Origin of the sequence: Kribbella pratensis (assembly GCF_004365355.1) — a bacterium.
Lineage (GTDB): Bacteria > Actinomycetota > Actinomycetes > Propionibacteriales > Kribbellaceae > Kribbella.
Genome location: NZ_SODP01000005.1, coordinates 1 through 57671 on the forward strand (window position 1 = coordinate 1; position 57671 = coordinate 57671).

Consider the following 57671-nt stretch of genomic DNA (forward strand, 5'->3'; position numbering starts at 1 on the left):
TACTGCGACCGGGAGGTCGTGGGAGAGTAGGACGCCGCCGGACATTCACACTGTTAAGGGCCACCCCACCCGGGGTGGCCCTTAACATTTCCATGGCTGGTTCCCCCCGGCCAAGTCCTCCTCGGCCAGCTTTCCTCTGTCGGCTGTACTGCAGTCGGCTTTCCTCCTGTCAGCTTTCCTCCAGGCGGTCTCAAGCCAGCCAGCGTGGCCAAGTCCTCGTCCACCCGGCTTCTCTGGCCGGCTTCGGTTGCCAGTTCCGTTCAGCCAGTCCTGTCCGGGGAGCTTCCGTGGGCGATTTCACTGGCCAGATTCTCTCCACCCAGTTCCCTGGGCAGTTCTCGTCCAGCCCGCGCGTCTGGCCGGCTTGGCTGGCCTGTTCCCTCGATCCTGTTCCCTCGAGCCAGTTCCCGCCCAGTTCTCCCCAGCCAGTTTCCCAGCCAGCTCTTCCAGCCAGTTCTGTCCGGCCAGCTTCCTTGGACGGTTTCCCTGGCCAGATTTCTCTGCAGCCAGTTCCCTCGCTAGTTCTCGTCCAGCGAGCTTGCCTGGTCGGCTTGGCTGGCCTGTTCCCTCGAGCCAGTTCCCGCCCAGCTCTCTCCAGCCAGTTCCCTGGCTAGTTCTCGTCCAGCGAGCTTGCCTGGCCGGCTTGGCTGGCCAGTTCCCTCCACCCGGTTCTCTCCACCCAGTTCCCGCCCAGTTCTCTCCACCTAGTTCCCTGGCTAGCCGGCTTGCCTGGTCGGCTTCGCGCGCCAGTTTCCTTCGCCCAGTTCTCCCGAGCCAGTTTCCGCTCAGTTGTCTCCAGCCAGTTTCCTAGCCAGCTCTTCCAGCCAGTCGTGTCCGGTCGGCTTCCTTGGGCGGTTTTGCTGGCGAGATTCTCTGGCTTGTTGCACTGGCTTGTGCCGTTGTTGGTGTCTGAGTGGCGGCCAGGGACTCGGCACCGCTGCGGACGGGGTAACGTTTGTCCGATTACTGTTCTTCAGCTTCCTTAGGAGTCACCGTGGCTACGCCACCTCGCAATCCTCGCTCCGGCTCAGGGGACCGCCGCGGTTCCTCCGGAGGCGCCGGCCGTTCCGGCGGCAGCGGAGGTGGACGGCCCCAGTCCGGCGGCAGTTCTGGTTCTGGAGCTGGTCGGTCGGGTTCCGGCGGGGGTCGTTCCGGTTCTGGTACTGGGCGTTCCGGGTACAGCGGAGGCTCGGGTTCTGGTTCCGGACGTTCTGGCTACAGCGGAGGCTCGGGTTCTGGAGCGGGTCGCTCGAGCTCGGGCGGTGGGCGTTCGGGTTCTGGAGCGGGTGGCTCGGGTTCGGGTCGCGCGGGTTCCGGGGGCGGTCGCGGTGCTGCCGGTGGTCGTTCTGGTGGTACGTCCAGTCGTCCGGGTGGGTTTGCCGGCGGGCGTTCGGGCGGGTCGGGCGGACGGTCCGGTGGGCCGCGTTCGGGCGGCAGTTCGTCGTACCGGGATGAGGGCGGTTCGGAGACCAGGCGTGGGTATGTCGGGTCGCGTGGTGATGACAAGGGTCAGCGCGATCCGTTCCGTGGTCAGCTGAGCGGAGACGGTGGTCGCGGCGCTGGGCGCAGTGACCGGGCCGGTGACCGGTCTGGTGGTTACCGGGGCGACGATCGGCGTGATGATCGGTCCGGCGGGCGCGGTGGGTATCAGCGCGATGACCGCGGTGGGGCCCGGCGGGATGATCGTGGTGGCGACGGGCGTGGCTCGTACCCGCGGGATGACCGCGGAGGCAACCGTGGCGGCTCGCGGGACGACCGCGGCGGGGCCGGCGGCGCTGGTTACAACCGTGACGAGCGGTCCGGCGACCGTGGTGGCTACCGGCGTGACGACCGCTCAGGCGGGGACGGCGGTGGCTATCGGCGTGACGATCGGTCCGGCGGGGACGGTGGTGGCTACCGGCGTGATGAGCGGTCTGGTGGTGACCGTGGTGGGTATCGGGACGCGCGGTCGGGCGATCAGCGGGGTGGGTACAACCGGGATGACCGGGCGGGCGATTCTCGCGGCGGGTACCGGCGGGACGATCGGCCTGGCGACTCGCGGGGTGGTGACTCGCGTGGGCGGGGTCCGGGCGGGGCTCGCGGTGGCGGGCCGGCGCGTGGAGAGCGTGGAGCGTTCCGGCGGGATGACCGCGGCGACGCTCGGCGGGACGATCGCGGTGGGTACCGGCGGGACGAGCGCACTGGCGACGACCGCGGTGGATACAGCCGCGATGACCGTGGTGGCGACTCGCGTGGTGGATTCCGGCGGGACGACCGTGCGGGTGATGCTCGCGGTGGATACCGACGTGACGAGCGCTCCGCCGACTCGCGCAGTGGCTACAACACTGACGACCGAGGCGGCGACTCGCGCGGTGGTTACAACCGGGACGACCGTGGTGGCCACTCGCGTGGACGTGGGCCCGTTGCCGACTCGCGCGGGCGTGGTCGGGACGATCGGCGGGGGTCGGCGGGTCGCGATGAGCGGCGGGGCGGGCCTCGGCGGGAGGATCGCGAGGAGAAGGCCGGGCCGCGTCGGGACGATCCGAAGATTCCGGAAGGGATCACGGGTGCCGAGCTCGATCGTGGCGTGAAGGCCGAGCTGCGGTCGTTGCCGCGGACCTTGGCGGATCTGGTGGCGCAGCACCTGGTGGCGTCGGGGCGGTTCCTCGATGACGACCCGGAGCTTGCGTACCAGCATGCGCGGGTTGCACGGCGGCTCGCGTCGCGACTTGGCGGAGTACGTGAGGCTGTGGCGATCACGGCGTACCTGGCTGAGCACTACGACGAGGCGCTGACTGAATTCCGGGCTGTACGGCGGATGACGGGTAACCACGAGGTCATCGCGATGATGGCCGACTGCGAGCGCGCGCTCGGGCGGCCGGACAAGGCGCTGGCGCTGACCAAGGACAAGCACGTCAACGAGCTGTCGGAGCCGACGCAGATCGAGCTGCTGATCGTCGCGGCCGGCGCGCGGCGTGACATGGGGCAGACCGCTGCGGCGATCCAGACACTCGACGTGCCGGAGCTGACCAAGCGGACGCGGGCCGAATGGCTGCCGCGGCTGCGGTACGCGTACGCCGACGCGCTGGAGGAGGCCGGTCGTACGGACGAGGCGCTCGTCTGGTTCCACCGGGCGGCTGGTGTCGACGGCGACGGTCTGACCGGTGCCGCCGAGCGGGCTGCGCAGCTGGAAGGCCTCGAGTTCACCGACCTCGACGAAGACGACACCGTTCTCGACGACGAGTACTTCGAGGAGGAGGACGAGGTCGAGGACGACGACGAGGACCTGGCAGACGAAGCCGACCTCGACGAGCCCGAAGACGACACTGACGGCGACACCGAGGCCGAGGCGGAGGACGCGGACCACGAGTCCGAGGACGAAGCCGATGAAGCTGAAGATGAGGCTGAGGACGAGGCCGACGAAGCTGAGGACCAGGCCGACGAGGCAGCGGACGAGGCCGATGAGGCTGAGGATGCGGCTGCAGAGGCTGAGGATGCCGCGGATGAAGCCGGGGACGACCTGGATGAGGACGGGTTCGACGAGTTCGACGATGTGGCTGAGGGCGTGAAGGACTCGGCCGCCGACGACGAGGGCGACAAACCCAAGGGCGCTGAGGAGTAGAGCTGTGGCTGACCGGGACTTGGTGGTGGCTGAGAGCCCGGTCGGCATGCTTGTCGGCGTCGCCCTCGCGAAGGGGGCGCGCCGGCTCGAGAAGTCCGTGGCGATGGTGTCGGCGGGGGAGGACGACGCCATCCACCAGGTGCGCGTCTCCTGCCGGCGGCTGCGCAGTGATCTCAAGCTGTTCCGCAAACTACTGGCCGGCGACTGGGCGCCCGAGCTCCGAGCCGATCTGGCGGCGCTCGCACAGGCCTGTGGTGAGGCCCGCGATCTGGAAGTGATCGCCGCCCTCGTCCGCGAGAACGCCACCAGCGAGGACAACGAGGAACACGTCGACACGATCCTCACCACGCTGACCCTCGGACTCGACCGCGCGGCCGCGCGCTCCGCCGAGGTGGTGCTGGGGGAGACCACCAAGGACCTGCTCACCACCATCGAGTCGGTCGCCGCCGCCCCGGACCTGAAGCCGAACGCAGACAGGCCGTGCGGCGAGGTGCTACCCGAGCTCCTCCAGTCGGCCACCGCGAAGTTCGCCCAGGAAGCCGGCAAGCTCAAGCCCTGGACCCCCGACGACGACTGGCACGAGGTCCGTCTCCTGGCCAAGCGAGTTCGGTACGCCGCCGACACCACCGCCGCCGTACTCGGTGAAGGAGCAAAAGCCACCGCGACGCAAGCAGCCACCTACCAGGAGCTCCTGGGACAGCACCAGGACCACTGTGCCGCAGCAGACGCCCTGACCGGTATGGCTGCGGACGCGGCCGCTCAGGACGACCCGGAGCTCTCCTTCACCCTCGGACGGCTCACAGAACGCCACCGCGCGGCCCGCAAGCCCCTCCGCGAGCAGTTCCTGACGCTCTACCACCGGCCCTGACCCTTCAGAGCATCCGGAACAGCAGCCCCACCCGCGGCTTGGGCCCGAACGACGTGGCCTTCTGCGGCAGTACGACGCCGTGCGCGGCAGAACGCAGTACCTGATCCATCCTGGGCGCTGCGAGCTCCACAGCCGCCTGCTGCGGGCCAGCCAACGCCAACGCGTCCGCGAGCGTGTGATGGAAGCTGATGTCTTCCTCCACGACGCCCCAGGCCGGCAGTAGTACCTCGTGCAGCAGCGCGACCGTGGGCGTGTCCACGTCTGTGTGGAGCGTCAGCCAGCTGGTCCCGTCAGTAATCGAGATGCGGTCCGGATCGCCGTCCACCCGACCAGGCTGCATCTGCCAGCCTGTCGGCGTATGTGTCCGCACAATCTCCAGACTCAGACCCGGTACGACGCGGTGGATCGGGTCCAGCGTCAGCGGATGGCGGATGTAGTCCACCAACATCGCCAAACCGACCTCTGCACCCGGCCTGTACGGCTCCCGCAGCTGCCTCTCCAGGTACGCCGCGTACCGGTGGTGCCCGTCCGCGATGACGGCCTCATGCTTCGCCAGCTCCGTCGAGATCGCCGAGAGCACCTCTGGCTCGTCGATGCGCCAGATGCGGTGCTCGGCGCCGTTGTACGTCTCGGCCTCCAGCCACGGTTCGCTGGCCCGCGCGGCGTCCACAGCATCGCTTGCCACGCTGCCACCGGCGTACGCGAGCAGGATCGGCTCCAGGTCGGCGTCCGTCGCCTCCATCAGCCGGAGGCGGTCGTCGACCCAGTGCGGCATCACTTCCTCATGCGGCAGCACCACTGTGCGTGCCGGATCCAGCCGCAGCGATCCGACCAGGCCGCACAGTACGGCGTTCCCCAGCCGCTGCTCGTACACGTACAGCGCAGGGCTATCGTCCTGCACCACGACACCGTCCTGCTGCCACTGGGCGAGCCGCCGGGCGGGTTCGTCGTACCGGCCCGGGCCGAGGTCCGGATCGCGTGGAAGGATGAGCCTCACCATGTTGTGCAGATCAGAGTCAGTCAGCCGCCGGACGATGGCGGGTTCCAGCACGTCGTACGGCGGTGACGTGACCGCGCCGAGTGCGCTCACCTTGCCGGCCACGAACCGCCACGCGCGCAGCGGCTCGAGCCTCAGCACGCTCCCGCTCGTATCCGGCATGCGCGGAATCGTACGGGGTGAAGCATGAGCGCGGAACGCAAGGCGCCGGAACCGCTGTCGGCGTGTGAGGAACCGCTCGCGAGCCGGTACGACGTGGCGCTGCTCGACCTCGACGGCGTCGTGTACGTCGGACCGGACCCGGTCCCGGACGCCCCGGAGAACCTGCGGAAAGCTGCCAAGGAAGGCATGCGGATCGGGTACATCACCAACAACGCGAGCCGGCCGGCGCGGGTTGTTGCCGAGCATCTCGCATCGTTCGGGCTGGACGTGATCGCCGACGACGTGGTGACGTCCGCGCAGGCGGCCGCCAAGCTGATCGCGAGCGAGTACCCGAAGGGCTCGCCGGTCCTGGTCGTCGGCGGCGAGGGGCTGTACGTCGCGCTCGAGGAGTACGGCCTGACGCCGGTCCGCAGCAGCGACGCGAACCCGGTCGCCGTCGTACAGGGGTTCCACCCGGATGTGAACTGGGTGATGCTCGCGGACGGCGCGCACGCGATCCACGAAGGCGCCAAGTGGTTCGCGACCAACCTGGACCTGACCATCCCTACCGCAGCCGGTAAAGCGCCCGGCAACGGGACGCTCGTGCAGGCGGTCCGGGCTGCGGTCGACGTGGATCCGGTTGTCGCCGGCAAGCCCGAGCCGCCGCTGCTGGAGACGAGCATCGAACGGCTGAAAGCCAAGCACCCGTTGATGATCGGGGACCGGCTGGACTCCGACATCGAGGGCGCGAACGCGGTCGGGATCGCGAGCCTGTGGGTCGCGACCGGCGTCAACGACCCGTACGACCTGGCGCGGGCGCCGAAGAACCAGCGCCCGACGTACGTCGCCGCCGGGCTCGGCGCGCTGGCCGAGAAGCAGCCGGGCGTCACCGTCGACGGCGCGAAGCACTCCTGTGAAGGCTGGACCGCCGAGATCGTGAACAACGCCGTCGCGGTCAAGGGCGAGGGCAAGCCGTACGACGGACTGCGCGCGATCCTGTCCGCGGTGTGGACCGCCGTCGACGCGCCGACCGAACCGGCCAAGCCCGCGAAGGCCGCCGGCCGCACCCGTCGTCCGCGCCCGAAGCCAGCTCCGACGCCGGATTCCATCGCGATCGACGCCGCGCTGCACCGCGTGGGCCTCGACAAGTAGGTGCTGCTGGCTGGTATCCCACGTCCGAGGCGATACCGTTGCTGGGAACGATGCGAGGAGGCAGTCATGGTGATGGACGCAGTGCGCGGCTACGTACAGCTGGCGAGCGGGTTGACCGAGGTCACCAAGCAGAAGGCCCAGGCGGCTGCGAAAGCGTTGCTGCAGCAGACCGGGGCGGACGCGCTGACCAGCAAGGTGAGCGACCTGGCCGACGAGATCGTTGCCACCAGCAAGAGCAATCGTCAGCTGCTGCAGGCGATCGTGGCGAACGAGGTCGAGGGCGCGGTCGCGCGGCTCGGATTCGTTCGTTCCGAGGAGGTTGCGGCGCTGACCCGCCGGGTGAAGGCGCTGGAGACCGAGCTGGCCGAGGCGCACGCCGCCGGCCCGGTGCCCGACCCGCTGGTCGGGGACGCGCCGGTTCTGACGAAGAAGGAAACCGCGAAGAAGGCGTCGGCCAAGAAGGCTGTGCCGCTGGCCAAGAAGGCCGCCGCGAAGAAGGCTGCCAAGAAGACGGCGAAGAAGGCGTGACGTGACCGAGCATCCAGGCGAGCAGTTCCCGCCGGACGTCGACCCCGACGTCGAGCCCGGTTTCGACCCGGACCCGTCCGAGGAGCCCACGACCCACCCGGACTACGACACCGAGCCCGGTGCCCAAGACGTTGCCGAAGCCGCTGAGCACGTGGATCCGGCCGCGGTGGAGTTCGGCCCGGAGTTCGCGCGGCCACCCGGTCAGGAGTACGAGCACTCCTTCGAAGCCGAGTCAGCGGAGGACCCCGCTGAGCACGAGGGCGGTCACCCGCTGGTCGAGGAGACCATGGCCCGGCTCGACGAGCTCCGGGACCGGCCGGTGAGTGAGCACGGCGAGGTGTACGCCGACCTGCACGAACGACTCCAGAGTGCCTTGGTGGAGGCGGACGCCGAGCAGGGCGACCGGAGCTGAGTGGCCAAGGCAGCCAAGCGTTCGCGGCTCGACGCCGAGCTGGTACGCCGCGGCCTGGCGCGGTCGCGTGAGCATGCGAGCGAGCTGATCGCGGCCGGGAAGGTGAAGGTGTCCGGCACCGTGGCCGGCAAGCCCGCGACCGGGGTGGGTTCCGACGCGCCGATCGTCGTCGACACGTCCGAGCACGAGGACCCCGGCTACGCGAGCCGTGGTGCACACAAGCTGATCGGCGCGCTCGAGGCGTTCCCAGCCGTCAAGGTCAAAGGCCGCCGCGCTCTCGACGCCGGTGCGTCGACGGGCGGTTTCACCGACGTACTGCTGCGCAATGAAGCCGCGCAGGTGATCGCTGTCGACGTCGGGTACGGCCAGTTGGTGTGGGCCTTGCAGACCGACGAGCGGGTCACGGTGATGGACCGGACCAATGTCCGGACGCTGACGCTGGACGACATCGGCGGTGAGCCGGTCGACCTCGTTGTCAGCGATCTGAGCTTCATCAGCCTCACGCTCGTGCTGCCGGCGCTGATCGGCGTGGTCAAGCCGGACGGCGAGCTGGTGCTGATGGTGAAGCCGCAGTTCGAGGTCGGCAAGGAGCGGCTCGGCAAGGGCGGCGTGGTCCGCGACCCGGCGCTGCGGGCCGACGCCGTACGCTCGGTGGCAGCGAAGGCTCACGACCTGGGGTGGGGAATCGAAGGGGTGGCGGCCAGCCCACTGCCTGGTCCGTCAGGAAATGTCGAATACTTCCTGTGGATACGCCGGGAAGCACCGGTTCTCGATGAGACGATGCTGCAAAGCGCGATCGAGAACGGTCCTCAATGAGGTGGAGGCAGGGTGGCTGAGCACGAGCCGCGGCGCGTGCTGCTGGTGACGCACACCGGCCGGGAGCTGGCGGTCGAGGTCGCTCGCGAGGCACATCGGTTGCTGACCGGCGCCGGGATGCAGGTCCGGCTGCTCGGCGTTGAGGACGAGGCGCTCAAGCTGGACCCGGTCGAGGTGGTCGACGACCCGGAGAAGGCGGCCAACGACGTCGAGCTGATCATGGTGCTCGGCGGCGACGGCTCGATCCTGCGTGGCGCCGAGCTGGCCCGCCCGCACGGCACACCGGTGCTCGGGGTGAACCTGGGCCACGTCGGGTTCCTGGCCGAGGCCGAGGTCGACGACCTCGAGCGGATCGTCCAGGTGGTCGTCAACCGCAGCTACACGGTCGAGGAGCGGATGACGCTGGCCGTCGACGTCCGGCTGGACGACGAGCTGATTTTCGAGACCTGGGCGCTGAACGAGGCGAGTATCGAGAAGGCCGCCCGCGAGAAGATGCTCGAGGTCCTGGTCGAGGTCGATGACCGCCCGCTGTCCCGCTGGGGCTGCGACGGTGTCGTCGTCGCGACCCCGACCGGCAGTACGGCGTACGCGTTCTCGGCGGGCGGACCGATCCTCTGGCCGGAGGTGGAGGCGATCCTGATGGTCCCGCTGAGCGCGCACGCGTTGTTCTCGCGGCCGATCGTGGTGGCGCCGACGTCGCGGCTGTCGATCGAGCTGGTCCCGACCTGGAACGGGCGCGGGGTGCTGTGGTGCGACGGCCGGCGGATGGTCGAGGTGCCGCCCGGCGCCGAGATCACGGTCCGCCGGGGCGCGACGCCGGTCCGGCTCGCCCGCGCCCACGAGGCATCGTTCACCGACCGGCTGGTGGCGAAGTTCGACCTCCCGGTGCTCGGCTGGCGGGGCGCCGCCGAGCGCAAACGCAACGGAAACGGAACAGGACACTAGAGCCATGCTGTCAGAGATCCGCATCACCGGGCTGGGCGTGATCGAGGACGCGACGCTGGACCTCGACCCCGGATTCACCGCCGTCACGGGTGAGACCGGCGCCGGCAAGACGATGGTCGTGACCGGCGTGAACATGCTGCTCGGCGGCCGTGCCGACAGCGGTCTGGTGCGGCACGGGACCCGCCGGGCGCGGGTCGAGGGCCGCGCGAGCGGCGTACCGCGGGCGATCGTGCAGCAGGCCGAGGATCGTGGCGGCGAACTGGACGACGACGAGTTGCTGATCGCTCGTGAGCTCTCGTCCGAGGGTCGGTCCCGTGCGTTCCTCGGTGGTGCGTCGGTGCCGGTGTCCGTGCTGGGCGAGGTGTCCGGCGACCTGGTCGCGATCCACGGGCAGGCCGATCAGTGGCGGTTGCTGCAGCCCGCACGGCAGCGCGAAACGCTGGATACCTTTGCAGGTAAGGCGGTTCTCGTCCCCCTGCAGGAGTACTCCGCCGCCTACAAGCGGCACCGCGAGGTCGAGGCCGAGCTGACCGAGCTGACGACCCGCGAGCGCGATCGCCTCGCCGAGGCCGACCTGTTGCGCTTCGGTCTGGACGAGATCGCCAAGGCCGAGCCGTTGCCCGGCGAGGACATCGAGCTCGCCGCCGAGGAGGAACGCCTCGCGTACGCCGACGGTCTGCGTACTGCGGCCACGTCCGCCGGCGACGCCCTGGCATCCGAAGACCTGGACTCGACCCGCCCCAACGACGTACTCGGCCTGCTCGCGTTGGCGAAGCAGGTGCTGGACGCCGAGCGCGACCACGACGCGAAGCTGGCCGAGCTGGCCGACCGCGCGGGCGAGCTCGGGTATCTCGCGGCCGATCTGGCGCAGGAGCTTTCGTCGTACGCGGCCGATGTCGACACCGACCCGGCGAGGCTGGCCGTGGTCAGCGAGCGGCGTTCCTTGCTGCACGGGCTGGTGCGCAAGTACGGCGCCGAGCAGGGCACCGTTGACGAAGTACTGGACTGGACGAAGCGATCCGCGGCGAGACTCGCCGATCTTGACGGCAGCGACGAGCGGGTCGAGCAACTGACCGCAGAGCTTGCCGAGCTGGACGCGAAGCTCGCCGAGCTCGGCCGGCAGATCCGCGAAGCGCGGATCGAAGCGTCGCAACGACTCGGCGTCGCGGTGTCCGAGGAGCTGACCGGCTTGGCGATGCCGCACGCGAAGCTCTCGGTCGAGGTGCACGAGACCGCGGCCGGTCCGTTCGGCATCGACGAGGTCGAGTTCTGCTTCGCGGCGAACCCGGGCAGCCCGGCCCGCCCGCTGCAGAAGGCCGCGTCCGGCGGTGAGTTGTCGCGGGTGATGCTCGCGCTCGAGGTGATCCTGTCCGACACGCATCCCGTGCCCACGCTGGTGTTCGACGAGATCGACGCCGGTATCGGCGGCCGCGCCGCTGTCGAGGTCGGCAAGCGGCTGGCGCGCCTGGCCGAGAAGGCACAGGTGATCGTGGTCACCCACCTGCCGCAGGTCGCCGCGTTCGCGGACCGTCACGCTGTGGTGCTCAAGAGCGACGACGGTTCGGTCACCACCAGTGGTCTGGTGGCTCTCGACGACGACGCGCGGTTGAAGGAACTGTCCCGGATGATGGCCGGACTGGAGAACTCCGATGCCGCCCAGGCCCACGCCGAGGAACTCCTCGCCCTGGCTGCCGAACGGCACAAACCACGGAAGAAGAGTCGTTCCAAAGGATGATTTGACGCACAGTCACTGTTATTTCAGTGCGTTAACGAGCCCCCACCCGGGTAAATGAACCGGAAGGGGGCTCTTGACATGGCAGGATGAGAGGGCGATGAAACTGCCCAGCCTGCGGAGAGCACGACCCACTGAACTGCCCGGCGTCACCGGAGTGGTCCGGCTGGATCGACGTACCAAGAATCTCACCAAACGTCTCAAACCGGGCGAGATCGCGGTCATCGACCATGTCGATCTGGATCGGGTGAGCGCCGAGGCGCTGGTCGACTGCAAGGTCGCCGCGGTGGTGAACGTAGCCGACTCGATCAGCGGCCGGTACCCGAACCTCGGCCCGGAGATCCTGGTCGAGGCCGGCGTCCCGCTCGTCGACGGCGTCGGCCGCGAGGTGTTCTCGATCCTGCACGAGGGCGAGCAGGTCCGGCTCGACGACGGCACGCTGTACCGCGGTACCGAAGCGGTCGCGAAGGGCATGACCCAGGACAGCAAGTCGGTCGCGGAGCTGATGGACGACGCCCGCGCCGGGCTGTCGACCCAGCTCGAGGCGTTCACCGCGAACACCCTGGAGTATCTGCGGCGCGAGAAGGACCTGCTGCTCGACGGCGTCGGCGTACCGCATATCCACACCTCGATGGAGGGCAAGCACGTCCTGATCGTGGTCCGCGGGTACGACTACCGCGACGACCTGGTCGCGCTGAAGTCGTACATCCGTGAGTACCGGCCGGTCCTGATCGGCGTCGACGGCGGCGCGGACGCGCTGGTCGAGAACGGGTATGTCCCGGACCTGATCGTCGGCGACATGGACTCGGTCAAGGACGAGACGCTGAAGAGTGGCGCCGAAGTGGTCGTGCACGCGTACCGCGACGGCCGCGCGCCCGGTTCGGAGCGGCTCGAACGACTCGGTGTGGACTCGATCGAGTTCCCGGCCACGGGCACCAGCGAGGACGTCGCGATGCTGCTGGCCGACTCCAAGGGCGCCTCGCTGATCGTCGCGGTCGGCACCCACAACTCGCTGGTGGAGTTCCTGGACAAGGGCCGCTCCGGGATGGCGAGCACCTTCATCACCCGGTTGCGGGTCGGTGCCAAGTTGGTGGACGCCAAGGGCGTCGGCCGGCTGTACCGCAGCCGGGTCTCTACTCTTCAGGTCGTCGCGCTCGCCGCGGCCGGCCTGTTCGCACTCGCCATGGCGCTGGTCGCAATCGGCGCCGACGACGTGCTCTGGTCGATCCTGCGGGCGCGCTGGAGCGACTTCGTCTATTGGATCCGGGAGCTGTTCACGTGATCGACTTTCGCTACCACATCGTCTCGATCGTGGCGATCTTCTTCGCCCTGGGCGCCGGTGTGGTGCTCGGCGCGGGCCCGCTGAAGGGCACCGCCAGCGAGGTCGTCGCGGCCCAGGCCGACAAGGACCGGCAGCAACTCGCCGACGCGCGGGACGAGCTGACCCAGATGAAGGCCCTGGACAAGTACCGCGACGACTACGTCGCCAAGGTCACCGCAGGGCTGACCCACGGCAAGCTGGCGAACAAGAAGATCGCGATCGTCACGATGCCGAACGCCGACAGCGACCTGAGCGACGGCGTGCAGGGCGAGCTGGAGAAGGCCGGCGGCGTGGTGAACACGAAGGTCGCGCTGGACGCGAAGCTGTTCGACACCGGGCAGCGCCAGCTGGTCGAGTCGCTGGTCAACCAGCTCGTCACGGCGGACATGGACTTCCCGAAGGACAGCACGACGTACCAGCGGGCCGGACTGCTGCTGGCGCGGGGGATCGCGGCGAAGGAAGAGGGCAAGACCGCCGACGCGGACGCGACCAAGGTGATCAGCGGGCTGACCGGAGCGAAGCTGCTGTCGCTGAAGCCGTCGCAGCCCAAGGACCGCGCCAGCCTGATCGTGGTGATCGCCGCCAAGCCGCCGACACCGGCGCCGGACAACTCGACGTACGGCGACGCGGTCGACTTCATCAAGGGCCTGGACATCGGCAGCGGCGGGGTCGTCCTGGCCGGTACGCCGGCCAGCGCGAGCGACGGCGGACTGATCAAGGCCTTGCGGAGTGACTCCGACGCCACCAAGATCGTTTCCTCGGTGGACGTGGCCGATCTCCCCGCCGGGCAGATGACGGTCGTCTTCGCGCTGGTCGAGCAGGCCGCGGGCAAGGCGGGGCAGTACGGCGCGATCAACGCGAAGGACGGCGTCGCGCCGTCGGCCGTACAGACGAAGGACAACTGACGTGGGAATTCTGAGCGCCGTCGTTGCGGCGGCCGCTACAGCCGGTCTCGAGCGCGCAGCGGAGAAGCTGCCGAAGGAGAACCGGGAGCCGTTCGAGCGCACCAACCACCGCGGTGAGTCGGTGACGCTGCTCGAGGGCCCGGTCGCGGTTCTCGGCGCGCTTGCCGGCGTCGCCGCGTCCCGGGGCAACGGCAAGGTGAAAACTGCCGCGGTGGTGGCAGGAGCGGTGTCGGGTGCGGTCGGTGCGTACGACGATCTGCGCGGGACCACGCAGGCCAAGGGTTTCCGCGGCCACCTCAGCGCGTTGAAGCGCGGAGAGGTGACGAGCGGCGCGGTGAAGATCCTGGGCGTCGGCGCCGCCGGCCTCGCGGCCGCCGCGCTGCTGCCGCGCAAGTCCCGTGGTGTGAAGGCCTTCGCCGGAGTCGTTGCCGACGGCGCCTTGATCGCCGGTACGGCGAACCTCACGAACCTGCTCGACCTGCGTCCGGGCCGCGCGCTCAAGGCGGTCACGGCGCTCAACGCTCCGCTCGCAGTCGTGAGCGGTCCGGCCGGTGCCGTCGTCGGCGCCGCCGGTGCGTCCGCGCCTTCCGATCTCGGCGAGCGCTCGATGCTCGGCGACTGCGGCGCCAACGGCCTCGGCGCGATCACGGGTACGGCGTTGGCCGCATTGCTGCCGCGCCCGCTGAAGACCCTCGTCCTGGCGGCCGTCGTCGGGCTGAACCTGGCGAGCGAGAAGGTCAGCTTCACCAAATTCATCGCCGACACTCCGGTCCTCGACAAGATCGACCAATGGGGCCGACGACCCAGGTGAGTCGGCTCGCCCGCGCCGCACTGGTTGTCGCGGCGATCACTGTTCTGGCGCGGGTGGTCGGGTTCGCCCGGTGGTTGGTGTTCTCGAAGACCGTCGGCGCCGGGTGCCTGGCAGAGGCTTACACAACGGCGAACCAGCTACCCAACATCCTCTTCGAAGTCGTCGCCGGCGGCGCGCTGGCCGGGGCCGTCATCCCGGTCCTCGCGGGGCCGGTGGCGCGGGCGGATCGGGCCGCGCAGGGACGGATCATCGGGGCGTTGCTGTCCTGGTCGTTCGTGCTGCTGGCGCCGGTTGCCTTACTGGCTTGGCTTCTGGCCGGCCGGTACACCGACGCGATGCTCGATCCCGGCGCCGACTGCGGCAGCACGACGGGGACCGCGACCCGGATGCTCGCGATCTTCGTGCCGCAGGTCTTCGGGTACGCCGTAGCGGTGATCGCGACCGCAGTTCTCCAATCCCACAAGCGATTCGCGGCCGGTGCGATGGCACCGCTGATCTCGAGCCTCGTGGTCGTTGCCACCTACCTCCTCTTCGCGGCCGAGGCACCGAACGCAGACGCGGCCGCGCGTGGAGCGACCGACCTACTGGCCTGGGGTACGACGGCCGGCGTCGCGGCGCTCGCGCTCACGGTGCTGATCCCGATGCTGTTCCTCCGTCTTCCGATCAGGCCGACGCTGCGCCTCGATCCGGGCGTCGGCCCGGTTCTGCGCAGGCTCGCGCTCGCGGGTCTCGCCGTACTCGTCGCTCAGCAGTTGACCTTCGTCGTGACGACGTACCTGGCCAACCATCGTGGTGTGGCAGGCAGCATCGCGGTCTACACGTGGGCCAACGCCGTGTACCTGTTGCCTTACGCGGTTCTCGCCGTTCCGATCACGACCGCTGTGTTCCCGCGGTTGGCGGCCGCGTTCGACGCGGGGGAGCGGTTCGAGCACTACGCGGCGACCTCCACCCGCGCGGTGATGCTGGCGGGCGGCGCGGGTGCCGCGCTGCTGGTCGGCACCGCCGTACCGGTCGCAAGGATCTTCGCGTACGACGACGGCGTCGTACAGGAGGCCAGAGCCACCTTGCTCGTCAACGGTCTGATCTTCTTCGCCCCGGCCGCAATCGGCTTCGCTGTGCTCATGCATGTCGGCCGGGTTCTGTATGCGCGGCACTGCGGTCGTGAGGTGGCCGTGGTGACGTCTGGGGCTTGGGTACTGGTGGCACTGGCCGGTGTGGCGCTGACTGCTCGATGGGCTGCGGTGCCCGCACTGGCGGCAGCGATGTCGGTCGGCATGGTGATCGGCGCGGTTGTGCTGCTCGGAGTACTGCGACGGGAGGCAGGACCCACTGTGCTGGCTGGATTTGCCCGTGCGACCCTTGCTGCGTTGGTCGGTGCCGCTCTGGCAGGAGCGGCGGGCTGGCTGGTCTCCGCGCCGGCCGGCGACGCAGGACCGGCGAAGGCAGTCGTGTTCGCTCTCCTCTCCGGCCTGACCGTCGTCCTGGTGTACGCCGGAGTCGTACTTGTCTTGGATCGCGCGGACGCCCGCGCACTCGTTCGACGGGAGAAGCCATGAGGATCGGGCTGCTGCTCGCGGAGTCGCGGGGCGGCATCGGGCAGCACGTCGCCTCGCTGGTGCCGCGGTTCGTGAGTGCCGGGCACGAGGTGATCGTGTGCGCACCGCCCGGCACGGCCGAGCACTTCGAGTTCGGTCCGGCGACGGTCGTCACGCAGGCGGCCGGGTTGCGCGGCTGCGACGTGATCCACGCACACGGTTACCGCGCCGGTATGACTGCGCTGCGGGACCGATCGCGACTGCGCCCACTGGTCGTCACGTGGCACAACGCGGTGATCGCGCCCGGACCACGCGGCCTGATGATGCGGATGGGGCAGCGGTTGGTCGCCCGGGGTGCGGATCTGACCCTGGGGGCCTCCAGCGACCTGGTGGAGCTGGCGAAGAGTCTGGGCGCTCGGAACGCACAGCTGGCTCCGGTAGCGGCACCCGCGATGCCCACGATCCGTACGCCGCGCGCAGACGTCCGACACGAGCTAGGTATCGGCAACCGGCCCATGGTGCTCACCGTCGGCCGGCTGGCGCCGCAGAAGGACTACCCGACGCTGCTGTCGGTCGCCGCGCGGGTCCACGAGTCCACCCCGCACGCTGTCTTCGTCGTGGTCGGTGACGGGCCCTTACGGGACAACCTGCAGGCGCGGATCGACGCCGAGCAGCTGCCGGTCCGCTTGCTCGGTCACCGCAACGACGTGGCCGACCTGCTCGGTGCGGCCGACGTGTTCTTACTCACCTCGCACTGGGAGGCCCGCGCGCTGGTCATCCAGGAGGCCATGCAGGTCGGCGTACCGGTCGTGGCGACCGCGGTCGGCGGCGTACCCGAGCTGGTCGGGGACAGCGCCGTACTGGCGTTCCCGGGGGACGCGGACGGGCTGGCGGACGGTGTCCGGGCCGTCCTGGCCGAGCCGGAGACCGCGAACGCTATGCGGACACGCGGCCGGGAGTTGTCCGCCCGATGGATGGACGAGGACGCGGTGGCAAAGAATCTGCTCGACATCTACGCGGGTCTCGTCGCGACCGGTGGTTGACAAGAGGTAGGCTGGAGACCCGTGGACAGGGCTTCGACTTCCCAGCAGACCAAGCACGTATTCGTCACCGGTGGCGTGGCATCCAGTCTCGGCAAGGGACTGACAGCGTCCAGCCTCGGCAGTCTGCTGACGGCTCGGGGCATCCGCGTCACGATGCAGAAGCTGGATCCGTATCTGAATGTGGATCCCGGCACGATGAACCCGTTCCAGCACGGCGAGGTGTTCGTCACCAACGACGGCGCCGAGACCGACCTGGACATCGGGCATTACGAGCGTTTCCTCGACCGCGACCTCTCCCAGGTCGCCAACGTCACCACCGGACAGATCTACTCCAGCGTCATCGCCAAGGAGCGCCGCGGCGAGTACCTCGGTGACACCGTGCAGGTCATCCCGCACATCACCAACGAGATCAAGGAACGGATGCTCGCGATGGCGGGCCCCGATGTCGATGTCGTGCTGCACGAGATCGGCGGTACGGTCGGTGACATCGAGTCGCTGCCGTTCCTCGAGGCCGCGCGGCAGGTCCGGCACGACGTCGGCCGCGACAACGTGTTCTTCCTGCACATCTCGCTGGTCCCGTACATGGCGCCGAGCGGCGAGCTTAAGACCAAGCCGACCCAGCACTCGGTCGCCGCGCTGCGGTCGATCGGTATCGCGCCGGACGCGGTCGTCTGCCGGGCGGACCGGCCGATCCCGGACAGCGTGAAGCGGAAGATCTCGCTGATGTGCGACGTCGACCAGGAGGCCGTGGTGGCCGCCCCGGACGCGCCGTCGATCTACGACATCCCCAAGGTGCTGCACGCCGAGGGCCTCGACGCGTACGTCGTGCGTCGGCTGAACCTCCCGTTCCGTGATGTCGACTGGACCCGCTGGGACGAGCTGCTGCGGGTCGTGCACCACCCGAAGGACGAGGTCACGGTCGCGCTGGTCGGCAAGTACATCGACCTGCCGGATGCGTACCTGTCGGTCGCCGAGGCGCTGCGCGCGGGCGGGTTCGACAACGACGCCCGGGTGAACCTGCGCTGGATCGCCTCCGACGAGTGCGCCACGCCCGAGGTCGCGGCCCGGCTGCTCGGCGACGTGGACGCGATCTGCATCCCCGGCGGCTTCGGGGTGCGCGGTATCGAGGGCAAGATCGGCGCGATCCGGTTCGCTCGCGAGCAGGGCATCCCGATCCTGGGGCTGTGCCTGGGCCTGCAGTGCATGGTGATCGAGGTGGCCCGGAACCTGGCCGGCCTGGTGGATGCGAACTCGAGCGAGTTCGATCCGGACGCCGAGCAGCCGGTGATCGCGACGATGGAGGAGCAGAAGCACATCGTGTCCGGCACCGGCGATATGGGCGGCACGATGCGGCTGGGTCTGTACCCGGCGAACTTGGCCGACGGTTCGATCGTCCGCGGCCTGTACGGCGCTCCGTCGATCCAGGAGCGGCACCGGCACCGCTACGAGGTGAACAACGCGTACCGGGACAAGCTGGAGACCGCCGGCCTGGTGTTCAGCGGCCTGTCGCCGGACCACGAGCTGGTCGAGTTCATCGAGCTGGACCGGTCCGTGCACCCGTACTTCGTGGCCACGCAGGCGCACCCGGAGCTGCGGTCGCGGCCGACCAAGCCGCACCCGCTGTTCTCCGGCCTGGTCGCGGCGGCGCTGGACCGGCAGCGCGAGTCGCGGCTCCCGGTCGAGGAGCCGAAGGTGGCGGCTGCCAAGAAGACCCCGGTCAAGACCCGATGACGGACCATCCCGAGCTGCGGTTCGGCGCCGGTCTCGCCGACCAGCCCGAGCACTGGCCGGTCTCCTCGTCCGAGGTCGTGCACGAGACCGGCCGGGTGATCTCGGTACGCCGGGACACCATCGACCCGCCGGGCGGCGAGTCGTTCGTACGCGATGTCGTCGTACATCCCGGGGCCGTCGGCGTGGTCGCCCTCGACGAGAACAACCGGATGCTGCTGGTGCGCCAGTACCGGCACCCGGTCGGCTACAAACTGCTCGAGCCGCCGGCCGGGCTGCTGGACGTCCAGGGGGAGCAGTACCGCCTGGGCGCCGAGCGCGAGCTGTGGGAGGAGACCGCGACCAAGGCCGCCGACTGGCGAATCCTGGTCGACGCGTTCACGTCGCCCGGCCTCACCAACGAAGCGGTCCGGATCTTCCTGGCCCGCGACCTGTCGCCCGCCGACGAGTCCTTCGAACGCCTCCATGAGGAGGCCGACATGGAGACGGTCTGGGCGCCGCTGATCGACGTTGTCGGCGCCGTCCTGGCCGGCCAACTCCAGAACCCGATCCTCGTGATGGGCTCCCTGGCCACCTGGACCGCCCTCAACGGTCCCGGCTTCGACACCCTCCGCCCAGCTGACTCACCCTGGCCGGCCAAGGACCGCTGAGGTACCGGAACTACGCGGAGGTCTTGACCCACTGCGGTGGGTGAGGGTATCTGTTGCTGACAACGATGTCACGCCCACCTCACTCCGCCCAAGGTTGGTCCCGCCCATGCGTCGTCCCGTCCGTCGTCCCCTGCCGTCCCGGCGCGCGAGCCTGCTGCTCGCCGGCGCCCTGATCGTCGCAGTCGCTCCCACGGCTCACGCCGTGCCCTTACCGTCGCCGTCGCCTTCCTCGGGCGGCTCCGGCGTCCGTCCGACGACTGCCACGCCGCCGGATCCGTTGGCTGCGGGCCTGCGTGCGCCTGCCGCGGTCGGGAGGAGCCGGATCACCGCGAGCTCTCTCGATCCGACCGAGCAGGTCGATCCGTTGATCGGTACGTCGAATGCCGGGAACGTCTTCCCCGGTGCCGTCCTGCCGTTCGGGATGTTCTCGTTCAGCCCGGAGACGAGCCGCGGGAACGCGTACCGGACCGCCGCACCCGGTGGGTATCTGTACAGCGCGAGCAAGATCCGTGGGTTCAGCCTCACGCATATGAGCGGGACCGGGTGTGCGGGTGGTTCGGGGGATATCCCGATCTTCCCGTTGGCGGGTGAGGTGACGAGCTCGCCCCAGAGTGATGCGAAGGACGAGACCTACGCGTCGACCTTCAGCCACGCGAACGAGGTCGCCAAGCCGGGGTACTACAAGGTCGGACTCGACTCCGGCGTGACGGCCGAGCTGGCTGCGACGACGCGGACCGGGTCGGCGGCGTTCACGTTCCCGGCCGACAAGGCCAAGACGCTGATGTTCCGTACGTCGAACTCCGAGGTCGGCTCGAGCGACGCACAGGTCAGCATCGACGCAGCGCACCGCACGGTCAGCGGATCGGTGACGAGCGGCAACTTCTGCGGCTACCTGGCCAGCGTCGGGCAGCGCAGCTACTACACGCTGCACTTCGTCGCCGAGTTCGACCAGCCCTTCAAGAACCAGGGCACCTGGACCGACACCACGGTCACGCCAGGGAGCACCCAGGCGAGCGGCGGTACGACGTACGGCACGGACGGCTGGATGCCGGCGAACAAGGGATCAGGTGGTTATGTCGGCTTCGACAGCGACAACGTGACGATGCGGATCGGCATCTCCTACGTGAGCGGTGCCAACGCTGCGGCGAACCTTCGCGCCGAGAACCCGCGCGGTACATCCGTCGCGATGACTGCCGTGAAAGCCAAGCAGGCATGGCGGAAGCAGCTCGACCGGATCGAGATCACCGGCGGTACGACGGACCAGCGCACGACGTTCTACAGCGCGCTGTACCACGCGTCGCTGCACCCGAACGTGTTCAGCGACGTCAATCACCAGTACTGGGGTTTCGACCAGAAGGCGCATTATGTGTCGCGCGGACAGGTAGCGCAGTACGCGACGTTCTCCGGGTGGGACGTCTATAGGTCGCAGCTGCAACTAGTTACCTTGCTCGATCCGGAGCGTGCCGGAGACATCGCGCAATCGTTGCTGAACCAGGCCACGCAGAACGCCGGTGTCTGGGACCGCTGGACGCATGCCTCCGGCAGCACGTCGGTGATGACGGGCGACCCGTCAGCGCCTGCGGTGGCCGGCATCTATGCGTTCGGCGGTACGAACTTCGACGCTCGTGGCGCATTGCGCTCGCTGGTGAAGGCTGCGACCGTACCGACCGCGAAAGACCTCAGCTCAGCCGGTAAGCCGGTCATGACGATCGGGCAGCGGCCGTCGCTCGACAAGTACCTCGCACTGCACTACGTCCCCACCAAGTCCAACGCGTGGGGCGGTGCGGTCGAGACGCTCGAGGACGTGACCGACGACTTCGCCTTGGCCCAGCTGGCACAGCGCACCGGCGACAAGCCGACGTACAAGCAGTTCCTGAGCAGGTCGCAGTACTGGCAGAACGTGTTCAACCCGGACAACGGCGGCTACGTGCAGAACCGCGACGACAACGGCGCCTGGCCGGCGTTCACGCCGTCGACGTACGACGGGTTCGCCGAGGGCAGCAGTGCGCAGTACACGTGGATGGTCCCGCACAACCGGGCCGGACTGGTCGACGCGATCGGCGGTGTAGAGGCGACGAACCAGCGGCTGGACGCGTTCTTCAAGAACCCGGACGGGACGTGGGCGCTGACCGGTGCGGGCGAGCTGCACGCCGAGATGGACAACGAGCCGTCCATCAACACACCGTGGATCTACAACTACACCGGCCGGCCGTACCAGACGCAGGAGACGTTGCGGCAGGCAATGAACCAGCTGTGGAACACCAGCACCGGCGGGATTCCCGGCAACGACGACCTTGGTGCGATGTCGTCCTGGTACGTGTGGACCGCGCTGGGGCTCTACCCGGACGTGCCGAGCCGTGCGGAGCTTCAGGTCGCCGCGCCGCTGTTCTCACGTGCAGTGATCCACCGGGGCAGCCGGACGATCCGGATCAACGCTCTGGGCGCAGATGCGCAGTACGTGCAGTCGTTGAAGGTCAACGGGAAGTCGTCGACCAAGCCCTGGCTGCCGGAGTCGTTCGTCCAGCAGGGCGGGACGCTGGACTTCAAGCTGGGTACTACGGCCAACACCTCGTGGGGGTCCGCAGCCAAGGACGCACCACCGTCGTGGCGGACCGGTGAGATCCCGTTCCAGACGTCCACCGACACAAGCCGGGTCGTCGTTGCCCCAGGCGGCACCAGCGCGCCGATCGCTGTGCAAACTCACCGACTAAGTGGGACCGCACAGGACGTCACCTACACGATCAACGCACCTGCTGGTCTCACTGCGACACCTACTACTGGCACCTTCCACGTGGACAAGGTCGGCAGCGCGTCGGTGACGATCACTGCTGCAGCTAGTACGCCGGACGGCCGCTACCCGGTCACGGTGTCGATGAAGGCGGCGGACGGTACGGCGTTGCCACAGGTCGGTTTCACCGTGGTTGTCGGTCAACCGAACTCGTTCTTCGTACTGCGGGAAGGCGTGGGCATCTCCGACGACAACGGGGACCACACCGAGGCGGACTACGACGGCGGTGGCGTCAGCTACTCCCGCCAGGCGCTCGCGGCCGCCGGTCTAACACCAGGTGGTACCGGAACGGTGCAAGGCCTCACCTTCACATGGCCCGACGTGCCGGCCGGCGACCCCGACAACGTGCCTGCCGACGGTCAACTGCTCAGCTTGAACCTGCCAGCCGGTACGACGAAGCTGTCGTTCATCGGCAGCGCGGTCAATGGCAATCAGCAGACGACTGCGACGCTCAACTACGCCGACGGCAGTAGGTCGCCGATCGACCTGTCCTTCAGCGACTGGACCCTTGGCGGTGGCGGCGACACGCTCCACTACGGCAACCTCATCGTCGCGACCACGCCGTACCGCAACGAATCCGGCGGCGGGAAGGACAACGTCACCACGCACATCTTCGCCACCGCGCCTGTGACCCTGCCCCAGACCCCGGTGAGCATCACGCTGCCCAAGAACCGCGACCTACGGCTCTTCACCGTGGCCTCGTAGTCAGCGACCGACAGTTTCGCCGCCGTCCTCCGCGAGGGCGGCGGCGACCTGCCGGGCGTTGGCGGCGAACTCGTCCTCGGGGATCTTCGGCAGCATGTCGTCCCAGGCCGCGATCATCGCGCCGCGGAGCTGCATCATCCCGAGCGGTCGCGCCATGAACCACAGGTGGAAGTGCTCGCTGCCGTCGCCCCACCGGTTGAAGTGCGTCCGCGCGACGCTGTCGATCCCCTGGATCGCCTTCGCCACCCGCTGGATCATCGGCCCGAGCGTCGCCGTCAACTCCGCCGGCAGGTTGTCGAGCCGATAATGCTCCTGCGGCTCCAGCACCGCCACGAACGGCAAGCCGGTAGGACCGAACGCCTTCAACGACCACTGATCGTCCCGCCAGATCACAAACCCGTCCGGATCCGCACACTTCGCACACGGCTTCCCACCAGGCTCACCAGCCCGCGGCGGCTCAGGCAGCACAGGCTCGGCCAACGGCACAACCTGCACATCCCCCTCGAACGGAAAGAACGGATGCCCGACCAACGGCTCGGGCGACATCCGCTCGCCGTACGGGAGCCTGCGGTGGTATTCGGAAGGCAGCATGCACCGCACTCTGCCGCAGAATCGGTTCATGGAGAAGCCGGAGTTGGCGGCGTTGCTGGGGATGGAACGGCATCCGGAGGGTGGGTGGTACAGGGAGACGTGGCGGTCCGGGATCGAGTTCGAGCCGGAGGGGTACGACGGGTCGCGGGCCAGTGCTACCGCGATCTACTTCCTGCTGGCACCGGGGGAGGAGTCGCGGTTGCACCGGGTGCGGTCGGCGGAGATCTGGTTGTGGCACTCGGGCGGACCGCTGACGTTGGAGTACGGCGACGAGTCCGTCGTGCTCGGACCCGACGTACGAGCGGGACAGCAGCCGCAGGTGGTGATCCCGCCGGGCGCGTGGCAGACCGCGCGGCCCGCCGGTGACGAGGCCGTGCTGGTGTCCTGCGTCGTGTCACCGGGCTTCGACTTCGCCGACTTCACGATGCCGTAGCCGGTGCCCCTGGCAACTGTTGCCAGGGGCACCGATCGCGACTACAGCTGCGGTACGGCGGCCTCCCCGGTGCTCAGCTCCGGCAGGTGCTCGCGGACCATGAAACCGCCCGCGCAGACGATCCAGATCGCCGTCAGCAGCAACGGGACCGTGGTCATCAGGAACCCGCCCGCAACCCACGTGCCACTGGTCGCGAACACGCCGAACGCCCCGGCGAACGACACGACAGCGGCCAGCAGGGCGAGGTACCCGAGCCAGTTCGGCATCACGTGCGTGCGCATCACGCCGATCCCGGCAGCCGCCAGCGGCAGCGCCGCGGCGAAGCCGATCATCGTCGTCATCACCGCGCTCAGCTCGTACAGCGTCATCGTGATCGCCGGGTCCCGCCCGCCGATCTCGAACGCGGTCGCCGCCGTCAGTGCGGCATTCACGAAGATCGCGCTGCCGACGAGCACCGATCCGGCCAGCAACGCAAGGTGTACGTCGCTGCGCTCGGCCCGCTCGCGGATCGCCTCGGCGAAGGCGGCCGCGAACCAGATGACCAGTCCGGCCGCGGCAGCCCACATCAGCGAGCTGAACAGGATCGTGGTCCGGTGGTCGGTGAGCCAGCCCGAAACCGTGCTGTCGGAATCACCGACCGTCGGAGGATTACCGGGCAGGAACCTGCCCAGCATTGCCAGGACGACGAAGGCCAGTCCGGCGAAGCCGCCCCATCGCAACTCGTGTCGCTCGGTCATGGGGAAACACCTCCAACGTGCACCGCGCCATGTGGTGCACCTACTGCTGATGTTCCCTCGATCCCGGGCGGAATCAAGCTCTACACGAGCACAGTTGCCAGCGCCTCGTATCCGGGCAGCAGGTCGATCCCTTCCCGCCCGAGCTGCTGGATCGCGACATGGTCCGCGCCCGCGTCCAGGTGCGCCTTCAGGCCCTCCGCGACCTCGACCGCCGAGCCGTGCAGGACCATCGCGTCGACGAGCCGGTCGCTGCCGCCGTCGGCGAGGTCGTCGTCGGTGAACCCGAGCCGCTTGAAGCTCGAGGTGTAGTTCGACAGCTGCAGGTACGACGCCAGCCGGTCCCGCGCCGTCGCCCGCGCGATCTCCGGATCGGTCTCCAGCACGATCATCTGCTCCGGCGCGAGCAGCACCCCGCCGCCGAGGATCCGCCGCGCTTCCTTCGTGTGCTCCGGCGTCGTCAGGTACGGCAGCGCCCCGGCGGTCCGGGTGCCCGCGACGTGCAGCACCTTCGGCCCCAGCGCGGCCAGCGCCCGCCGGTCGGCCGGCACCTTCGCGTCGTCGAGCTCGTCGAGGTAGCTGACGATCGTCTCGTACGGCGACCGGTAGTCGTCGTTGCGCTCGCGGTGACCGATCCCGACGCCGAGCAGGAACCGTCCCGGGTGCTCGTCCTCCAGCCGGTGGTACGACGCGGCGACGTCGGCCGCCGGCGACTTCCACATGTTCACAATGCTGGTGCCGACAGCAACCGAAGTCGTTGCGGCGAGCAACACCTCGGCGTCGCGCAGGCCGGTGTCGGGCGAGGCGCCCAGCCACAGCGTGCCGTACCCCACCTGCTCCAGCCCCGCCGCCAGTTCCGGGCCGAAGTGCTGGGGTCCGTGCCAGACGCCGTACCGTCCCAGTTCGACTGCCACGCCGTACTCCTCTCGTCGATCAACCTCAGCGTGCAACCCGGGGCGGACGGGCTCCGTTTCCAAGCATCTCTGACGCCAACGAATGGCCGTCAATGATCGTTGCCAAGTCAGCCGAGGTCAGAGGAGGTCTCAGAGGAGATCAGGGCTGGCCGGTGATCGCTCCGTGTGGGGAAGCTCACCGGCCGTAGCCAGGTATCACTTCGTTCTCCGTCGCGTCATCTTCTGCGAAAGGTCGTGTCAAGATCAGACCATCCCCTCGGGTGGTATGAACCGCACGGGCTTACACTCGGCAGCGACCTGGCAGCACACCCCTCAACCGCCGGGCCCGCGGACACAACGACGTGAGCCGCACACCTGGAACGTGAAAGAAGGGCAAGTTGTGAAGGTCGGAGTACCGAAGGAAGTCAAGAACCACGAGTACCGGGTGGCGATCACCCCGTCCGGGGTGCACGAGTTCGTGCGCAGCGGGCACGAGGTGCTGATCGAGCAGGGGGCGGGCAACGGTTCGCTGATCCCGGACGAGGAGTTCGTCGCGGCCGGGGCGCGGATCGTGCCGATGGCGGACGACGTCTGGGCGGACGCGGAGCTGGTGCTCAAGGTGAAGGAGCCGGTGGCGGAGGAGTACCACCGGATGCGCAAGGACCAGGTGCTGTTCACGTACCTGCACCTCGCTGCCAGCCAGGAGACGACCGACGCGCTGCTCAAGTCCGGTATCACCGGTATCGCCTACGAGACCGTGCAGCTTCCGGACGGCACTCTGCCGCTGCTGGCGCCGATGAGTGAGGTGGCCGGCCGGCTCGCGCCGCAGTCCGGTGCGTACCACCTGATGGCGCAGGGCGGCGGCCGCGGCGTGCTGCTCGGCGGCGTGTCCGGCGTACACCCGGCCCGCGTGGTCGTCCTCGGTGCGGGTGTCTCCGGGATGAACGCGGCGGCGATCGCGCTCGGTATGCAGGCGCAGGTGCAGCTGTTCGACCGCAACATCGCCCGGCTGCGTCAGGCCGACCAGATCTACCAGGGTCACCTGCTGACGATCGCTTCCAACGCGTACGAGATCGAGCGCGCCGTGCTCGAGGCCGACCTGGTCATCGGCGCGGTGCTGGTGGTCGGGGCGAAGGCGCCGAAGCTGGTCACCAACGACATGGTCCGCCGGATGAAGCCGGGCAGCGTGCTCGTCGACATCGCGATCGACCAGGGCGGCTGCTTCGAGGACTCGCGTCCCACCACGCACGCCGACCCTGTGTACCGGGTGCACAACTCGCTGTTCTACTGCGTCGCGAACATGCCCGGTGCGGTGCCGAACACGTCGACGTACGCGCTCACCAATGTGACGCTGCCGTACGCGATCGAGCTGGCCAACCTGGGCTGGCGGGAGGCGTTGAAGTCCGACCACAGCCTCGCGCTCGGCCTCAACACCTTCGACGGTCACGTCACCTACGGCCCGGTCGCCGAGGCGCACGACCTGTCCCAGCTGAAGCTCGACGAGGTGCTGGTCTGAGCACGTCTTCGGGCACCTCGGGCATCAGCAGAGCAGTTGGCACCTACCTGGACCACCTCACGGTGGAGCGCGGCCTGGCCGCCAACACTCTGGCGTCGTACCGGCGTGACCTACGCCGGTACGACGGTTACCTCGCCTCCGTCGGGATCGACGACCTCAGCCGGATCACGGAGGCCGTCGTCGGCGACTTCCTGATGCGGTTGCGCGAAGGTGACGCGGACCATCCGCCGCTGACCGCTTCCAGTGCCGGGCGGACGGTTGTGGCTGTCCGCGGGTTCCACAAGTTCTGTGTACGCGAGGGCCTGGCCGCTGTGGACCCTGCGGCGGCCGTGAAGCCGCCTGCGCCGCCGCAGCGACTGCCGAAGGCGCTGTCTGTCGACGAAGTGACCCGGATCCTCACAGCGGCCGCAGGAGCCGAGGCCGAGCCCGCCGTACTCGCCACTCGGGACGCTGCGCTGCTGGAGTTCCTGTACGGCACCGGAGCGCGCATCTCCGAGGCCGTCGGCCTGGATGTCGACGACATCGACCTGGACGCCGGTGCGGTGCTGCTGCGCGGTAAGGGCAGCAAAGAGCGGGTGGTACCCGTCGGGTCGTACGCCCGCGACGCGCTGTCGGCGTACCAGGTCCGCGGTCGCCCTGATCTGGTGTCGCGCGGACGCGGCACCCACGCGCTCTTCCTGAACGCCCGCGGCGGCCGCCTGTCTCGCCAGAGCGCTTGGACGGTACTGCGTCGTGCCGCGCAGCGGGCTGGGATCTCGAAGGAGATCTCCCCGCACACGCTGCGTCACTCCTACGCGACGCATCTGCTGGACGGCGGGGCCGACGTACGCGTGGTCCAGGAGCTGCTCGGACATGCGTCCGTGACGACGACCCAGGTCTACACCCTGGTGACGGTCGACAAGCTCCGGGAGGTCTACGCGACCTCCCACCCGCGAGCGCTGTCGTCCTGACCCCCGGTGGCCGGACGCTGGGGACGGTGTGCGATCATCTGCTCACGGCTGGTAACTCGGAGTGGGTGATCGGCCAGGTTCGGAGCTTTGTCGACAAACAGCCCCACCCCGGTGCGGAGTGGCTGGTTGAGAGTGCTTGAATGCACGCTTACAGTCGCTGGGATCGCCCGTATCGGTTGAAAGGTTTGACGAGTCATGAACGAGTCGACATTCCCGGGCACCGAGCACGTGACAGACCACCTTTCGGGCCGCCTCCCGGGGCACCAACCGACCCCGGAGCCGGCCCAGCCGTTCAGCACGCCACCCCGCCCGGTGACGACGCCCCGGGCGCTGCCCGACAACTATGCGGAGATGCCGAAGCCGACGGCCAAGCTCACCGCGGAGGACCTTGCACCCGTGAACGACCCGAACGGCCCGCGTCACAAGATCGGGCCGACCGGCCGGCCGCTGCCGGACCTGCCGGTGCCGCAGCCACCCGCCAAGACCGGTCCGGCGCAGGTGATCGCGATGTGCAACCAGAAGGGCGGCGTCGGTAAGACGACGACCACGATCAACCTCGGTGCGGCGATCGCCGAGACCGGTCGCAAGGTGCTGCTGATCGACTTCGACCCGCAGGGGTCCGCCTCGATCGGCCTCGGCGTGCAGCCGCACGACCTCGAGCTGTCGGTCTACAACCTGCTGATGCAGCGCGACATCACGCCCGACGAGGTGATCCAGCCGACCCGGGTGGAGAACCTCGACCTGCTGCCGGCCAACATCGACCTGTCCGCGGCCGAGGTACAGCTGGTCCAGGAGGTCGCCCGCGAGTACACGCTGCAGCGGGTGCTCGACCCGATCATCCCGAACTACGACGTGATCCTGATCGACTGCGCCCCGTCGCTCGGTCTGCTCACGGTGAACGCGCTGACCGCGTCGAACGGCATCGTCGTACCGCTGGAGTGTGAGTTCTTCGCGCTCCGCGGTCTGGCCATGCTGACCGACACGATCGCCAAGGTGCAGGACCGGCTGAACCCGAAGCTCGAGATCGTCGGGATCCTCGGCACCATGTTCGACGGGCGTACGACGCACGCCCGGGAGGTCCTCGACCGGGTGGTCCAGGCCTTCGACGAACGCGTCTTCCACACCGTCATCCGGCGTACGGTCAAGTTCCCCGAGACCACGGTCGTCGGCGAACCGATCACGACGTACGCCCCCTCGTCCCAAGCGGCTACGCAGTACCGCGACCTTGCCAAGGAGGTGCTCGCGCGTTGTCCCGCCGGGTGAGCCTGCCAGGTGCCAGTGAACTCTTCGGGGGTGCGGCACCCAAGCAGACCAGACCCGAGAAGCGCACCACCACTGACGGACCGTCCACCGTACGGTCCCGTACGACGGTCGTCGACGACCGGAAGTCGAGTGGTCGGATTCGCCACGACACGAAGATCACCGTGTACGTGACGGAGGAGGAGCTGCTCGGCTTGGAACAGACCAGACTTGCGTTGCGTGCGGAGCACGGCCTGACCGCCGACCGCGGCCGGATCGTCCGTGAGGCGATCGACGTCCTGCTGGCCGACTTCGTCGACCACGGGCCGGACTCGGTGCTGGTACGGCGGCTCCGCGCGTCCGACGACCGGGCCGCGGAGCTCAAGGGCACGGAGTGACCGTGTCCTCGGACTCGTTACCGCTGGACCTCTCGGCCGACTCTGCCGACTCGGGCGACGAACCGGCTGTTGCCGAGGGCAAGGGGTTCAGTGTTCACCTGGTGAACTTCGAGGGCCCGTTCGACCTGCTGCTGCAGCTGATCTCGAAGCACAAGCTGGACATCACCGAGATCGCGCTGTCGGTGATCACCGACGACTTCATCGCCCACATCAAGGCGCTGGGGTCGGAGTGGGATCTGGACCAGACGTCGGAGTTCCTGCTGATCGCGGCCACGCTGCTCGACCTGAAGGCGGCGCGGTTGCTGCCGAAGGGAGAGGTCGAGGACGACGAGGATCTCGCGCTGCTCGAGGCACGGGACCTGCTGTTCGCGCGGCTGTTGCAGTACCGGGCGTTCAAGCAGATCGCGGCGCTGGTGCAGGAGCGGATGGCGGCCGAGTCGCGGCGGTTCCCGCGCGCGGTAGGCGTCGAGCCCCGGTTCGCGGAGCTGCTGCCCGAGGTGCTGCTCGGGATCGATCCGGCCGGATTGGCTGCTCTCGCGGCACGGGCGATGGCGCCCAAGAACGACGTACCTGAAGGGGTTTCGCTCGCTCACCTGCACGCGCCGGCCGTCACGGTGCGCGAACAGGCGATCGTGATCGTTGATCGGTTGCGGCGGCAGCGCAGTACGACGTTCCGTGCGTTGGTGTCGGACTCGCCGGACACCGTTACGACGGTGTGCCGGTTCTTGGCGTTGCTGGAGTTGTTCCGTGAGGCTGCGGTGTCCTTCGATCAGGTGACGCCGTTGGGTGAGCTCACGATCCGGTGGACAGGTACGGACGAGGGCGAGATCGACGTCAGCGACGAGTTCGACGAGGAATCCAAACCGTCCGAGGAGGAAGGCGAAGCGCCGGTAGTTGCCGAGGACACCGACTTCCTCGAACCCGGTGCCAGCGCCACCGACGAATCCGACCTACCCCCCGCCCCAGACGAGACGGCAAACCAGTGACCAACGACCCCACCCCCGAGCAGACCCCTCCCCGCGACCTGGCCCCGGAGGAAACAGCGCTCGAGCAGTCGTCAACCGACGAGCCCGCTGTGGACGCTGTGAACGCGGTGGACGAGCCGGCTGACGCCGAGGCTGCGGACGCTGGCGAGGTTGGGGAGGATCCTGCACCCGAATCGGCCCAAGATGCTCCCCAACCCTCCGAGGCACCGGACAGCGAGGACGGGGCGAGCGGCGTCCGGGGGGAGGATGAGGACCACCTGCCGGCGGGGCAGACTGAGGTGCCGGTGGGGGATGAGGTCGTTATTGATGACGACACCATGCGGCGGGCGCTCGAGGCGATCCTGATGGTGACGGACGAGCCGCTGCCGGTGCTCACGTTGGCGCGTGCGATCGGGCGGCCGACGGGGGATGTGGCGGACGCACTGAAGACGTTGGCGGAGGAGTACACCGAGCAGGGGCGTGGGTTCGACCTGCGTGAGGTCGGCGGGGGCTGGCGGTACTACACGCGAGCCGAGGCAGCGCCGTACGTCGAACGCTTCGTACTCGACGGCCAACAGGCACGGCTCACGCAGGCCGCGCTGGAGACGCTGTCGGTGGTCGCGTACAAGCAACCGGTCAGCCGGGCCCGTGTGTCCGCGATCCGCGGGGTGAACGTCGACGGCGTCATGCGAACGCTGGTAGCCCGCGGTCTGGTCGAGGAAGCCGGCGCCGACACAGAATCCCAAGCCACGCTCTACCGCACCACCAGCTACTTCCTCGAACGCATGGGCATGCAGTCCCTGGATGACCTGCCGGAGCTGGCTCCCTACCTTCCCGACATGGACGACATCGAGGAGGAGCTGGCCGCCCAAACCCTCCCACCCGCCCCAAGCTCGACAGACGACACCGCGTCAGAGGAGACGGAGTCCGCGGAGCCTGCAGACGAGACGGCGCACGCCGACGAGGTTCGGTCGGAGGACTCGGCTACTGCGGAAGACCCTACGGAGGTCTCCGAAGCTGAGGGCGTGGATGCCGACGACGACCCCGAGGACACGGAGCCTGCAGAGTCACCGGAGGACACGGAGCCTGCAGAGTCACCGGAGGACTCCGAGTCTGTGCCTGACGCAGAGGAGGCTGACGCGGAGGAGGCTGACGCGGAGAAGGCTGGCGCGGAGGAGGCTGGCGCGGAGTCCACTCAGTCGGACGAGACGCCGGATCACCTGCGGGACGCCGGGGACCGGGACGACGCGGAGGTCCGCGAGGACGCGGAGGTCCGCGAGGACGCGGAGGTCCGCGAGGACGCGGAGGTCCGCGAGGACGCGGAGGTCCGCGAGGAGGCCGAGGTCCGCGAGGAGGCCGAGGGCCTCGAGTCGGACGGCTTGGCTACTGCGGAAGACCCTACGGAGGTCTCCGAGGCTGAGGCCACGGATGCTGATGAGTACCCCGAGGGCACGGAAACCGACATGCCCGCAGCGGAAACGGCGTACGGCGACGTGGAAGATGACGGGGATGTGGAGGACGGGGGCGCGACGGATGTGAGTTCGTCGGCTGGAGCGGTGAGGTTCGGGGAGGGTGTGCGGGATGGGGGATGAGGGCGGGGTTCGGCTGCAGAAGGTTCTGGCTCGGGCGGGCGTGGCTTCCCGGCGGAACGCGGAGTTACTGATCGAGGAGGGCCGGGTCGAGGTCGACGGCCGGGTGGTGACGGAGTTCGGGGTTCGCGTGGATCCGGAGTCCGCGGTCATCCGGGTCGACGGCGAGCGGATCCCGCCGGTCAGTGCGAACGTCTACCTCGTCTTCAACAAACCGCGCGGCGTCGTCAGCACGATGTCCGACCCACAAGGGCGCCCCTGCATCACCGACTACGTCCAGGATCGCCCCGAGCGCCTCTTCCACATCGGCCGGCTCGACACCGACACCGAAGGGCTCCTGCTGCTCACCAACCACGGCGAATTCGCGCATCGCCTCGCGCACCCGTCGTACGAGGTCTCCAAGACGTACGTCGCCGAGGTCGACGGCAACGTCAAACCCGGCGTGCTGCGGACGCTCCTCGACGGCATCGAGCTCGACGACGGCCCGGCCCGCGCGGACACGGTGAAGATCGTCTCCACCGTCCCCGGACGCACGCTCGTCGAGATGAGCCTGCACGAGGGCCGCAACCGCATCGTCCGCCGCATGTTCGACGCGGTCGGCCACCCGGTCAAGCGCCTCACCCGCACCGCCATCGGCCCGGTCCGCCGCGGCAACCTCCACACCGGCGAACTCCGCGACCTCAACCAGAAAGAACTGGGCCAACTCCTCGACCTCGTCGACCTGTAACCCCGCCGCCGATCACGCCTGACCATCTGAGGGGTCAACCCTTGAGCTGGTGGGTTCGGCCCCCTGCATACGAGGTGCCAACCCACCAGCTCAGGGGTTGACCCCCCAGATTGTCGGTTAGCCCGTTGCATGCAGGGGGAACAACCGACAATCTGAGGGGTCAACCCCTCAAATGGCCCGAAGCCGAGGCGCCGAGCCGCGCGTCTGTGCGGGGCGCCGGTGCGGGGCGTCTGTGCGGGGCGCCGAGGCCGGGGGTGGTGGGCTGGGGTGGCAGGCCGAGGGCGGTGGGGAACTAGCCCAGGTTGGCTTCTTCGGGTACGACGACCTGGTCGACCATCGCCTGGATCTGTTCGGCAGGCAGCGCGACCGCGAGCGCCCAGAAGTAGATGACCAGGCTGAAGACCGCCGTCACGAGCATGTCCCACCACAGCGGGAACCACGGGTGCTTCAACGGGCCGAAGTCGCTCAGGTAGACGATCAGCCCCATCCCGACCAGGTACACCGGCAGCCACTGCGCCGCGCGCAGATCGAGCTGGGGCACGATCGGGTTGAGCTTGAAGATGCGGTTGCCGATCAGGATCACATAGCCGAGCAGGATCGCTACGCCGAGCTTCCAGTCCGTCATCCACCCGGACCACAGGATCAGCAGGTTCGCGACCACGAACGCCAGCGGCGACAGCCACGTTGCCCCAGGCAACCGATACGGGCGGCGCGCGGTCGGCAGCCGTCGGCGGAACACCCCGAGCGACAACGGCGCACCGGCGTACATCAGCACACTCGCGCTCGTGATCAACCCGACCAGCGAACGCCAGCTCGGGAACGGCAGGAAGCAGATGCACCCGATGATGAACGCCGTGATCAGTCCGACCCACGGAACGCCACGCCTGTTGGTCCGCTCGAACACCGACGGCACGTACCCGTTCCGGCTCAACCCGTAGGACACCCGCGAGCTACCGGTGATGTAGATCAGCCCGGTACCGCCAGGCGAAACCACCGCGTCGATGTACAGGATCGTTGCCAGCCACCCCATACTCAGCAACGTCGCGACCTGCGCGAACGGTCCCGTCATCGTCGTGTACGCCGCGTGCGCCCACGTGCCCTGGATCTGGTCCTTCGGCAGGGCTGCGATGAACACGACCTGCAGCAGGATGTAGATGACCGCGCCGATCACGATCGACCCGATCACCGCACGCGGGATGTCGCGCCGCGGGTTGCTGCTCTCGCCGGCCAGCTGGTCGGCCTGCTCGAAGCCGAGCAGCGCGAAGATGATGCCGCTGGTCGACACCGCGGACAGGATGCCCTTGGCGCCGTACGGGTTGAAGCCGTCGGCGGCGGTGAAGTTGCTGCCGTGGAACTGGACCACGGCGAGCGCGAAGATCGTCAGCAGCGGGATGCCGACCTTCCACCAGGTCGCCGCGCTGTTGGTCCGCGCGAGCAGCCGGATGCTGAGGAAGTTGATCGCGGTGATCGCCGCCATCAGCAGCACCGCCACCACGATCCCGGACGCGGTCAGGACGTGTTGTCCGTTGACCGTCTTCAGCCAGCCGTTCGCGAACGAGTAGTGCTGGCCGTAGGTGATCATCGCCAGCACCTCGATCGGCGCCACGGTGGCCGCCTGCAACCAGGAGAACCAGCCGAACGACGCACCGGCCGCGCCGCCGAACGCGTAGTGCGGGAAGCGCGCCGTACCGCCGGAGACCGGGTACATGCCGCCGAGTTCCGCGTGCACGAGCGCCAGGATCAGGATCGCCGTACCGCCGATGACCCAGGAGATGATCGCCGCGGGGCCGGCGGTGGACAGGGCGCCTTGTGCGCCGAACAACCAGCCGGAGCCGATGATCGATCCCTCGGACGCCCAGATCAGACCGATGAAGCCGATGTCACGCTTCAGGCCCGGCCGGCTCTGCCGAGCGGAAGGTACTGCTGCGGATGTGGCCATACCCAGAACCATGGCGCGCTCCGGCCGGACGATGCAGTGAGGGTGTCCGCCGTCCTGGCCCCCAGCCAGCCGGTATTCGCCGTACCCGCTGGTTGGCAGAGGGGTTGGGTGCCTGCTGCGACGACGGGACGTGGCGCCGATCGCATGCTGGGCAGGAGAGAACCCTGCGGCGATCACGAAGGACGCGAGATGCGAACACCACCGAGAGCTGTCGCGCTGGCCGGACTCACGCTCACATTGATGGCGGGTCTGGTTGCCTGCGGCAATAACAACAACAGTTCGTCCGGGAGCAGCAGCGCGCCGCCGCCGAACACCAAGGTCGGCGTACTCCTTCCCGACACCGCGTCCTCGCCGCGCTGGGTCTCAGCCGATCCGAACGAGCTGCGCAAGCAATGCGCGGCCAACAAGCTCACCTGCTACATCGACAACGCGAACAACAGCGCGACGAACATGGAGTCCCAGGCGCAGGCGCTGATCAACCAGGGCGTCGGCGTCCTGCTGGTCACGAACCTCGACTCGGGGTCCGGCAAGGCGATCGAGTCGCTCGCCAAGCAGCACAACGTGGTGACGATCGACTACGACCGCCTGACCACCGGCGGTACGGCGGAGTACTACGTGTCCTACGACAACGTGAAGGTTGGCGAGGACCAAGGTACGGCGCTGACCGCGTGCCCGCAGGTCGCCGGCAAGAGCGCCGTCGGGTACGTCGACATCGACGGCGCACCGACCGACAACAACGCAACGTTGTTTGCCCAGGGCTACAACTCGGTCCTGTCGAAGCAGGCCGGCTGGACCAAGCTCGGTGAGCAGACCGGTAACTGGGACCCGGCCACCGCACAGACCGTGTTCACCACGATGCTCGGCCGGCACCCGAACCTCAACGCCGTGATGGTTGCCAACGACACCATGGCGCAATCGGTCATCAACGTGCTGAAGTCGCAGGGCCTGGCCGGCAAGGTCGCGGTGTCCGGACAGGACGCCACCGCAGGCGGTCTCGACAACGTGATGGCCGGCACCCAATGCTTCACGATCTACAAGCCGGTCGCCGGCGAGGCCGATGTGGCGATCAAGCTGGCGGGCCAGATCCTGTCCGGCCAGAAGCCGACCGCCCCGGCAACGATCAAGGACCCGACCAACGGTCGCGAGGTCCCGTCGTACCTGGCAGATCCGACGGTCATCACCAAGAAGAACGTCGCGCTGCCGGTGACGGACGGCTACGAGACAGCGGCGTCGGTGTGCCCGACGCCCGCACTGGTGAAGCTCTGCAACGAGAACGGCATCCACACCCCGTGAAGACACTCGAACTACGAGGCGTCGGCAAGTCGTTCGGTCCGGTCGTCGCGCTGTCGGGAGTCGACTTCAGCGCCGAGGCCGGTGACGTGACCGCTCTGGTCGGCGACAACGGAGCGGGCAAGTCGACGCTGGTCAAGTGCATCGGTGGCATCCACCGCATCGACACCGGCGAGATCCTGGTCGACGGTACGCCGCAGCAGCTGCACGAGCCGCGCGACGCGGCGCGGCTCGGCATCGAGATCGTCCACCAGGATCTGGCCCTGGCCGACAATCTCGATGTCGTCGGCAACATGTTCCTCGGCCGCGAACGGGTCGGCCGGCTGCACACGCTCGACGAGAACACGATGGAGCAACTGGCCTCGCAAACCCTTGCCTCGTTGGGAGTCCGGACGGTTCGCTCGGTCCGGCAGCGAGTCGCAAGCCTGTCCGGCGGCCAGCGGCAGACCGTCGCGATCGCGAAGTCCGTGCTCTGGAGTTCGAAGATCGTCATCCTCGACGAGCCGACCGCGGCCCTCGGCGTCGCCCAGACCGAGCAGGTGCTGGATCTGGTACGCCGATTGGCGGATCGCGGCGTCGCCGTCGTACTGGTCTCGCACAACATGAACGACGTCATGCAGGTCGCCGACTCGATCGCTGTCCTGTTCCTGGGCCGGATGGCCACCCAGGTACGGCGAAAGGAGGTCACCCAGACCCAGGTCGTCGAGCTGATCACCAGCGGCCGGTCCGGGGAGCTCGGACTGCCGGCCGAGTCGAGGGGAGCGACCCAGTGAACGTGCACGCCGAACCGGTGGTCGCCGACAAGAAACCGCAGCACGAGCCCGTGCCGGCGCCGTTGATTGCTTACGTGCGCGACTACCTGGCAAGACTGCGGGGCGGCGAACTCGGATCGGCTCCGGCGATCGTCGGGCTGGTCGTGATCACCGCGTTCTTCGCGATCGTGCACCAAGGCTTCCTGAGCGCGTACAACCTCGAGGCGCTGGTGATCCAGGCCGCTCCGATCATCGTGATGGCGATGGGGCTGGTCTTCGTTCTGCTGCTCGGCGAGATCGATCTGTCCGCCGGGACGACCGGCGGTCTCTGCTCCGCGATCATGGCTGTGCTGTTGCTGCGGCACGGGCAGCCTTGGTGGATCGGCGTACTCGCGGGTCTCGCCGTCGGGCTGGTGATCGGGTTCGTGATGGGGTGGTTGCGGGCGCGGGCCGGCATTCCGTCGTTCGTCATCACGCTGGCGACGTTCCTGGCGTTCCAGGGACTGACGCTGATCCTGATCGGCGGTCAGGGCTCGGTGATCCTGCCGACCGGTTCACCGCTGATCGCGCTGGAGAACAGCTTCGTTCCGATCTGGCTCGGCTGGACCTTGCTGGGGATCTTCGTCCTCGGGTACGCCGCGATCAAGCTGATCGACGCGCGCGGACGCCGGCAGAGCGGACTGCCCGCGACACCGGTCGTCGTGATCGTGGCGAAGGTGGTTGTGGTCGCGTTGCTGGGTAGCGCGTTCACGTACGAGATGGGAATCAACCGCAACCTGATCACCAACGCGTTCTTCAGCAACAAGGCGCAAGGCGAGCCGTGGGCCGTCGTACTGCTTGTTCTGCTGTTCGTGGTCTGGCACTTCACCCTGAGCCGCACTCGCTACGGCCGGCATGTGTACGCCGTCGGCGGCAACGAGGAGGCCGCTCGTCGGGCCGGTGTCGTGGTGTCGCGGATCCGGATCTCCGTGTTCGTGATCTGCTCCGGCATGGCGGCCGTTTCCGGCATTGTCGCGGCGTCGCTGCTGCAATCGGTGCAGTCGAACGCGGGCGCCGGGAACACCCTGCTGCTTGCGGTCGGTGCAGCGGTCATCGGCGGTACGTCGTTGTTCGGCGGACGCGGCCGGATGATAGACGCAGTACTCGGCGGCCTGGTGGTTGCCGTCATCATCAACGGGATGAGCGACCTGATCCAGGGCTCGAACTCGTCGGGCTACGAGTGGGTCGTCACGGGCGCAGTCCTCTTGCTGGCTGCCGGCTTCGACGCCGTCGTACGCCGCGGGCGCTCGAGCTAGACCGTGTGCTCGAGCTAGACCCTGTGCTCGAGCTAGACCCTGTCCAGCAGCCTCTGGATCGCGGCGGCCGAGAGTTTCGTCTTGGGCACGAAGCCGATCGCGGGGCTCGCGGCAATCAGGTCCGCGTAGTCCTGCTCGGCGTGCGTGGAGATCAGGATCATCGGCGGCGGCGAGCCGGCGGACCGCAACTGCAGGATCAGGTCGAAGCCGCTCTCGTCGCCGAGGTCGATGTCGACCAGGACGACGTCCGGACGCAGGTCGTCGACCAGCTCACCGGCCTCGGCGGCCGACGTCGCCGTACCGACGACTGTGACGCCTTCGCGCAACAGCAGGCCGCGCGCCGCCTCGAGGAAGTGCCGGCTGTCGTCGACGATCAGGCACCGCATGGATCCAGGATTGCAGGCACACAACGCGGTGGCATTCCTGCTGCCTGTACTACGAGGTGATAGGCAGCGCGACCGAGAGCGTAGTGCCTGCTCCTGTTGGGCTGTCGACCTCCAACGTGCCGCCCAGAGCCTGGACGCGGTCGTCGAGCCCGATCAGTCCGGAGCCGATCGCCGGGTCCGCGCCACCACGACCGTCGTCGCGGACCTGCAGCATCAGCCGGCCATTGGTGATGTCGGCATCGATCAGTACGACGGACGCGTCGGCGTGCTTCGCGGCATTGGTGAGGGCTTCGGACACGACGTAGTACGTGGCTGCTTCGATCGGCGCCGGGAGCCGGGTGGTGAAGCCGACCGTGACTTCGGCCGGGACCTTGGACCGGCGGGCGAGCATCCGCAGCGCCGGGCCGATGCCGCCTTCGGACAGGATCGCGGGATGGATGCCTCGGGCAATTTCCCGGAGTTCGTCCAGCGTCGACGACAGCCCGTCGGCGATCTTGTCGAGCTCGGCCATCGGGGTGTCGGCCTGGATCGCCCGGACGTCCAGGGTCAGCGAGACGAGCCGTTGCTGGATCCCGTCGTGCAGATCGCGCTCGATCTGCCGCCGGGTCTCGTCCGCCGATCGCACGATGCGCGCCCGGGACGCGGCGACGTCGGCGCTGGCCGCGCCGAGCGAGGTCGCCATCGTGTTGAACGTCCGTTCCAGTGTGCGGATCTCACCGACGCCCGTCTCCGGCACACGGACGTCGAGATCGCCCGCAGCCAGCTGGTTCGCCATCTCCGCCGTGACCCGCACCGGCCGGACGATCGCCCGCGTCAGATAGATCGTGAAGCCCAGGATGAGTACGACGGAACCGGCCAGCCCGATCGTCGCGGCGACGACCGCCTGATTGGCAACCGCGTCGGAGTGCCGCTGCTCGGTCACCGACAACTGCTGCTCGGAGCCGATCAGCTGGTCGAGCACCGAGCGGATCTGTGCGACCCGCTGCGCGCCTTCTACGGTAGCGGCCTCGGTGCGGGCAGCGTCCGGGTCGAGGCGCGCGGACTCGATCTCCGGCATCGAGTAGTCACGCAGGTACGACGTGACGCTCCGACTGACCTGCTGCGCCCGAGTGAGCTCATCGGGGCTGCTGGCAACCAACTGCTGCAACGCGGCGGTCTGCGACGGCAGCTGTGCCTGTGCTGCCTGCCACGGCTGCAGGAACTTCTCCTGACCGGTGATGACGAAGTCGCGCTGTCCTGTTGCCAGGTCGGATACCAGCCGTTCCACCTGGTGCGCGCTGGTCAGCACGGCGGAGGTGTGGCGGGCCTGGTGTTCCGACGCACGCAGTCCCTGCACCGAGATCAGCAGTACGACGAACCCGGAGCCGACCAGCACCATCAACAGCCCGCTCGCGACCAGCACTCGCCGGGCGACTCCGCCGATCACGTCGCTGGGCGCCGCACGCCGTCGAGGTAGGTCAGGACGGCCAGGACCCGGCGATGGTCGTCGTCGGTCTCGGGCAGGTCGAGCTTGGTCAGAATGCTCCGGACGTGCTTCTCGACGGTCCCTTCGGCGACCCACAGCCGCCGCGCGACACCGGCGTTCGAGCGGCCCTCTGCTACCAGCGACAGGACCTCCCGCTCCCGCTCGCTGAGGGCGGCCAGCGGGTCATGGCGGCGTCGCGCGTCAACGAGCTCCCGGACCAGAGCGGGGTCGACCACCGACCCGCCGCGCGCAACCCGGCGCAGGCTCTCGAGGAACTCGTCGACGTCCGTCACCCGGCTTTTGAGCAGGTAGCCGACGCCCTGCCCGGCAGCCATCAGCTGGAGCGCGTGCTCGACCTCCACGTGCGCCGACAGCAGCAGTACGGCGGTCTCGGGATGCTCCCGGCGGATGACGTCCGCCGCGTCGAGGCCCTCCGTCGAGAGCCCGGGTGGCATCCGGATGTCGACGATGACGAGCTCCGGCGCCTCGCGGCGTACCAGGTCGAGGAGCTGCTCGGCGTTGCCCGCAGTACCGAGGACGGCGAAGCCGGAGCGCTCGAGCAGACTGGCCAGACCCTCGCGCAGCAGCACGTCGTCGTCTGCGATAGCCACTCGGGTCCGGCTCACGTCTTACCTCTCGATCACCCCGATGAGTCCAGGGAGTTCCAGTGTGGCACCGGAAACTCCCCAGACAATCGGCCTTACTCGCCGGACAGCTGGTCGTAGTCCTGCGTGTCGTCGTAGTACCGCGAGTAGGCGACCTCACTGAACGTGCGCGGCACCTTGCCGAGACCCTTGATCACGGTCGCCGTCCCGTTGGCGTGCCCGATCGTGTAGAGGTACGGCGCTCCGGTCTCCTTGTCGACGCCGAGCAGCAGCGTCCCGGTGCCGCACTTGGAGGCGACGAGCGCCTCGAAGCCCTGCCACGTGGTCCGCCGTACGACCTTCACCACCGGCTTGCCAGAGACCGGGATCCGGATCGTGTAGAGCGCTCCGGCGAACGTGTTGGCGAGGAAGGTGTCGTAGGTGGCGGTCTGGCTGATCAGCGTCATCGTCTTGACCGCGCTGAACCCGGCGTACGTCGCCTTGTGGGTGAACGACGTGCCGTCGACGCTCCAGCGGAGGATGGTGTCACCGATGAGGGCGTACGCGCTGTTCCGGACGAGCTTGCTGCCGACGTTGTAGCGGGAGTTCTCGACGTACCGGGCGGCGCCCCACCCGCCGCCCACCGCGGTCCGCGTCACCGAGCCCGGGTCGACCTCGCCGCCGAAGCCCTTCACGTCGTACGTCAGCAGGTTGAGCGTGGAGTCCAGTACGACGTACTGGCGCCGGCTGACGCCGGTCTGGTCCGCGTTGACCTGCAATCCGAGCCCGCCGGCCACCTTGATGGTGTCGTCCGGCAGGAGGTCCTTGCCGCCCCAGGTGCTCGCCCCGGCGCTCGGCGGGACGGTCCCCGACAGCCCCCGGAGGATGAGGTCCCCACCGCTCGTCGTCGAGCCCAACGCCAACTGGCAGAACGGCGGCGGCGCCGTCGTACCAGCACTCGCCGGTGCGGCCTGGACCAGCGCTCCGGCAGCCATTACTACCCCCAGCAGCCCAGCTGCACGTTTCTTCATCCTTGCTCACTCCCCGTAGAGAAGGTCGTCGGCTTCAGAGCTGCCGGCGAAGTATCGGAAGTACGCCTTGTCCTCGGGCGCGACGAGCTGGTTGCCCACCTTGCCCAGGCCGTTGATGACCGTTGCGGTTCCGTTGGCGTGGCTGACGGCATACAGGTAGGCGGTGCGCGTGTCCTTGTCGATGCCCAGCAGCAGAGTGCTCTGCTTGCCGCACCTCTCGGCGATCAGCGTGTCAAAGGCCTGCCAGGTCGACGTGCGCACCTTCTTGACCACCGGAGCGCCGCTTACCGGGATCCGGATCGTGTAGAGCGCCCCGCCGCGGGTGTTGGCCAGGAAGCTGTCGTACGTCGCGGTCTGGCTGATCAGCGCCATCGTTTTCACGGCCGAGAACCCGCCGTACGTCGCCTTGTTGCGCCAGGCCGATCCCGCCACGGTCCAGCGCGTGATCACGTCGCCCTGCAGCGCGTAGGTGTTGGTGCGGGGGCCACTGGGTGTGAAGAACGTGGACTGGTCCAGGTACGTCTGGTGGATCCAGCCGCCACCCACCTTGGACTTCTCGTACGACGCCGGATCGAGCTGGCCGGTGCCGTCGTCGATGGCGTAGCTGAACCGGTAGAGGTCGGTCCCGATCGTCACGTAGCCGCGGCTGACCGTGGCCGACGGTGGGTCCGGCTCCCATCCCACCGACGTGGCGAGCCGGACTTGGTCCACCGGGAACAGGCCCTTCGGGCGGACTACCGGCGTACCGGCGGTGACCGGTGACGTCGCCGTGATCCTCTGGAACTTGTGATCGCCCTGGACGGTCACCGTGCCTAGGGTGAGGCTGCAGGCCGCACTGGCCCGGGCAGCCCCGGCCTGAGCCGGCCCGGGCACCAAGGCTGCCGCCGTCATCGCCACGCCGAGCACGCCGGCCGCGATCCGAAGTCTCGTCATTGTGATCAGGCTCCGGTCAGGTTGGTGCCGGCGCTGTAGTAGCGGAAGTACGAGTCAGTGGCCGGGAACGTCGTCGGGACCTTGCCGAGGCCCTTGATGACCGTGGCGGTGCCGTTGGCGTGGCCGACCGCGTACAGGTAGCCGGAGCCGGTGTCCTTGTCGATGCCGAGGAGCAGGGTGCCGTAGTTGCCGCACTTCTCGGCGATCAGGGTCTCGAAGCTCTGCCAGGTCGACGTGCGCACCTTCGTGACCACCGGCTTCCCCGAGCCAGTCGGAATCCGGACGGTGTAGAGCGCACCGCCGTTCGTGGTGGCCAGGAACGTGTCGTAGGTGCTGCCCTGGCCGATCAGCGCCATCGTCTTGACCGCCTTGAAGCCACCGAAGGTCGTGTAGTACTTCCAGCCACTCGGGGTGACCGTCCAGCGAGCGATCAGTCCGTCGGTGAACTGGTTGATCAACGAGTAGACGTTGGACCGTTCGATTCCCCCGGCGGTGGAGCGGCTGAGCTCGACGTACTTGTGCAGGTCGTCCCAGCCGCCGCCGACCAGCGTCTGCCTGAGAGTCCCCGGCACGATCGCCGTACCGGTGCCGTCGGTCATGTAGCTGGTGCCGTACATCCGCACGCCGACGACGGCCAGACCGGTGCGTTCCTCACCGGCCGGTACGACCAGCTCGGTGCGGACCGAGGTCGGCAGGTGCGCCTGACCGTCTGCATAGATGTCCTTCGGTCCGACCTGGCGGGCGCCGGCTGACGGCGTAGCGGTGATGGTTTGCTGGGTGTGATCGCCGCCGGGCGTGATCGAGCCCAGTCGTAGCGAGCACGCTGCAGATTGGCTGGTCGCGGTGGCCGGAGCTGCTCCGGCGGGTGCGCTGACAAGGGTGCCCGCGGCGAGCACTCCGGTGGCGATCGCGCCGAGCGCCCGCCTGTTCTTGGTCATCTGGAAGTCCTTCCTCGCGACAGTCTTGATGCGGGCGGACAGCTGATTGTTGCGGCCCGCAGGTGCATCAAAGGGGTAACGCCGGACGACGGCGCGCCTGAGATCTGGCCCGCTTGTCGGAACAGCGCCGTAGTGTGGGTGATGTGAACCGGCGAATCTTCGGTCTGGAGAACGAGTACGGCGTGACCTGTACGTTCCGCGGGCAGCGGCGACTGACCCCGGACGAGGTCGCGCGGTATCTGTTTCGGCGGGTCGTGTCCTGGGGGCGGAGCAGCAACGTCTTCCTCCGCAACGGGGCCCGGCTCTACCTCGACGTGGGCTCCCACCCGGAGTACGCGACCGGCGAGTGCGACTCGGTCACCGACCTGATCGCGCACGACAAGGCCGGTGAGCGGATCCTCGAGGGACTGCTGGTCGACGCGCAGAAGAGGCTGCACGACGAAGGCATCTTCGGCGACGTCTACCTGTTCAAGAACAACACCGACTCGGCCGGCAACAGCTACGGCTGCCACGAGAACTACCTGGTCAGCCGGCACGGCGACTTCGCCAAGCTGGCCGACGTGCTGATCCCGTTCCTGGTCACCCGGCAGCTGATCTGCGGCGCCGGCAAGGTGCTGCAGACGCCGCGCGGTGCGGTGTACTCCGTGTCGCAGCGGGCCGAGCACATCTGGGAAGGCGTCTCCAGCGCGACCACCCGGTCCCGGCCGATCATCAACACCCGGGACGAGCCGCACGCGGACGCCGAGCGCTTCCGCCGGCTGCACGTGATCGTCGGCGACTCGAACATGTCCGAGACCACCATGCTGCTCAAGGTGGCCAGCACCGACCTGGTGCTGCGGATGATCGAGGCCGGCATCGTGATGCGCGACCTGACCCTGGACAACCCGATCCGGGCGATCCGCGAGATCAGCCACGACATGACGGGTCGCCGCGAGGTCCGGCTGGCGAACGGCCGCGAGGCGTCGGCGCTGGACATCCAGACTGAGTACCTGACCAAGGCGCGCGACTTCGTCGACCGCCGCGAGCTCGGGACGCCGGCGGTCGAGCGGGCACTGTCGCTGTGGGAGCGGACGCTGAAGGCGATCGAGTCCGGCGACATGTCCGGGATCGAGCGCGAGATCGACTGGGTGATCAAGTACCGGCTGATCGAGCGGTACCGGGCGCAGAACAACCTCGGTCTGGCCAGCCCGCGGGTGGCGCAGCTCGACCTGGCGTACCACGACATCCACCGGCCGCGCGGGCTGTACTACCTGCTCGAGCGCAAGGGCGCGGTCACCCGGGTCGTCGACGACCTGCGGGTGTTCGAGGCCAAGTCGGTGCCGCCGCAGACCACGCGGGCACGGCTGCGCGGCGAGTTCATCAAGCGCGCGCAGGAGCGCCGCCGCGACTTCACCGTCGACTGGGTGCACCTCAAGCTCAACGACCAGGCCCAGCGGACTGTGCTGTGCAAAGACCCCTTCAAGTCCCACGACGAGCGCGTAGAGAAGCTCATCGCGAGCATGTAAGGGAAGGAAAGAAGAGGCGGGGAGGCGCCCGCGACGAGCGCGTAGAGAAGCTCATCGCGAGCATGTAAGGGAAGGAAAGAAGAGGCGGGAGGGCGCCCGCGACGAGCGGGTCGAGAAGCTCATCGCGAGCATGTAGTTCCTGGCTAAATCACGTGCTTGGTCGCTGTGCGCTGCTTAGAAAGGGCGCATGGCGATCGAGATCCGGCCGGTCACTCCGGCCGAGACCCAGGAGTACCTGAGCGTCCTGCCGTACGTGAACGGCTTCCCTCAGGAGGAGCCCGAGCCGTCGGCCTGGTACGCCGGAACAGCCGCCTGGCCACCGCAGGTCCCGCCGACGGCTTCCGACCTCGAGCGGTACGCCGACGAGCTTGAGGCGGACTGGTTCCGCCCGCAGGCAGCGTTCGTGGACGGCAAGATCGCAGGTGGGTCGGCGATCGTGTCGGTGCAGATGACCGTCCCGGGCGGTCGGCAGTTGGCACTCGGCGGCGTGACGTCCACCGCCGTACTGCCGACGTATCGGAGGCGTGGACTGCTGCGGAAGATCATGTCAGCGATGCTGGCGGACTGCCGCGAGCGCGGTGAGTTCCTGGCCGGGCTCAGTGCGAGCGAGGGGACGATCTACGGCCGGTACGGGTTCTCGCCCGCGACGTTCCAGCACCGCTGGGAGGTACGGCGTACCGATGTGGCCTTCCGGTCCGAGTTCTCGGACTCGGGCGGGCTCGAGTTGGTGGACGGCGTGGTGGCGGGCGAGGTGTGGCCGGTGCTGCACGAGCAGGTACGGGCTGAGCGCGTGGGGGAGATCAGTCCGTTGCCGGGTAAGTGGGACGGGCTCCCAGCCGGTGCGTTGCCGGCGGACGGTTCCGGGCCGGCGCACCACCTAGTGCATCGTGACGCCGCGGGTGCAGTGGACGGTGCCGCGATCTTCCGGTTGCCATGGTCGCCGGATCCGGCCCAGGCCGGCGTACTGCAGGTAGAAGCCTTCGAGGCGCTGACAGTCGACGCGTACCGGGCGCTATGGGAGTTGCTGCTCGACTTCGACCTCACCAAGCGGGTGGTTGCTGCACGGCGACCCGTCGACGAGCCACTGCGGTGGATGCTGACCAATCCGCGGGCGCTGAAGCTCACACGGACGCGGGACAACCTGTGGCTGCGCATCCTCGACGTACAAGGTGCTCTGGAGGCGCGCACGTACGGCGCGACCGATGCGCTCGTGCTGGACGTGTCGGACGACCTGTTCGGCCCCGGCCGGTGGCGCCTGGACGCAGCACCGGATGGAGCCACCTGCACCGCCACAGACCAGACGGCTGACCTGTCCCTGGGCATTGCCGAGCTGGGATCGCTGTACCTCGGCGGAGTCCAAGCAAGTGAGCTGTCCCACGCCGGTCGCATCGACGAGCACACTCCGGGCGCAGTGTCCCGGTTGGACGCAGCACTGCGAACCGAGCGCGCACCGCACAACGCCGTCGGTTTCTGAGTCGTGTTCGGGCGCCGTGACTGTACGTGGTGTGACTCAACGGTGACGCAGCCAGCCGCCCACCCCTTTGAACCCGCAGGCTAGGGTGGGCGGCGTTGTTGACCGGAGGCTAGCGGCGCCCAGGCGCGCCGGGATGGTTCGAGGTGCGGGTTTCGTGCGCAAGTTGTTGAGGCTGGTCGTGGTTGCGGCGCTGGGATCGTCCCTGGTGGCGTGCGGATCGGACAAGAAGGACGAGTTCGGGGCCGCCGGTGTCAAGGTGACCTCCGACTTCGGGCAGAAGCCGACCATCACCCACCGCGACGGTGACCCGGACAAGACCCTGGTGACCGAGGTCCTCAAGGAGGGCGACGGTCCCGAGGTGAAGAAGGGTGAGCTGCTCACCGCGAACTACCTCGGCCAGATCTGGCGCGACGGCAAGGTCTTCGACAACTCCTACGACCGCGGCGCGCCGTCGTCGTTCCCGATCGGGGTCGGCGGCGTCATCGCCGGCTGGGACGAGGGTCTGGTCGGCAAGAAGATCGGCAGCCGCGTGCTGCTGTCGATCCCGGCCGACAAGGGTTACAAGTCCACCGGTAACGAGCAGGCCGGCATCAAGGGCGACGACACGCTGATCTTCGTCGTCGACCTGGTCGGCGAGGCCGCCAACGACACCCCGCTGGACGCGAACCCGGTCACCCCGTCGACGCCGACCAAGATCTCGGTCAGCGGCCCGCTGAACGCCGAGCCGAAGGTGACGGTCGCGGCCGGCACCAAGCCGCCGGCGAAGCCGGGCAAGCCGGTCGTGTTCGCGCTCGGCAAGGGCAAGCCGATCGAGAAGGGCAGCCAGCTGATCGGCCGCTACGTCGTCTACGACTACACCGGCAAGAAGCAGGCCAGCACCTGGGACGGTCAGCCCGCCACCGCGCAGAGCCCCGCTCAGCCGGGTGCCCCGACCGACCAGCTCCAGGTCGGCCCGAGCCCGACCGGCCAGACCGGTGCCCTCGACGGCCTCGCCGGCATCCCGATCGGCAGCCGCGTCCTGGTCGAGCTCCCGGCCTCCAAGGACCAGGCCGGCAAGACGGTCAACGCCTTCGCCGTCATCGACATCCTGAACGCCTTCCCGGCCCCGAAGCAGACGGGCCAGTAGTCACAGCTCTTCACCCGAAAGGCCGGTCTCCTTACCTGGGAGGCCGGCCTTTCGCGTTGAACCAGTGGGCGGTATCGCGGTGGAAGGTGAAGTACACCGCGCTGATCACCGCGGTCAGGTGTACTGCGCGAAGCGCGGCGATCGTGACGAAGCTGACGGACCAGTCGATCGTGGTGAAGTCGCCGTTGTCGACCAGCCAGCCGATCGGTTCGGTGACCAGCGAGACCACGCCGACCGTCCCGAGTACGCCGACCAGCAGATAGCGCGACCAGCGCACGCCGCGCCGGAAGTACCGGTCGATGATCACGAACAGCGCGCCGTAGATGACTGCGCGAACTGCGATCTGCCCGAGGACAGCGGACGTCGAGACGTCGTCGCCCAGCGCCAGCCCCACCTGGACGACGGTCTCCACGACCCCGGCGGCCACCGCCAGCAACCACAACATCGTCGCCGACCGGGCCGTCAGCGGCGGTTCAACCCGACTAATCGTTCTCATGCTTCGAGCGTGGCCGCGAAGGCCCGCAGGATCAGGAGTACTGCGTCCCCACTCCGGGTGGAGGTACATCCACCAGACCCGCCGCATGCCGGCCTGCCGCGGCCGCGGCCTCGAAGTACGCACGGTCCTCGTCGAGCCCACGACCCATGGTGGACAGCTTGACCGGCGCCGCCTCCATCGCCTCGTACAACCCGTCCACGCCGACCCGCACGACCCGATGCCGCGCCTTCAACGGCTCGGCCGCGTCTCGCACCGCGTCCCCGAAGTCACCGGCAAGATCCGGTACGACGACATCCGCCGGCTGGAGCGCTACACGGCCGTACGCGGTGAGGCTGTGGTGCGAGATGCCACGGTGGCGTGGACGCGGGTCAGCTTCGGAGATCCGGAGCGATGCGACAGCCCGGCCGCCCAGCGTGCCGACTGCGTTGACCGCCTCACCGGACTGCACACCAGAAAAGCCCCAGCGCGTTCCAGTGCCCAGATTGCCTGGCCCTTGCGTGATGACGACCACCTCCGCCGCCAGGACCTGCACGGCCGTCAACAGCCCGGTGTGGACCGTGACAGCCTCCCGGTCCCCGCCGTACGCCTGGCCGACGGTCACTGTCCCGCTGAGCCAGCCGGCCTCGCGCAGCGTCGCCACGGTCCGCGAGAACGCGAGCGGGAGCGCACCGCCGTCCGTCATGACGTAAACGACCCGCGTGGTCGGCCGGGCCTCGTAGACGCCCGCCAACACGGCAGGCAGGGCAGAGTGCAGGTCCGCGACGACGACCGGCGTACCGAAGAGGTCGTCCGCGTCCCGCAGTACGTCGTGGTCGGGGGAGTCCTGCTCGTCCGCGCCCAGGACCATCGCCTGCATCGGCGTGTAGCGGGCCTTCACCAGATGCCCGCGCTCAGGCGGGTCCTCCGGCAGCCGGTCCGGTATGGCGACCACCAGCGCGTAGCCGCCCGTGCCCAGGCCGCGGTCCAGCGCGCTCACGTTGAGCAGCACGCGGTCGCCCGCCACCGGCGTACCGACCAGGTCCGGGTAGGCCAGGGCGCGCACAGACTGCGCACCGACCGTCACAGTCAGCTCAACCGCGCCGGCCCAGCTCCGGCCGACCTGCGCCACCACACCGTCCCGCCAGCGAATCACGCAGCGACCTTAGCGCGTCGAAGGTGTGTTCGAAGTTTCGGTGCGGAAAGGCGGGTTTTGGACGCCCGGAGGCCGTAAGGTGGTCGGGTGTCGGCGCGGAAGAGTGAGCGACTGCTCAATGTGGTCATCTGCCTGCTGGTCGCGCGCACCTACGTGACGAAGGAACGCATCCGCGAGGTCGTCGAGGGGTACGCGGGCCAGACCGACGACGCGTTCGAGAAGATGTTCGAGCGGGACAAGGACGAGCTGCGCGATCTCGGCATCCCGATCGAGATGGGCACGATCGACAAGTTCTTCTCCGACGAGGTCGGCTACCGGATCCGGCGCGACGTCTTCGAGCTCCCCGAAGTACACCTGGAGCCGGACGAGGCCGCCGTGCTCGGCGTGGCCGCGCGGGTGTGGCAGCACGCCGGTCTGTCCGAGGCGACCACGTCGGCGGTGCTGAAGCTGAAGGCAGCCGGCATCCAGACCGACCAGTCCGCGCTGAGCGCGATCGAGCCGCACGTTGGCGCGTCGGAGCCGGCCTTCGACCCACTCTGGTCCGCTGTCGTGGCGCGGCAGGTAGTCCGGTTCCAGCATGTGCGTAGTGGTGAGTCGGAGTCGACGACGCGGACGCTGGAGCCCTGGGGCATCGTCTCCTGGCACGGCCGCTGGTACGTCGTCGGTCGGGACCGCGACCGCCAGGCCACCCGTATGTTCCGGCTGTCGCGGATCGGCGGCAATGTGAAGACCGTGGGGGAGCCGGGCGCGTTCACCGTGCCCGAGGGGACCGACCTGCGCTCACTGGTGACCGAGCTCGCGCCGCCGCGTCCGACGTCCGAGGCGAAGGTGCGGGCGCGGACCGGTTCGTGCGTGAGCCTGCGTCGCCGCGCGAACGCCATCGAGGAGTACGAAGAGGGCTGGGACCTGCTGCACGTTCCGTACGCCGACTCGTCCGTGCTGGCCGAGGAGATCGCGTCGTACGGACCGGATGCGGTCGTCGAGGGCCCTGGGGACGTGCTGGACGGGGTGTTGTGGCGGCTGCGGACGGTGGCCGGGGCATGAGTAATGCGCGTGACCAGGTGCAGCGGCTGTTGGCATTGGTGCCGTACCTGCGGGAGAACGACGGTGCGCGCGTCGACGACGTCGCCAAGGAGTTCGGCGTCCGGCCGAAGCAGATCATCGCGGACCTGAAGGTGTTGTGGTTCTGCGGGCTGCCCGGTGCGCAGATGGGCGATCTGATCGAGATCGACATCGAAGCGGCCGAGGGTGACGGCGTCATCCACATCAACAACGCGGACTACCTCGCGCGGCCGTTGCGGCTGGCCGCGGCCGAGGCCCTCGCCCTGCTGACCGCGCTGCGCACGCTGCGCGAGGTGACGGCCGGCCCGGACCGGGACGCGGTCGACCGGGCCATCGCGAAGCTGGAGCGGGCAGCGGGAGAGGCTGCGGCGGCTAGTGAGGGCGCTGCGGCACACGTTCACGTCGAGCCGGCCGCGCCGGAGATCGCCGAGACGGTCAACCGCGGGCTGGCCGGGAAGCGGCGGCTCCACCTGACGTACGACGTACCGTCGCGCGACGAGACGACCGAGCGCGATGTCGACCCGATGCGGCTCGTCGTGTCCGAAGGCCGCACGTACCTCGAGGCCTGGTGTCGCCTGGCCGAGGACGTCCGGCTGTTCCGCCTGGACCGCATCGCCGCGGTCAAACTCCTGGACCTGCCGAGTGAGCCGCCGCCCGAGGCCACGCCGCGTGACCTGTCGAACGGCATGTTCCAGCCCTCCGAGCAGGACCTCCTGGCCACGGTGAAGCTGGCACCTCCGGCTCGCTGGGTCGCCGAGTACTACCCGAACGAGTCCGTCGAAGAAGGCCCCGACGACTCGCTCATCGTCAAACTCCGTGTCGCGGACACCTCCTGGCTCCAACGCCTGGTCCTCCGCCTCGGTGGAGCCGCCACCGTGCTCGATCCGCCCGACCTCAGCACCCAGATCGCCGCCACCGCCCGCGACGCCCTCTCGGCGTACGACGACTAACCGTTGCTGAGCTGCTTCTCCAAGGGGGAGCGGAAGCGGGGAGTGACGCGGACACCGGCCAGCCAGGCGGTCCAGCGAGCTGCTTCGGACTCGACCAGTGCGGTGGTGTCGTGGCCGACGTCCTCGAGGAGCTTGTAGCGGACCTCGCCGGACTCGGGCTGCCCCCAGCCGCCGATGATGCGGCCGTCGGCCCAGATCGTCGGGCCGATGTTGCCGGTGGTGTCGAAGAGCTTGGACTTGTGCGGACCGAGGAACCAGTCACGCTCCTTCCAGCCCATCGGCGTCGGGTCCAGACCGGGGAGGAACGCCACCCACGGCTCGACCGGGACTTCGGGTGCCTCGTCGCCGGGCAGCACGTAGCCGACCTGACCGTCCAGCTCCACCTCGACCGCCTCGACCGCGGCCAGCGCCTTCTTCGTCTGTCCGCCCGTCCAGCCGGCCCACCACTGCAGGTCAGCCGCTGTCCCCGGACCGAACGACGACAGCCAGGCCCGCGCGAGCGTGACCCGCGCTTCGTCCGCCACCGGCCTGTCACCGAGCCCACCGGGCAGCCAGTCGGCAGAAGGCGACCACTGGTGCTGTCCGCTCAGCCACGTCCCCAGTGGGCGTCCACGCACGATCCGCCCCTCTGCGGACAGCTGGAACAACACGCGGCTGGTCACATACGGCTGAGCGGCGTACGTCTTGCCGGCCGCCATGCTCAGCCTGGTCCGCAGCCGCGGCTCGTCTGCGGACAGCTCCTGCGCCGTCGCAGACCCGCGTAGCGCCAGTGCGGTCGCAGTCGACTCCTCGACGGCAGCAAGCCAGCGTCCGCAGGCCTCGACCCCCTCTGCGACGCCGGCCTCGTTCAGGTGCTTGACCAGCAGCTTTCGTTGCTTAACTGCGATGTCGTCCGTGCACGCTGCCTGCACAACCGGCGCGAACGGCGTCGGGACGACGAACACCGTACGGCGCATGCCGAGCATCCGGATCAGCGAGCGATCGTCGTACAACGCACGCTCCGTGGCCGCGACGTCACTCCCTGGCACGCGCGCGGCGACGCTCAGGTGAACAGTGGCCGGATCGGTGGCGTGCAGCGCGACCATCGACGCGGCTGCTTCGACCGGGTCGGCCGCCTGGCAGCCCGCCCCGAGTCGGTGTCTCCGACCGAGCCGCGCCCGCCGCTCGTCGACGCTGATCCGCGCCATCCACGCTCCCTTGCCGGCCGTTCCCAGCCGTTCTCGTACCAGCTGTCCCGCGCTGTCACACTGCGGAGACACTCGGTTTTACCATCACGTTCCGACACCGTTGTCCGCCGAGACGCCCCGGCGGGCGTGGGCGATGGCCAGGAACCGGCTAGGCTCCTGGGTATGTACTGGTTCCTGCTCTTCCTTGCGGTGGTGGCGGTGTGGCTGCTCGTCCTCGCCCTGCTCGCGAGGAGGGTCTGGGGTCAGGCCAAGGCACTGACGCGTGAGTTGGTCGCCGCCCAGTCCAAGCTGGAAGCCGCGCAGTCCACGTCCGGGTCTGGACAGACCCGCGAGGAAGCGCACGCTCCGGCGTAGTATTCGGCCACGAACTCAGGCTCGAGCTTCGAGTTGATGTTGGAAAGGGAGATCGACATGGCACCGCTCCTCGGTATGCCCCAAGGCGCAGAGTGGCTCGTCATCCTCGCGATCGTCGTGCTGCTGTTCGGATCGGCGAAGCTGCCGGCCCTGGTGAAGCAGCTCGGCAAGTCGAAGAAGATCTGGGAGGAGGAGGTCGGCCCCAAGAAGAAGGACGGGGAACTGACCCAGGAGGCCTCGCAGCCTCCGGCGCAGCAGCCGGCCCCGCAGGCCCAGGCCGCGCAGCCGAACCAGGTGAACGGCCAGGCGCCGGGCGACGGTCTGCCGCCGACCCACACCGCCAACTGAGCCGAACGCCGCACCTGTGTCGATGGTGAAGTTCGGGCGGCGGAAGGACAAGCAGGACCGCCACCCGAAAGACCCTGAGGGTCGCATGACCCTGCGCGAGCACATTGTCGAGCTCCGGAACCGGCTGCTCATCAGTGTGCTCGCGATCGTGGTGTGCACCGTGCTCGGCTGGATCTTGTACGACGAGGCGTTCAAGTTCCTGACCCAGCCGTTCCACACCAGCGTCGGCGACCTGGCCCGGGAGCAGGGCAAGGAGCCGATCCTGACGTTCCCGGGTGTCGGCGACGCGCTCACCTTCCGGATCAAGATCTCCGCCCTGTTCGGTCTCGTGCTCGCCAGCCCCGTCTGGCTGTACCAGCTGTGGGCCTTCGTGGCGCCGGGACTGCACCGCAACGAGCGGAAGTGGGCGTACATCTTCTCCTCGATCGCGGCGCCGCTGTTCGCCGGCGGTATGGCGGTCGCGTACTGGACGCTGCCGAAGGGCATCGCGATCCTGATCAGCTTCACCCCGCTCGACATCCAGAACCTGATCGAGCTGCCGACGTACCTGGACTTCGTGATCCGGACGATGCTGGTCTTCGGCGTCGCGTTCCTGATCCCGCTGGTCGTCGTACTGCTGAACATGGTCGGCGTGGTCCCGGCCCGGGCGCTGGGCAAGTTCCGGCCGTACATCATCCTGGTGATCTTCGTGTTCGCGGCCGTCGCGACGCCGTCCGGTGACCCGTTCACGATGTGCCTGCTGGCGATCCCGATGTGTCTGCTGTTCTTCGCGGCCGAGGTGATCGCCCGGATCAACGACAAGCGGCGCGGCGAGCGTCAAGAAGAGCTGCTGGCCGACTGATGAGTCGACGGATCGCGCTGGTGGTCAACCCCACCAGCGGGCGGGGCCTGGGTGCGCGGATTGCGCCGATGGTCCGGGATCGGCTGGCCGCGGCCGGGCTGACGGTCGACGTACATGCCACGACCTGCGCCGAGGACGTCGGCCGGATCGCCTCTGAGGTGGTCGCGTCCGGGGCGGACGCGGTCACGCTGATCGGCGGCGACGGGACGATCCACCTCGGCGCGCAGGTGCTCGCGAACTCCGGGATGCCGTTCGGCGTGATCCCGGCCGGCACCGGTAACGACTTCGCCCGCGGTATCGGCGTACCGCTCAAGGATCCGCTCGCGGCCGCGGACCTGGTGGTGGCCGGCAAGACCCGGACCGTCGACCTCGCCACGGCGAAGGACGTCTTCATCACCACGGTCGTCGCCGGCGGCTTCGACTCGCTGGTCAACAAGCGGGCCAATGCGATGTCGTGGCCCAAGGGCAGCTCCCGCTACACGGTTGCGACCCTGGCTGAGCTGCGCACGTTCAGCCCGCTCGAATACGTCGTGACGGTCGACGGCGACCCGATCGAAACAAGGGCCATGCTCGTCGCGGTCGGCACTGGGCCGACGTACGGCGGGGGACTGCAGAGCTGTGCCGGCGCCACGATCGACGACGGCCTGCTGGACATCACGATCATCGAGCCGGTGTCCCGGCTGACGCTGCTGCAGCTGTTCCCGAAGCTCTCCAAGGGCACTCATGTCGGCCATCCGGCGGTTCGCACGCTCCAGGGCCGCTCGGTCCGGATCGAGTCGCCCGGCATCACGGCGTACGCCGACGGCGAGCCGCTGGGCCAACTGCCGGTCGACATCGGCATCGCGCCGGGTGCGCTCACCGTCTTTGCCTGAGCCTTCGCCGGAACCGCCGAAAACATTAACGTCCGAGGTATTCTCATTTCCGTCCTCCGTCTGATAGGAAAGCTTCCTAACAGTTAGTGCCCTCGGACGCCCCTCGGAGGAGTCATGGAGAACCGCCCCACCCGCAGGACCGCACTGATGCTCGGACTGTCGCTCGCGGCCGTCCCCGTCGGCCTGGCCATCTCCCGCTACGCGCCGCACGCCGACGCCGCCGTACAGGCGACCGGTCTGGACGATCCCGCGAAGAAGGAGATCGCGATGGAGATCGTCTGCAGCGCGGAGAACTCGTCGCTGGACTGGAAGGCGCAGTACAAGTACATCGAGGACATCGACGACGGCCGCGGCTACACGGCCGGCATCATCGGGTTCTGCTCGGGTACCGGCGACATGCTCGACCTGGTCGAGCTGTACACCGACCGCAAGCCCGGCAACGTGCTGGCGAAGTACCTACCGGCGCTGCGCAAGGTGAACGGCAGCGACTCGCACAAGGGCCTCGACCCGAACTACACCAAGGACTGGAAGACCGCCGCCAAGGACACCGTCTTCCAGGGTTGCCAGAACGACGAGCGCGACCGGGTGTACTTCAACCCGGCAGTGGCGCAGGGCAAGGCCGACGGGGTCCGCACGCTCGGTCAGTTCTGCTACTACGACGCGATCGTCATGCATGGTCCGGGTAACGACTCGACCAGCTTCGGCGGCATCCGCAAGCGCGCGCTCGGCAAGGCCAAGCCGCCGTCGCAGGGCGGCAACGAGACCACCTGGCTGAACGCGTTCCTCGACGCGCGGGTGTGGGCGATGAAGCAGGAGGAGGCCCACAGCGACACGAGCCGCGTCGACACCGCCCAGCGGGTCTTCCTCAAGAACGGCAACTTCAACCTGGACACCCCGCTCAGCTGGAAGGTGTACGGCGACTCGTACCACATCAGCTAGTCCTCCCAGGCGCGCAGCCGGGCTCCCATCGAACCACCAGGGAAGGGAGCCCGGCTGCGTCATGTCGAGGTCGGACCGCCACCACTCACCAATGTGCGTAGCAGACCGGTCGCGGTTGTGGCTGAGCGTGCGCCGCGTCAGCCGCCTGAGGTTGATGAGTGGTGGCGGTCCGTGCGGGGATCGAGCTCGGCGCGCTGACGCAGCATCGAGAGGCTGGTGGCGAGTTGGTCGAGGACCGACGCTGGCAGCACGGAGCCGACCCAGATGTTGAGCTCGGCCTCGACGGTCGGGGCCGCCGCTGTGAGGACGCGTTCGCCCTCCGATGTGAGCTCGACGAGGGAGGAGCGGCGGTCGTCGGGGTTCGCCGTACGGCGGACGCGCCCGGCGGACTCGAGCCGGTCCACGGCCTTGCTGGTGGCGCCGACGGTGATGGCCATCTCGCGGGCCAGGTCGAAGACCCGGGTAGTGCCGTGGGCCGCTGTGAAGCGCAGGAACTCGAACTGACCGAGCGGGAGGTCGTGTTCCGCCTTCAGACGCGTGTCGAGCACGTTGTAGAGGCGTGTTTCCAATCGGACCAGGTCCGTGAACAATGCTGTGAGATCAGTCACGGAATTAGATTCCTCGGAACGTAGTTGTGGAGAACTATATTCCTCGGAATCTATCACCAGGAGACGGACTCATGAGCGCTGAAGAACGTGAAGCAGCACGCGGCATGATCGAGAAGGCCGAGCTCGGGCGGACGCCGGAGCAGCAACGGGCCGGCTTCGACGAACGGTTCGCCAACCTCCCGCTCGGTGACGACGTCAAGTTGGTCGAGCGGACGCTGGGCGGAGTCCCGGCGCTGGATGTGCACGTCGACGGCGCAAATGCGGACGGCGTCATCCTCTACCTGCACGGCGGTTCGTACGTCCTCGGTTCCGCCCGGACCGGTGCCAACCTGGCGGCGCCGTTGTCCCGCCGCAGCGGTGTGCCGGCCGTGTCGCTCGACTACCGGCTTGCGCCCGAGCATGCCTTCCCGGCCGCGATCCACGACGCGCTGGCGGCGTACCGGGAGCTGGTCGAGAGTGGTCAGAAGGTCGTCATCATTGGTGATTCGGCCGGTGGTGGGCTCGGGCTGGCGACGATGATCGCGGCGCGGGCCGAAGGCCTGCCGCTGCCGGCCGGTGCGGTTCTGTTGTCGCCGTGGACCGATGTCTCGCTGAAGAGCCCGAGCATGCGCACCCGTGACGAGGACGACCCGCTGTTCAGTCGCGCCAACATGGCCGAGGCGGCCGAGTTCTACATGGGCGGTGCGGACCCGACGAACGAGTTGGCGAGCCCCGTCTTCGCCGACCTGAAGGGCCTCCCGCCGCTGCTCGTCCAGGTCGGTACGGCGGAGATCCTGCTCGACGACTCACTCCGCCTGGTCGCTCGCGCAGCCGAGCAGGACGTGGACGTCAGCCTCGACGTGGTCGCCGGCGCCCCGCACGTGTTCCAGTACTTCGCCGGCGCCATGTCCGAGGCCGACGAAGCACTCGACCACGCCGCGACCTTCGTCAAGAACCGGCTCCGGGACAAATCTGTAGGTGGCGTCGCATAGATTGGGGCCCATGAGTACCCCGTCCGAGAAGTACGCCTCGTTCCGCTCGGACCAGGAGCATCCGGCCGTGAAGGAGTTCCGGGGGCTCTACGACTTCGCGCTGGACGAGTTCCAGTTGCGCGCCTGCGCCGCCCTCGAGGACGGCCACCAGGTGCTGGTCGCGGCGCCCACCGGCTCCGGGAAGACGCTGGTCGGCGAGTTCGCCGTCCACCTCGCCCTCGAGCGCGGCCAGAAGTGCTTCTACACGACCCCGATCAAGGCCCTCAGCAACCAGAAGTACGGCGACCTCGTCAGCCGCTACGGCGCTGACAAGGTCGGCCTGCTCACCGGCGACAACTCGGTCAACTCCGAGGCGCCGATCGTCGTGATGACCACCGAGGTCCTCCGCAACATGCTGTACGCGGGATCGCAGACACTGCTCGGTCTTTCGTACGTCGTGATGGACGAGGTGCACTACCTGGCCGACCGGTCCCGTGGCGC

At 68.5% G+C, this 57671-nt stretch carries 55 protein-coding genes (1 of these 55 running past the window's edge); 40 read left to right on the forward strand and 15 right to left on the reverse strand.

Features of this window, described 5'->3' with window-relative positions; all coding sequences use genetic code 11:
* Positions 1–1547 precede the first annotated feature (1547 nt).
* Genes EV653_RS38110 through EV653_RS38120 form a run of 3 tightly spaced genes read left to right on the forward strand, consistent with a single transcriptional unit; the run spans position 1548 to position 4469 of the window.
* Positions 1548–2570, forward strand: coding sequence for a hypothetical protein (locus tag EV653_RS38110; protein ID WP_134111079.1), 1023 nt, complete (start codon positions 1548–1550; stop codon positions 2568–2570).
* On the forward strand, positions 2567–3601 hold the full coding sequence (locus tag EV653_RS38115) for a hypothetical protein (protein WP_238160729.1): 1035 nt from the start codon (positions 2567–2569) through the stop codon (positions 3599–3601). Before EV653_RS38110 ends, EV653_RS38115 begins: the two co-directional genes overlap by 4 nt.
* Positions 3602–3605: 4 nt before the next feature.
* A complete protein-coding gene (locus EV653_RS38120; protein WP_134111081.1) occupies positions 3606–4469 on the forward strand; it encodes a CHAD domain-containing protein in 864 nt (287 codons plus the stop codon).
* A 4-nt stretch (positions 4470–4473) separates the two neighbouring features.
* On the opposite strand, the gene EV653_RS38125 is transcribed toward EV653_RS38120, so the two are convergent.
* Positions 4474–5628, reverse strand: coding sequence for a DUF1015 family protein (locus EV653_RS38125; protein WP_134111083.1), 1155 nt, complete (start codon positions 5626–5628; stop codon positions 4474–4476).
* Between the two features lie 24 nt (positions 5629–5652).
* Between EV653_RS38125 and EV653_RS38130 the strand changes: the two genes are divergently transcribed.
* The 14 genes from EV653_RS38130 to EV653_RS38195 all read left to right on the forward strand — a co-directional run bounded on the left by EV653_RS38130 (position 5653) and on the right by EV653_RS38195 (position 22678).
* A complete protein-coding gene (locus tag EV653_RS38130; protein WP_134111085.1) occupies positions 5653–6759 on the forward strand; it encodes an HAD-IIA family hydrolase in 1107 nt (368 codons plus the stop codon).
* Between the two features lie 66 nt (positions 6760–6825).
* Positions 6826–7287: a phasin family protein gene (locus EV653_RS38135; protein WP_134111087.1), complete on the forward strand. Its 462-nt coding sequence runs from the start codon at positions 6826–6828 to the stop codon at positions 7285–7287.
* Position 7288: 1 nt separating this feature from the next.
* Positions 7289–7699, forward strand: a complete 411-nt coding sequence (locus EV653_RS38140) for a hypothetical protein (RefSeq protein ID WP_134111089.1) — start codon at positions 7289–7291, stop codon at positions 7697–7699.
* Positions 7700–8515 carry a TlyA family RNA methyltransferase gene (locus EV653_RS38145; protein WP_134111091.1) on the forward strand — a complete coding sequence of 272 codons (816 nt, stop codon included), beginning with the start codon at positions 7700–7702 and terminating at the stop codon, positions 8513–8515. It abuts the gene before it with no gap.
* Positions 8516–8527: 12 nt separating this feature from the next.
* A complete protein-coding gene (locus EV653_RS38150) occupies positions 8528–9460 on the forward strand; it encodes an NAD kinase (RefSeq protein WP_134111093.1) in 933 nt (310 codons plus the stop codon).
* A gap of 4 nt (positions 9461–9464) precedes the next feature.
* A complete protein-coding gene (gene recN, locus EV653_RS38155) occupies positions 9465–11195 on the forward strand; it encodes a DNA repair protein RecN (RefSeq protein WP_134111095.1) in 1731 nt (576 codons plus the stop codon).
* Between the two features lie 97 nt (positions 11196–11292).
* Positions 11293–12474 carry a putative cytokinetic ring protein SteA gene (gene steA, locus EV653_RS38160; RefSeq protein WP_134111097.1) on the forward strand — a complete coding sequence of 394 codons (1182 nt, stop codon included), beginning with the start codon at positions 11293–11295 and terminating at the stop codon, positions 12472–12474.
* Complete coding sequence (locus EV653_RS38165) at positions 12471–13418, forward strand: copper transporter (protein ID WP_134111100.1); 948 nt, start codon at positions 12471–12473, stop codon at positions 13416–13418. Before steA ends, EV653_RS38165 begins: the two co-directional genes overlap by 4 nt.
* Position 13419: 1 nt before the next feature.
* Complete coding sequence (locus EV653_RS38170; protein WP_134111102.1) at positions 13420–14229, forward strand: hypothetical protein; 810 nt, start codon at positions 13420–13422, stop codon at positions 14227–14229.
* Complete coding sequence (gene murJ / locus EV653_RS38175; protein ID WP_134111104.1) at positions 14208–15785, forward strand: murein biosynthesis integral membrane protein MurJ; 1578 nt, start codon at positions 14208–14210, stop codon at positions 15783–15785. Before EV653_RS38170 ends, murJ begins: the two co-directional genes overlap by 22 nt.
* Positions 15782–16807 carry a glycosyltransferase family 4 protein gene (locus EV653_RS38180; protein WP_134111106.1) on the forward strand — a complete coding sequence of 342 codons (1026 nt, stop codon included), beginning with the start codon at positions 15782–15784 and terminating at the stop codon, positions 16805–16807. Before murJ ends, EV653_RS38180 begins: the two co-directional genes overlap by 4 nt.
* A 21-nt stretch (positions 16808–16828) precedes the next feature.
* A complete protein-coding gene (locus EV653_RS38185; protein ID WP_134111108.1) occupies positions 16829–18538 on the forward strand; it encodes a CTP synthase in 1710 nt (569 codons plus the stop codon).
* Positions 18535–19185, forward strand: coding sequence for an NUDIX domain-containing protein (locus EV653_RS38190; RefSeq protein WP_134111110.1), 651 nt, complete (start codon positions 18535–18537; stop codon positions 19183–19185). Before EV653_RS38185 ends, EV653_RS38190 begins: the two co-directional genes overlap by 4 nt.
* Positions 19186–19291: 106 nt before the next feature.
* On the forward strand, positions 19292–22678 hold the full coding sequence (locus EV653_RS38195; RefSeq protein ID WP_134111112.1) for a GH92 family glycosyl hydrolase: 3387 nt from the start codon (positions 19292–19294) through the stop codon (positions 22676–22678).
* On the opposite strand, the gene EV653_RS38200 is transcribed toward EV653_RS38195, so the two are convergent.
* On the reverse strand, positions 22679–23269 hold the full coding sequence (locus tag EV653_RS38200; protein ID WP_134111114.1) for a hypothetical protein: 591 nt from the start codon (positions 23267–23269) through the stop codon (positions 22679–22681).
* Between the two features lie 28 nt (positions 23270–23297).
* Here EV653_RS38200 and EV653_RS38205 point away from each other — a divergent pair, with 28 nt between their 5' ends.
* The gene (locus EV653_RS38205) at positions 23298–23702 is read left to right on the forward strand and encodes a cupin domain-containing protein (protein ID WP_134111116.1); all 405 of its coding nucleotides are present in this window, start codon (positions 23298–23300) and stop codon (positions 23700–23702) included.
* Between the two features lie 41 nt (positions 23703–23743).
* On the opposite strand, the gene EV653_RS38210 is transcribed toward EV653_RS38205, so the two are convergent.
* Positions 23744–24439: a hypothetical protein gene (locus tag EV653_RS38210; RefSeq protein ID WP_134111118.1), complete on the reverse strand. Its 696-nt coding sequence runs from the start codon at positions 24437–24439 to the stop codon at positions 23744–23746.
* Positions 24440–24519: 80 nt separating this feature from the next.
* The gene (locus EV653_RS38215; RefSeq protein ID WP_134111120.1) at positions 24520–25350 is read right to left on the reverse strand and encodes an LLM class F420-dependent oxidoreductase; all 831 of its coding nucleotides are present in this window, start codon (positions 25348–25350) and stop codon (positions 24520–24522) included.
* A gap of 379 nt (positions 25351–25729) precedes the next feature.
* Between EV653_RS38215 and ald the strand changes: the two genes are divergently transcribed.
* The 7 genes from ald (at position 25730) to EV653_RS38250 (ending at position 32713) form a co-directional block, all read left to right on the forward strand.
* Positions 25730–26845, forward strand: coding sequence for an alanine dehydrogenase (gene ald / locus EV653_RS38220; RefSeq protein WP_134111122.1), 1116 nt, complete (start codon positions 25730–25732; stop codon positions 26843–26845).
* Between the two features lie 23 nt (positions 26846–26868).
* On the forward strand, positions 26869–27795 hold the full coding sequence (gene xerD, locus EV653_RS38225; protein ID WP_202872063.1) for a site-specific tyrosine recombinase XerD: 927 nt from the start codon (positions 26869–26871) through the stop codon (positions 27793–27795).
* Positions 27796–27990: 195 nt separating this feature from the next.
* Positions 27991–29058: a ParA family protein gene (locus tag EV653_RS38230; RefSeq protein WP_238160730.1), complete on the forward strand. Its 1068-nt coding sequence runs from the start codon at positions 27991–27993 to the stop codon at positions 29056–29058.
* The gene (locus tag EV653_RS38235; protein ID WP_134111127.1) at positions 29043–29432 is read left to right on the forward strand and encodes a hypothetical protein; all 390 of its coding nucleotides are present in this window, start codon (positions 29043–29045) and stop codon (positions 29430–29432) included. The genes EV653_RS38230 and EV653_RS38235 overlap by 16 nt, the downstream gene beginning before the upstream one ends.
* A gap of 2 nt (positions 29433–29434) precedes the next feature.
* Positions 29435–30418: a segregation and condensation protein A gene (locus tag EV653_RS38240; protein WP_202872029.1), complete on the forward strand. Its 984-nt coding sequence runs from the start codon at positions 29435–29437 to the stop codon at positions 30416–30418.
* A complete protein-coding gene (scpB, locus tag EV653_RS42820) occupies positions 30415–31989 on the forward strand; it encodes an SMC-Scp complex subunit ScpB (protein ID WP_370359410.1) in 1575 nt (524 codons plus the stop codon). Before EV653_RS38240 ends, scpB begins: the two co-directional genes overlap by 4 nt.
* Positions 31979–32713 carry a pseudouridine synthase gene (locus tag EV653_RS38250; RefSeq protein ID WP_134111131.1) on the forward strand — a complete coding sequence of 245 codons (735 nt, stop codon included), beginning with the start codon at positions 31979–31981 and terminating at the stop codon, positions 32711–32713. The genes scpB and EV653_RS38250 overlap by 11 nt, the downstream gene beginning before the upstream one ends.
* 292 nt (positions 32714–33005) lie before the next feature.
* On the opposite strand, the gene EV653_RS38255 is transcribed toward EV653_RS38250, so the two are convergent.
* Complete coding sequence (locus EV653_RS38255) at positions 33006–34652, reverse strand: APC family permease (protein ID WP_134111133.1); 1647 nt, start codon at positions 34650–34652, stop codon at positions 33006–33008.
* Between the two features lie 189 nt (positions 34653–34841).
* Between EV653_RS38255 and EV653_RS42410 the strand changes: the two genes are divergently transcribed.
* The 3 genes from EV653_RS42410 to EV653_RS38270 are packed head-to-tail and all read left to right on the forward strand — an operon-like array spanning position 34842 to position 37989.
* The gene (locus EV653_RS42410) at positions 34842–35945 is read left to right on the forward strand and encodes a sugar ABC transporter substrate-binding protein (protein ID WP_134111135.1); all 1104 of its coding nucleotides are present in this window, start codon (positions 34842–34844) and stop codon (positions 35943–35945) included.
* Positions 35942–36715 carry an ATP-binding cassette domain-containing protein gene (locus tag EV653_RS38265; protein WP_134111137.1) on the forward strand — a complete coding sequence of 258 codons (774 nt, stop codon included), beginning with the start codon at positions 35942–35944 and terminating at the stop codon, positions 36713–36715. Before EV653_RS42410 ends, EV653_RS38265 begins: the two co-directional genes overlap by 4 nt.
* Positions 36712–37989, forward strand: a complete 1278-nt coding sequence (locus EV653_RS38270; RefSeq protein ID WP_202872031.1) for a sugar ABC transporter permease — start codon at positions 36712–36714, stop codon at positions 37987–37989. The genes EV653_RS38265 and EV653_RS38270 overlap by 4 nt, the downstream gene beginning before the upstream one ends.
* 32 nt (positions 37990–38021) lie before the next feature.
* Here EV653_RS38270 and EV653_RS38275 read toward each other — a convergent pair whose 3' ends face one another.
* From EV653_RS38275 to EV653_RS38300, 6 genes are all read right to left on the reverse strand, one after another.
* Complete coding sequence (locus EV653_RS38275; protein ID WP_134111139.1) at positions 38022–38375, reverse strand: LytR/AlgR family response regulator transcription factor; 354 nt, start codon at positions 38373–38375, stop codon at positions 38022–38024.
* A 49-nt stretch (positions 38376–38424) separates the two neighbouring features.
* A complete protein-coding gene (locus EV653_RS38280; protein ID WP_134111141.1) occupies positions 38425–39801 on the reverse strand; it encodes a sensor histidine kinase in 1377 nt (458 codons plus the stop codon).
* The gene (locus EV653_RS38285) at positions 39798–40466 is read right to left on the reverse strand and encodes a response regulator transcription factor (RefSeq protein WP_134111143.1); all 669 of its coding nucleotides are present in this window, start codon (positions 40464–40466) and stop codon (positions 39798–39800) included. The genes EV653_RS38280 and EV653_RS38285 overlap by 4 nt, the downstream gene beginning before the upstream one ends.
* A gap of 74 nt (positions 40467–40540) precedes the next feature.
* The gene (locus tag EV653_RS38290) at positions 40541–41455 is read right to left on the reverse strand and encodes a hypothetical protein (protein ID WP_134111145.1); all 915 of its coding nucleotides are present in this window, start codon (positions 41453–41455) and stop codon (positions 40541–40543) included.
* A 6-nt stretch (positions 41456–41461) separates the two neighbouring features.
* Positions 41462–42388, reverse strand: a complete 927-nt coding sequence (locus EV653_RS38295; RefSeq protein WP_134111148.1) for a hypothetical protein — start codon at positions 42386–42388, stop codon at positions 41462–41464.
* Between the two features lie 5 nt (positions 42389–42393).
* Positions 42394–43326, reverse strand: coding sequence for a hypothetical protein (locus EV653_RS38300; protein ID WP_238160731.1), 933 nt, complete (start codon positions 43324–43326; stop codon positions 42394–42396).
* A 143-nt stretch (positions 43327–43469) separates the two neighbouring features.
* On the opposite strand from EV653_RS38300, the gene pafA reads away from it, so the two are divergent.
* The 3 genes from pafA (at position 43470) to EV653_RS38315 (ending at position 47431) form a co-directional block, all read left to right on the forward strand.
* Complete coding sequence (gene pafA, locus EV653_RS38305) at positions 43470–44831, forward strand: Pup--protein ligase (protein WP_130439232.1); 1362 nt, start codon at positions 43470–43472, stop codon at positions 44829–44831.
* Between the two features lie 187 nt (positions 44832–45018).
* The gene (locus tag EV653_RS38310; RefSeq protein WP_134111150.1) at positions 45019–46305 is read left to right on the forward strand and encodes a GNAT family N-acetyltransferase; all 1287 of its coding nucleotides are present in this window, start codon (positions 45019–45021) and stop codon (positions 46303–46305) included.
* Between the two features lie 154 nt (positions 46306–46459).
* The gene (locus EV653_RS38315; protein ID WP_134111152.1) at positions 46460–47431 is read left to right on the forward strand and encodes an FKBP-type peptidyl-prolyl cis-trans isomerase; all 972 of its coding nucleotides are present in this window, start codon (positions 46460–46462) and stop codon (positions 47429–47431) included.
* A 31-nt stretch (positions 47432–47462) separates the two neighbouring features.
* On the opposite strand, the gene EV653_RS38320 is transcribed toward EV653_RS38315, so the two are convergent.
* Entirely contained in the window at positions 47463–47927 is a 465-nt protein-coding gene (locus EV653_RS38320) for a hypothetical protein (RefSeq protein WP_134111154.1), read from the reverse strand.
* A 31-nt stretch (positions 47928–47958) separates the two neighbouring features.
* Positions 47959–49059 carry a DUF3866 family protein gene (locus EV653_RS38325; RefSeq protein ID WP_134111156.1) on the reverse strand — a complete coding sequence of 367 codons (1101 nt, stop codon included), beginning with the start codon at positions 49057–49059 and terminating at the stop codon, positions 47959–47961.
* 87 nt (positions 49060–49146) lie between these two features.
* Between EV653_RS38325 and EV653_RS38330 the strand changes: the two genes are divergently transcribed.
* Positions 49147–50103 carry a helix-turn-helix transcriptional regulator gene (locus EV653_RS38330; protein WP_134111158.1) on the forward strand — a complete coding sequence of 319 codons (957 nt, stop codon included), beginning with the start codon at positions 49147–49149 and terminating at the stop codon, positions 50101–50103.
* A complete protein-coding gene (locus EV653_RS38335) occupies positions 50100–51071 on the forward strand; it encodes a helix-turn-helix transcriptional regulator (protein ID WP_134111160.1) in 972 nt (323 codons plus the stop codon). The genes EV653_RS38330 and EV653_RS38335 overlap by 4 nt, the downstream gene beginning before the upstream one ends.
* On the opposite strand, the gene EV653_RS38340 is transcribed toward EV653_RS38335, so the two are convergent.
* Positions 51068–52258 carry a winged helix DNA-binding domain-containing protein gene (locus EV653_RS38340; RefSeq protein WP_134111163.1) on the reverse strand — a complete coding sequence of 397 codons (1191 nt, stop codon included), beginning with the start codon at positions 52256–52258 and terminating at the stop codon, positions 51068–51070. The two genes, EV653_RS38335 and EV653_RS38340, sit on opposite strands and share 4 nt — an antisense overlap.
* Before the next feature lie 162 nt (positions 52259–52420).
* Between EV653_RS38340 and EV653_RS38345 the strand changes: the two genes are divergently transcribed.
* The 5 genes from EV653_RS38345 to EV653_RS38365 all read left to right on the forward strand — a co-directional run bounded on the left by EV653_RS38345 (position 52421) and on the right by EV653_RS38365 (position 55612).
* Positions 52421–52612, forward strand: coding sequence for a hypothetical protein (locus tag EV653_RS38345; RefSeq protein WP_134111165.1), 192 nt, complete (start codon positions 52421–52423; stop codon positions 52610–52612).
* Between the two features lie 57 nt (positions 52613–52669).
* A complete protein-coding gene (locus EV653_RS38350) occupies positions 52670–52960 on the forward strand; it encodes a twin-arginine translocase TatA/TatE family subunit (protein WP_130439214.1) in 291 nt (96 codons plus the stop codon).
* 22 nt (positions 52961–52982) lie between these two features.
* The gene (gene tatC, locus EV653_RS38355; RefSeq protein ID WP_238160732.1) at positions 52983–53801 is read left to right on the forward strand and encodes a twin-arginine translocase subunit TatC; all 819 of its coding nucleotides are present in this window, start codon (positions 52983–52985) and stop codon (positions 53799–53801) included.
* Positions 53801–54673 (forward strand): diacylglycerol/lipid kinase family protein, encoded by an 873-nt coding sequence (locus EV653_RS38360; RefSeq protein ID WP_134111167.1) that lies wholly within the window; start codon positions 53801–53803, stop codon positions 54671–54673. Before tatC ends, EV653_RS38360 begins: the two co-directional genes overlap by 1 nt.
* Positions 54674–54787: 114 nt before the next feature.
* Positions 54788–55612 carry a chitosanase gene (locus tag EV653_RS38365; RefSeq protein WP_134111169.1) on the forward strand — a complete coding sequence of 275 codons (825 nt, stop codon included), beginning with the start codon at positions 54788–54790 and terminating at the stop codon, positions 55610–55612.
* Positions 55613–55749: 137 nt separating this feature from the next.
* On the opposite strand, the gene EV653_RS38370 is transcribed toward EV653_RS38365, so the two are convergent.
* Positions 55750–56220, reverse strand: coding sequence for a MarR family winged helix-turn-helix transcriptional regulator (locus EV653_RS38370; RefSeq protein ID WP_134111171.1), 471 nt, complete (start codon positions 56218–56220; stop codon positions 55750–55752).
* 71 nt (positions 56221–56291) lie between these two features.
* Between EV653_RS38370 and EV653_RS38375 the strand changes: the two genes are divergently transcribed.
* Together EV653_RS38375 and EV653_RS38380 are read left to right on the forward strand one after the other, a co-directional pair.
* Positions 56292–57191 (forward strand): alpha/beta hydrolase, encoded by a 900-nt coding sequence (locus EV653_RS38375; protein ID WP_134111173.1) that lies wholly within the window; start codon positions 56292–56294, stop codon positions 57189–57191.
* A gap of 10 nt (positions 57192–57201) precedes the next feature.
* Positions 57202–57671 carry the 5' portion of a DEAD/DEAH box helicase gene (locus tag EV653_RS38380; protein WP_134111175.1) on the forward strand. 2347 nt of this gene lie beyond the right edge of the window, so only the first 470 of its 2817 coding nucleotides appear in the window; it begins with the start codon at positions 57202–57204; its stop codon lies off the right edge, out of view.

What these genes read in the sequence shown, in the direction of transcription:
- EV653_RS38250 (WP_134111131.1), top strand. Translation starts at nt 31,979, where the DNA reads ATGGGGGATGAGGGCGGGGTTCGGCTGCAGAAGGTTCTGGCTCGGGCG.
- EV653_RS38125 (WP_134111083.1), bottom strand. Translation starts at nt 5,628, where the DNA reads ATGCCGGATACGAGCGGGAGCGTGCTGAGGCTCGAGCCGCTGCGCGCG.
- EV653_RS42410 (WP_134111135.1), top strand. Translation starts at nt 34,842, where the DNA reads ATGCGAACACCACCGAGAGCTGTCGCGCTGGCCGGACTCACGCTCACA.
- EV653_RS38300 (WP_238160731.1), bottom strand. Translation starts at nt 43,326, where the DNA reads ATGACCAAGAACAGGCGGGCGCTCGGCGCGATCGCCACCGGAGTGCTC.
- EV653_RS38205 (WP_134111116.1), top strand. Translation starts at nt 23,298, where the DNA reads ATGGAGAAGCCGGAGTTGGCGGCGTTGCTGGGGATGGAACGGCATCCG.
- EV653_RS38180 (WP_134111106.1), top strand. Translation starts at nt 15,782, where the DNA reads ATGAGGATCGGGCTGCTGCTCGCGGAGTCGCGGGGCGGCATCGGGCAG.
- tatC (WP_238160732.1), top strand. Translation starts at nt 52,983, where the DNA reads ATGGTGAAGTTCGGGCGGCGGAAGGACAAGCAGGACCGCCACCCGAAA.
- EV653_RS38295 (WP_134111148.1), bottom strand. Translation starts at nt 42,388, where the DNA reads ATGACGAGACTTCGGATCGCGGCCGGCGTGCTCGGCGTGGCGATGACG.
- recN (WP_134111095.1), top strand. Translation starts at nt 9,465, where the DNA reads ATGCTGTCAGAGATCCGCATCACCGGGCTGGGCGTGATCGAGGACGCG.
- EV653_RS38320 (WP_134111154.1), bottom strand. Translation starts at nt 47,927, where the DNA reads ATGAGAACGATTAGTCGGGTTGAACCGCCGCTGACGGCCCGGTCGGCG.
- EV653_RS38255 (WP_134111133.1), bottom strand. Translation starts at nt 34,652, where the DNA reads ATGGCCACATCCGCAGCAGTACCTTCCGCTCGGCAGAGCCGGCCGGGC.
- EV653_RS38340 (WP_134111163.1), bottom strand. Translation starts at nt 52,258, where the DNA reads ATGGCGCGGATCAGCGTCGACGAGCGGCGGGCGCGGCTCGGTCGGAGA.
- murJ (WP_134111104.1), top strand. Translation starts at nt 14,208, where the DNA reads ATGGGGCCGACGACCCAGGTGAGTCGGCTCGCCCGCGCCGCACTGGTT.
- EV653_RS38190 (WP_134111110.1), top strand. Translation starts at nt 18,535, where the DNA reads ATGACGGACCATCCCGAGCTGCGGTTCGGCGCCGGTCTCGCCGACCAG.
- EV653_RS38335 (WP_134111160.1), top strand. Translation starts at nt 50,100, where the DNA reads ATGAGTAATGCGCGTGACCAGGTGCAGCGGCTGTTGGCATTGGTGCCG.
- EV653_RS38345 (WP_134111165.1), top strand. Translation starts at nt 52,421, where the DNA reads ATGTACTGGTTCCTGCTCTTCCTTGCGGTGGTGGCGGTGTGGCTGCTC.
- EV653_RS38200 (WP_134111114.1), bottom strand. Translation starts at nt 23,269, where the DNA reads ATGCTGCCTTCCGAATACCACCGCAGGCTCCCGTACGGCGAGCGGATG.
- EV653_RS38360 (WP_134111167.1), top strand. Translation starts at nt 53,801, where the DNA reads ATGAGTCGACGGATCGCGCTGGTGGTCAACCCCACCAGCGGGCGGGGC.
- EV653_RS38135 (WP_134111087.1), top strand. Translation starts at nt 6,826, where the DNA reads ATGGTGATGGACGCAGTGCGCGGCTACGTACAGCTGGCGAGCGGGTTG.
- steA (WP_134111097.1), top strand. Translation starts at nt 11,293, where the DNA reads ATGAAACTGCCCAGCCTGCGGAGAGCACGACCCACTGAACTGCCCGGC.
- EV653_RS38195 (WP_134111112.1), top strand. Translation starts at nt 19,292, where the DNA reads ATGCGTCGTCCCGTCCGTCGTCCCCTGCCGTCCCGGCGCGCGAGCCTG.
- EV653_RS38230 (WP_238160730.1), top strand. Translation starts at nt 27,991, where the DNA reads ATGAACGAGTCGACATTCCCGGGCACCGAGCACGTGACAGACCACCTT.
- EV653_RS38310 (WP_134111150.1), top strand. Translation starts at nt 45,019, where the DNA reads ATGGCGATCGAGATCCGGCCGGTCACTCCGGCCGAGACCCAGGAGTAC.
- EV653_RS38290 (WP_134111145.1), bottom strand. Translation starts at nt 41,455, where the DNA reads ATGAAGAAACGTGCAGCTGGGCTGCTGGGGGTAGTAATGGCTGCCGGA.
- EV653_RS38350 (WP_130439214.1), top strand. Translation starts at nt 52,670, where the DNA reads ATGGCACCGCTCCTCGGTATGCCCCAAGGCGCAGAGTGGCTCGTCATC.
- EV653_RS38365 (WP_134111169.1), top strand. Translation starts at nt 54,788, where the DNA reads ATGGAGAACCGCCCCACCCGCAGGACCGCACTGATGCTCGGACTGTCG.
- EV653_RS38275 (WP_134111139.1), bottom strand. Translation starts at nt 38,375, where the DNA reads ATGCGGTGCCTGATCGTCGACGACAGCCGGCACTTCCTCGAGGCGGCG.
- EV653_RS38375 (WP_134111173.1), top strand. Translation starts at nt 56,292, where the DNA reads ATGAGCGCTGAAGAACGTGAAGCAGCACGCGGCATGATCGAGAAGGCC.
- EV653_RS38130 (WP_134111085.1), top strand. Translation starts at nt 5,653, where the DNA reads ATGAGCGCGGAACGCAAGGCGCCGGAACCGCTGTCGGCGTGTGAGGAA.
- EV653_RS38210 (WP_134111118.1), bottom strand. Translation starts at nt 24,439, where the DNA reads ATGACCGAGCGACACGAGTTGCGATGGGGCGGCTTCGCCGGACTGGCC.